At 67.5% G+C, this 56,093-nt stretch carries 51 protein-coding genes; 29 read left to right on the forward strand and 22 right to left on the reverse strand.

Features of this window, described 5'->3' with window-relative positions; genetic code table 11:
- Positions 1–157: 157 nt before the first annotated feature.
- The 7 genes from FZ029_RS28400 to ykgO all read right to left on the reverse strand — a co-directional run bounded on the left by FZ029_RS28400 (position 158) and on the right by ykgO (position 7,259).
- Positions 158–901 (reverse strand): DUF72 domain-containing protein, encoded by a 744-nt coding sequence (locus tag FZ029_RS28400; RefSeq protein WP_149273171.1) that lies wholly within the window; start codon positions 899–901, stop codon positions 158–160.
- Complete coding sequence (locus FZ029_RS28405; protein ID WP_149273091.1) at positions 901–1,878, reverse strand: cation diffusion facilitator family transporter; 978 nt, start codon at positions 1,876–1,878, stop codon at positions 901–903. Before FZ029_RS28405 ends, FZ029_RS28400 begins: the two co-directional genes overlap by 1 nt.
- A 93-nt stretch (positions 1,879–1,971) precedes the next feature.
- Entirely contained in the window at positions 1,972–2,679 is a 708-nt protein-coding gene (gene pcsA / locus FZ029_RS28410; RefSeq protein WP_149197616.1) for a phosphatidylcholine synthase, read from the reverse strand.
- A gap of 189 nt (positions 2,680–2,868) precedes the next feature.
- Positions 2,869–4,194, reverse strand: coding sequence for a glycolate oxidase subunit GlcF (gene glcF, locus FZ029_RS28415; protein ID WP_149273093.1), 1,326 nt, complete (start codon positions 4,192–4,194; stop codon positions 2,869–2,871).
- 17 nt (positions 4,195–4,211) lie between these two features.
- Positions 4,212–5,393, reverse strand: coding sequence for a glycolate oxidase subunit GlcE (gene glcE, locus FZ029_RS28420; RefSeq protein WP_149273095.1), 1,182 nt, complete (start codon positions 5,391–5,393; stop codon positions 4,212–4,214).
- A 16-nt stretch (positions 5,394–5,409) separates the two neighbouring features.
- Positions 5,410–6,897 (reverse strand): FAD-linked oxidase C-terminal domain-containing protein, encoded by a 1,488-nt coding sequence (locus FZ029_RS28425; RefSeq protein ID WP_149273097.1) that lies wholly within the window; start codon positions 6,895–6,897, stop codon positions 5,410–5,412.
- A 236-nt stretch (positions 6,898–7,133) separates the two neighbouring features.
- A complete protein-coding gene (ykgO, locus tag FZ029_RS28430; RefSeq protein WP_012973122.1) occupies positions 7,134–7,259 on the reverse strand; it encodes a type B 50S ribosomal protein L36 in 126 nt (41 codons plus the stop codon).
- 674 nt (positions 7,260–7,933) lie between these two features.
- Here ykgO and FZ029_RS28435 point away from each other — a divergent pair.
- The 8 genes from FZ029_RS28435 to tyrS all read left to right on the forward strand — a co-directional run bounded on the left by FZ029_RS28435 (position 7,934) and on the right by tyrS (position 15,532).
- Positions 7,934–8,902, forward strand: coding sequence for a tripartite tricarboxylate transporter substrate binding protein (locus FZ029_RS28435; RefSeq protein WP_149273099.1), 969 nt, complete (start codon positions 7,934–7,936; stop codon positions 8,900–8,902).
- Positions 8,903–9,156: 254 nt separating this feature from the next.
- Positions 9,157–9,873 carry a response regulator transcription factor gene (locus FZ029_RS28440; RefSeq protein WP_149273100.1) on the forward strand — a complete coding sequence of 239 codons (717 nt, stop codon included), beginning with the start codon at positions 9,157–9,159 and terminating at the stop codon, positions 9,871–9,873.
- Positions 9,870–11,309 (forward strand): ATP-binding protein, encoded by a 1,440-nt coding sequence (locus FZ029_RS28445; RefSeq protein ID WP_149273102.1) that lies wholly within the window; start codon positions 9,870–9,872, stop codon positions 11,307–11,309. The genes FZ029_RS28440 and FZ029_RS28445 overlap by 4 nt, the downstream gene beginning before the upstream one ends.
- Before the next feature lie 119 nt (positions 11,310–11,428).
- A complete protein-coding gene (locus FZ029_RS28450; RefSeq protein ID WP_149197623.1) occupies positions 11,429–11,647 on the forward strand; it encodes a hypothetical protein in 219 nt (72 codons plus the stop codon).
- Between the two features lie 43 nt (positions 11,648–11,690).
- Positions 11,691–12,251: a cytochrome b gene (locus FZ029_RS28455; protein ID WP_149273104.1), complete on the forward strand. Its 561-nt coding sequence runs from the start codon at positions 11,691–11,693 to the stop codon at positions 12,249–12,251.
- Positions 12,252–12,431: 180 nt separating this feature from the next.
- Positions 12,432–13,286, forward strand: coding sequence for a DNA repair protein RadC (radC, locus tag FZ029_RS28460; RefSeq protein ID WP_247892543.1), 855 nt, complete (start codon positions 12,432–12,434; stop codon positions 13,284–13,286).
- Between the two features lie 131 nt (positions 13,287–13,417).
- Positions 13,418–14,077 (forward strand): DUF882 domain-containing protein, encoded by a 660-nt coding sequence (locus FZ029_RS28465; RefSeq protein ID WP_149273108.1) that lies wholly within the window; start codon positions 13,418–13,420, stop codon positions 14,075–14,077.
- Positions 14,078–14,284: 207 nt separating this feature from the next.
- Positions 14,285–15,532 (forward strand): tyrosine--tRNA ligase, encoded by a 1,248-nt coding sequence (gene tyrS / locus FZ029_RS28470; RefSeq protein WP_149273110.1) that lies wholly within the window; start codon positions 14,285–14,287, stop codon positions 15,530–15,532.
- Positions 15,533–15,547: 15 nt separating this feature from the next.
- Here the strand turns inward: tyrS and FZ029_RS28475 are convergent, their stop codons facing one another.
- Both FZ029_RS28475 and FZ029_RS28480 read right to left on the reverse strand, forming a co-directional pair.
- Positions 15,548–16,498, reverse strand: a complete 951-nt coding sequence (locus FZ029_RS28475) for an MBL fold metallo-hydrolase (RefSeq protein WP_149273111.1) — start codon at positions 16,496–16,498, stop codon at positions 15,548–15,550.
- A gap of 333 nt (positions 16,499–16,831) precedes the next feature.
- Positions 16,832–17,107 (reverse strand): hypothetical protein, encoded by a 276-nt coding sequence (locus tag FZ029_RS28480; protein WP_149273113.1) that lies wholly within the window; start codon positions 17,105–17,107, stop codon positions 16,832–16,834.
- Positions 17,108–17,268: 161 nt separating this feature from the next.
- On the opposite strand from FZ029_RS28480, the gene FZ029_RS33235 reads away from it, so the two are divergent.
- The 7 genes from FZ029_RS33235 (at position 17,269) to FZ029_RS28510 (ending at position 27,823) form a co-directional block, all read left to right on the forward strand.
- Complete coding sequence (locus FZ029_RS33235; RefSeq protein ID WP_188052101.1) at positions 17,269–17,442, forward strand: hypothetical protein; 174 nt, start codon at positions 17,269–17,271, stop codon at positions 17,440–17,442.
- A gap of 151 nt (positions 17,443–17,593) precedes the next feature.
- Entirely contained in the window at positions 17,594–18,442 is an 849-nt protein-coding gene (locus tag FZ029_RS28485) for a glucose 1-dehydrogenase (RefSeq protein WP_149273115.1), read from the forward strand.
- A gap of 3 nt (positions 18,443–18,445) precedes the next feature.
- Positions 18,446–19,288 carry an aquaporin gene (locus FZ029_RS28490; protein ID WP_149273117.1) on the forward strand — a complete coding sequence of 281 codons (843 nt, stop codon included), beginning with the start codon at positions 18,446–18,448 and terminating at the stop codon, positions 19,286–19,288.
- Positions 19,278–20,840, forward strand: a complete 1,563-nt coding sequence (locus tag FZ029_RS28495; RefSeq protein ID WP_149273119.1) for a GMC family oxidoreductase — start codon at positions 19,278–19,280, stop codon at positions 20,838–20,840. Before FZ029_RS28490 ends, FZ029_RS28495 begins: the two co-directional genes overlap by 11 nt.
- Positions 20,837–23,044 (forward strand): FAD-dependent oxidoreductase, encoded by a 2,208-nt coding sequence (locus FZ029_RS33765; RefSeq protein ID WP_149273121.1) that lies wholly within the window; start codon positions 20,837–20,839, stop codon positions 23,042–23,044. Before FZ029_RS28495 ends, FZ029_RS33765 begins: the two co-directional genes overlap by 4 nt.
- A 14-nt stretch (positions 23,045–23,058) precedes the next feature.
- On the forward strand, positions 23,059–25,104 hold the full coding sequence (locus FZ029_RS28505) for an amylo-alpha-1,6-glucosidase (protein WP_149273123.1): 2,046 nt from the start codon (positions 23,059–23,061) through the stop codon (positions 25,102–25,104).
- Positions 25,105–25,123: 19 nt separating this feature from the next.
- Complete coding sequence (locus FZ029_RS28510; RefSeq protein WP_149273125.1) at positions 25,124–27,823, forward strand: glucosidase; 2,700 nt, start codon at positions 25,124–25,126, stop codon at positions 27,821–27,823.
- Positions 27,824–27,868: 45 nt separating this feature from the next.
- Here the strand turns inward: FZ029_RS28510 and FZ029_RS28515 are convergent, their stop codons facing one another.
- Positions 27,869–28,795, reverse strand: coding sequence for a LysR family transcriptional regulator (locus FZ029_RS28515; RefSeq protein ID WP_149273127.1), 927 nt, complete (start codon positions 28,793–28,795; stop codon positions 27,869–27,871).
- 245 nt (positions 28,796–29,040) lie between these two features.
- Between FZ029_RS28515 and FZ029_RS28520 the strand changes: the two genes are divergently transcribed.
- Genes FZ029_RS28520 through FZ029_RS28535 form a run of 4 tightly spaced genes read left to right on the forward strand, consistent with a single transcriptional unit; the run spans position 29,041 to position 31,520 of the window.
- On the forward strand, positions 29,041–29,358 hold the full coding sequence (locus FZ029_RS28520; RefSeq protein ID WP_211104247.1) for a DUF2282 domain-containing protein: 318 nt from the start codon (positions 29,041–29,043) through the stop codon (positions 29,356–29,358).
- A 37-nt stretch (positions 29,359–29,395) separates the two neighbouring features.
- The gene (locus FZ029_RS28525; RefSeq protein ID WP_149273128.1) at positions 29,396–30,271 is read left to right on the forward strand and encodes a DUF692 domain-containing protein; all 876 of its coding nucleotides are present in this window, start codon (positions 29,396–29,398) and stop codon (positions 30,269–30,271) included.
- Entirely contained in the window at positions 30,261–31,022 is a 762-nt protein-coding gene (locus FZ029_RS28530) for a DNA-binding domain-containing protein (RefSeq protein WP_149273130.1), read from the forward strand. The genes FZ029_RS28525 and FZ029_RS28530 overlap by 11 nt, the downstream gene beginning before the upstream one ends.
- Before the next feature lie 3 nt (positions 31,023–31,025).
- Complete coding sequence (locus FZ029_RS28535; RefSeq protein ID WP_247892545.1) at positions 31,026–31,520, forward strand: DoxX family protein; 495 nt, start codon at positions 31,026–31,028, stop codon at positions 31,518–31,520.
- Positions 31,521–31,600: 80 nt separating this feature from the next.
- On the opposite strand, the gene FZ029_RS28540 is transcribed toward FZ029_RS28535, so the two are convergent.
- The 3 genes from FZ029_RS28540 to FZ029_RS28550 all read right to left on the reverse strand — a co-directional run bounded on the left by FZ029_RS28540 (position 31,601) and on the right by FZ029_RS28550 (position 36,842).
- Positions 31,601–32,860: an outer membrane protein transport protein gene (locus FZ029_RS28540; protein WP_188052097.1), complete on the reverse strand. Its 1,260-nt coding sequence runs from the start codon at positions 32,858–32,860 to the stop codon at positions 31,601–31,603.
- A 131-nt stretch (positions 32,861–32,991) separates the two neighbouring features.
- Complete coding sequence (locus tag FZ029_RS28545; protein WP_149273133.1) at positions 32,992–33,852, reverse strand: 4Fe-4S dicluster domain-containing protein; 861 nt, start codon at positions 33,850–33,852, stop codon at positions 32,992–32,994.
- Between the two features lie 11 nt (positions 33,853–33,863).
- Positions 33,864–36,842: a molybdopterin-dependent oxidoreductase gene (locus FZ029_RS28550; protein ID WP_149273135.1), complete on the reverse strand. Its 2,979-nt coding sequence runs from the start codon at positions 36,840–36,842 to the stop codon at positions 33,864–33,866.
- 338 nt (positions 36,843–37,180) lie between these two features.
- On the opposite strand from FZ029_RS28550, the gene FZ029_RS28555 reads away from it, so the two are divergent.
- The 4 genes from FZ029_RS28555 to FZ029_RS28570 all read left to right on the forward strand — a co-directional run bounded on the left by FZ029_RS28555 (position 37,181) and on the right by FZ029_RS28570 (position 42,094).
- Positions 37,181–38,329, forward strand: coding sequence for a 2,4,5-trihydroxytoluene oxygenase (locus FZ029_RS28555; RefSeq protein ID WP_149273137.1), 1,149 nt, complete (start codon positions 37,181–37,183; stop codon positions 38,327–38,329).
- A 72-nt stretch (positions 38,330–38,401) separates the two neighbouring features.
- Complete coding sequence (locus tag FZ029_RS28560) at positions 38,402–39,358, forward strand: fumarylacetoacetate hydrolase family protein (RefSeq protein WP_149273139.1); 957 nt, start codon at positions 38,402–38,404, stop codon at positions 39,356–39,358.
- A complete protein-coding gene (locus tag FZ029_RS28565) occupies positions 39,358–41,298 on the forward strand; it encodes an acyl-CoA synthetase (protein ID WP_211104248.1) in 1,941 nt (646 codons plus the stop codon). Before FZ029_RS28560 ends, FZ029_RS28565 begins: the two co-directional genes overlap by 1 nt.
- Positions 41,299–41,437: 139 nt before the next feature.
- Positions 41,438–42,094: a TetR/AcrR family transcriptional regulator gene (locus tag FZ029_RS28570; RefSeq protein WP_149273143.1), complete on the forward strand. Its 657-nt coding sequence runs from the start codon at positions 41,438–41,440 to the stop codon at positions 42,092–42,094.
- A 51-nt stretch (positions 42,095–42,145) separates the two neighbouring features.
- Here the strand turns inward: FZ029_RS28570 and FZ029_RS28575 are convergent, their stop codons facing one another.
- The 5 genes from FZ029_RS28575 to FZ029_RS28595 form a co-directional block, all read right to left on the reverse strand.
- Positions 42,146–42,874 carry an MgtC/SapB family protein gene (locus tag FZ029_RS28575; protein ID WP_149273145.1) on the reverse strand — a complete coding sequence of 243 codons (729 nt, stop codon included), beginning with the start codon at positions 42,872–42,874 and terminating at the stop codon, positions 42,146–42,148.
- Positions 42,875–42,980: 106 nt separating this feature from the next.
- Positions 42,981–46,028: an efflux RND transporter permease subunit gene (locus tag FZ029_RS28580; protein WP_247892547.1), complete on the reverse strand. Its 3,048-nt coding sequence runs from the start codon at positions 46,026–46,028 to the stop codon at positions 42,981–42,983.
- A gap of 56 nt (positions 46,029–46,084) precedes the next feature.
- Positions 46,085–47,158, reverse strand: coding sequence for an efflux RND transporter periplasmic adaptor subunit (locus FZ029_RS28585; RefSeq protein WP_149273149.1), 1,074 nt, complete (start codon positions 47,156–47,158; stop codon positions 46,085–46,087).
- Between the two features lie 168 nt (positions 47,159–47,326).
- Positions 47,327–47,959 (reverse strand): TetR/AcrR family transcriptional regulator, encoded by a 633-nt coding sequence (locus FZ029_RS28590; protein WP_149273151.1) that lies wholly within the window; start codon positions 47,957–47,959, stop codon positions 47,327–47,329.
- Positions 47,960–47,976: 17 nt separating this feature from the next.
- Entirely contained in the window at positions 47,977–48,282 is a 306-nt protein-coding gene (locus tag FZ029_RS28595) for a hypothetical protein (protein ID WP_149273153.1), read from the reverse strand.
- Between the two features lie 385 nt (positions 48,283–48,667).
- Here FZ029_RS28595 and FZ029_RS28600 point away from each other — a divergent pair, with 385 nt between their 5' ends.
- The 5 genes from FZ029_RS28600 to FZ029_RS28620 are packed head-to-tail and all read left to right on the forward strand — an operon-like array spanning position 48,668 to position 52,877.
- Positions 48,668–49,285 carry a TetR/AcrR family transcriptional regulator gene (locus FZ029_RS28600; RefSeq protein ID WP_149273154.1) on the forward strand — a complete coding sequence of 206 codons (618 nt, stop codon included), beginning with the start codon at positions 48,668–48,670 and terminating at the stop codon, positions 49,283–49,285.
- Positions 49,282–49,950, forward strand: a complete 669-nt coding sequence (locus FZ029_RS28605) for a paraquat-inducible protein A (protein WP_149273156.1) — start codon at positions 49,282–49,284, stop codon at positions 49,948–49,950. The genes FZ029_RS28600 and FZ029_RS28605 overlap by 4 nt, the downstream gene beginning before the upstream one ends.
- Positions 49,947–50,576 carry a paraquat-inducible protein A gene (locus FZ029_RS28610; protein ID WP_149273158.1) on the forward strand — a complete coding sequence of 210 codons (630 nt, stop codon included), beginning with the start codon at positions 49,947–49,949 and terminating at the stop codon, positions 50,574–50,576. The genes FZ029_RS28605 and FZ029_RS28610 overlap by 4 nt, the downstream gene beginning before the upstream one ends.
- Positions 50,566–52,251 (forward strand): MlaD family protein, encoded by a 1,686-nt coding sequence (locus tag FZ029_RS28615; RefSeq protein ID WP_149273160.1) that lies wholly within the window; start codon positions 50,566–50,568, stop codon positions 52,249–52,251. Before FZ029_RS28610 ends, FZ029_RS28615 begins: the two co-directional genes overlap by 11 nt.
- Entirely contained in the window at positions 52,248–52,877 is a 630-nt protein-coding gene (locus FZ029_RS28620; RefSeq protein ID WP_149273161.1) for a PqiC family protein, read from the forward strand. Before FZ029_RS28615 ends, FZ029_RS28620 begins: the two co-directional genes overlap by 4 nt.
- Positions 52,878–53,067: 190 nt before the next feature.
- Here FZ029_RS28620 and FZ029_RS34010 read toward each other — a convergent pair whose 3' ends face one another.
- On the reverse strand, positions 53,068–53,199 hold the full coding sequence (locus FZ029_RS34010; RefSeq protein WP_282184187.1) for a hypothetical protein: 132 nt from the start codon (positions 53,197–53,199) through the stop codon (positions 53,068–53,070).
- 64 nt (positions 53,200–53,263) lie between these two features.
- Here FZ029_RS34010 and FZ029_RS28625 point away from each other — a divergent pair, with 64 nt between their 5' ends.
- A complete protein-coding gene (locus tag FZ029_RS28625; protein ID WP_149273163.1) occupies positions 53,264–53,692 on the forward strand; it encodes a hypothetical protein in 429 nt (142 codons plus the stop codon).
- Between the two features lie 61 nt (positions 53,693–53,753).
- Here the strand turns inward: FZ029_RS28625 and FZ029_RS28630 are convergent, their stop codons facing one another.
- The 3 genes from FZ029_RS28630 to FZ029_RS28640 form a co-directional block, all read right to left on the reverse strand.
- Positions 53,754–54,371, reverse strand: coding sequence for a TetR/AcrR family transcriptional regulator (locus tag FZ029_RS28630; RefSeq protein WP_149273165.1), 618 nt, complete (start codon positions 54,369–54,371; stop codon positions 53,754–53,756).
- 150 nt (positions 54,372–54,521) lie between these two features.
- Complete coding sequence (locus FZ029_RS28635; RefSeq protein WP_188052098.1) at positions 54,522–55,241, reverse strand: TetR/AcrR family transcriptional regulator; 720 nt, start codon at positions 55,239–55,241, stop codon at positions 54,522–54,524.
- A gap of 31 nt (positions 55,242–55,272) precedes the next feature.
- On the reverse strand, positions 55,273–55,938 hold the full coding sequence (locus tag FZ029_RS28640) for a TetR-like C-terminal domain-containing protein (protein ID WP_188052099.1): 666 nt from the start codon (positions 55,936–55,938) through the stop codon (positions 55,273–55,275).
- Positions 55,939–56,093 lie beyond the last annotated feature (155 nt).

Raw genomic sequence — 56,093 nt, forward strand, 5'->3', positions numbered from 1 at the left:
GGCACGGCAGACCTCAAAATCTATGTTTGGCGACTGCGATTTTGGGCCAAAACACTGGCTGTGTCTGCCGTGCAGCTCCAATCCATTCAAAAATCCCGGACAGCAGTGCGCGAAGGCGGGAATGACGGCCGATAAAAGTCCATAAACTCTTGGGAGCTCAGGGGGAGTGTGCCGCCAGCCGCGCCATCGTCGCCAGCGCGTCGTCGACGGCGTGGAAGTCGGCGGTGTTGTCGAAGACGCACCAGACCGGCCGCAGCGCCGCCTCCGCCGACAACCTCCCGGCCAGCGCGTCCAGCACCGCCGGTTCGTAGGCGGAGCGGTAGATCACCGGCGACCCGTGCAGCCGCCAATAGCGCAAGCCCTCCCAGCCGCCCGGCTCGCCGGCGCCCGCCACCGGGGCGGGATCGGCGGCGACGCGGGCGACCCGGTGGGCGACCAGCAAAGCTTCGGCCGCGTCGGTGAACCAGGAGGCGTGGCGCGGTTCGCACACCACGTCGCCGTCGAAGCGGGCGCGCAGCAACGCGAAGAAATCCTCCGCTATCCCACGGTCGAACCGCAGGCTGGGGGGCAGCTGCACCAGAAGCGGACCGAAACGGTCGCCCAGCATTCCCGCCTCCGCCAGGAAGCGGTCCAGCGCCGCCTCCGCGCCGACGAGACGGGCCTCGTGGCTGATCGCCTTGGGCAGCTTCACCGCGAAACGGAAGCCGAGCGGGGTGGAGGCCGCCCAGCGCGCCCAGGTCTCCGGCTTGTGCGGGCGGTAGAAGCTGCTGTTCACCTCCGTCATCGGCATGACGCGGGCGGTGCGTTCCAGATGTGTGCCCTCGACCGGGAATGCCGGGGCCGAGAGCTTGGGGATGCTCCAGCCGGCGGTGCCGATGCGGATCGGGTGCGCCGTCGCCATCACTCGGCGGGAAGCCCCTGCCCCCCCTGGACCACCGGGGCGGTTCCGTCACTCTCCTGACGGCCGCGGCGGGCGCGCAGCGACTCGGCCTCCACGAAGATGCGGCGGATGATCGGGTATTGCTTGCGGATGCGGCTTTCCAGGGTGCAGACGGCGTCCTCGACCTCGCGGGCGTTCAGGCTGTCCTGGAACTCCACCGACAGGTTCAGCAGCACGTCGTCCGGCCCCATATGCATGGTCAGCACGTCGAGCGGGCGCTTCACCCGCGCCTCCTCGCCGACGATGCGGCGGATGCCGTCGACGATGCGGCTGTCGGCCGACTCGCCGATCAGCAGCCCTTTCGACTCGTAGGCCAGCAGCGCGGCGACGATGGCCAGCACGACGCCGATGGCGATGGACGCATAGGCGTCGTAGATGGGATCGCCGGTCACTTCGCCCAGATACAGGCCGATGCCGGCAATCAACAGGCCGACCAGCGCCGCGGTGTCCTCCAGCAGCACGACGAAGACCGACGGGTTCTTCGACCGGTGGAGCGCCGACAGGATGCCGACGCCGTTCTGGGTGCGGCGGAATTCGCGCAGCGCGACGAACCAGGAAATGCCTTCGAACAGCACGGCGAAGCCCAGCACGGCGAAATTCACCCAGGGGCTTTCCACCGGCTCCGGGCTGGACAGGGCGTGCCAGCCGTCATAGACGGACAGGCCGGCGCCGATGCCGAACAGCAGCACGGCGACCACGAAGGACCAGAAATACACCTCGCGCCCATGGCCGAAGGGATGCTGCGGCGTCGGCGGACGGCGGGCGCGGCGGATGCCGTAGAGCAGCAGAAGCTGGTTGCCGCTGTCGACGGCGGAATGGATCGCCTCGCTGAACATGGCGGCGCTGCCGGTCATCGCGCTGGCGACGAACTTGGTCAGCGCGATCATCAGGTTGCCGCCGAGCGCTGCGAGCACGACCTTGGTGGAGCCTTCGGCCAAAACGGGAACCCTTCGCTGGATCGGATGCCGGACTGCGCAAGTGCAACGTCCGCCGGCCGTCCCGGTTCCCCCGCGACTCCCTTTAGGCCTTCGTCAGGGACCGCGCAGAGTCCGCCAGGCGCAGACCGCGGCGTAATAGACCGAGGTCGCCAGCCACAGGCCGAACAGCCAGCCCGGTCGCGCCGGCCATATCACCACCAGCGCGATGCAGCAGAGCAGCCAGACCGTGGTGACCGCGATGTTCAGCGGCATCAGCGCCTTGACGCGGAAGGGATGCAGGAACTTGACCGTGGTGAAGGTCAGCAGCCCCAGCACCACCACCACCGCCGCGTTGAACCAGGGGCTGAGGTCGAGCAGCCAGAAATAGAGCGCCACCACGTTCCAGATCGCCGGGAAGCCGACGAAATAATTGTCGCCGCTCTTCATCCCGACATTGGCGAAGCAATAGAGCGCGGTCAGCAGGATCCAGGCGGCCAGCGCGATGCTGATCAGCCCTTCCGGCAGCAGCCCGAAGCGGTGCATGAACACCGCCGGCACCACGACATAGGTCAGGTAGTCGATGACGAGGTCCAGCGCCGACCCGTCGATGCCCGGCAGCACCTGCTTGACCGAGACCCGGCGGGCCAGCGTGCCATCGACCCCATCGACGACCAGCGCGATGCCCAGCCACATCAGGCACAGCTTGGCGTCGCCCGCCGCTGCCGCCAGCAGACCGAGCAATCCCAGCACGGCGCCGCTGGCCGTGAAGATGTGAACGCCCCAGGCCGACAGGCGTTGGGTGATTCCGTAGGCGGCGCTCATCGGGACGTTTTCCGTGGGTGGCAAGGACAAGGTGATGACCTGAACGGGGCGGGGCTGGGAGGATGGGCGGAGAAGCGGGCGGATTTTCTGACACAGATGAACGCAGATAAACACAGAATTGTGGGGGTACGGAACCCCCCGGCACCGCCTACGCCACCGCCTCCCCTGCCTCGCCCCTTGCCCCGCCGGTCAGGCCGCCCGCGCCCCGCCCTGCCGGAAGGCGGCGCGGCCGGCCAGCGCGTCGGGCATCGGGCCGCCGGTCGCCCAGTCCAGCAATTCCACCGTATGGACCACCGGCAGGCCGGTGCCCGATGCGATCTGGGTGATGCAGCCGAGATTGCCGGCCGCCACCGCCTGGGCCTGCGTGCTTTCGATGGCGGCGATCTTGCGGTCGCGCAGCTCCCCCGCCAGTTCGGGCTGCAGCATGTTGTAGGTGCCGGCCGACCCGCAGCAGAGATGGGCGTCGGGAATCTCCTTCACCAGGAATCCGGCGGCGCGCAGCAGGGCCCGCGGCGGCTCCTTGATGCGCTGGCCGTGCTGCATCGAACAGGCGGAATGGTAGGCGACCGCCTGTCCCGTCTCCACCACCGGGCGCGCCAGCCCGATCTCGTCCATCAGTTCGGTGACATCCCGAGCCAGCGACGCCACCCGCGCCGCCTTGGCGGCATAGGCGGAGTCCTCGCGGAACATGTGGCCGTAGTCCTTGACGCTGGTGCCGCAGCCGGACGCGTTGATGACGATGGCATCGAGCCCTTCGCCGTCGATCTCCTTCGTCCAGGCGTCGATGGTTTTCTTCGCGGCGGCGTGGGCGAGGTCCTCCTTGCCCATGTGGTGCGTCAAGGCGCCGCAGCAGTCGGCGCCCTTGGACACCACCACCTCGACCCCGTGGCGGGTCAGCAGGCGGATGGTCGCCTCGTTGATCTGCGGCGCCAGCACCTGCTGGGCGCAGCCGATCAGCAGCGCCACGCGCTTCTTGCGCGGCCCTTCCGCCGGATGGACGCCCGGCCGGTCGCTGTAGCTCGGCGCCGGGACGCTGGCCGGGGTCAGCGACAGCATGGCGGACAGCCGTTTCGGCAGCATGACGCGGAACGGCCTGCCGAGCGAGGCGCCCAACAGGGCCATCCGGAAGAGCCGAGGATTCGGCAGCACCCGCGCCAGCAGGTCGCGCACCGCACGGTCGGCCGGCGGGCGGCTGTGCGTCGCCTCGATATGGGCGCGGGCGTGATCGACCAGATGCATGTAATGGACGCCCGACGGGCAGGTCGTCATGCAGGACAGGCAGGACAGGCAGCGGTCGATGTGCTTGACCGTGGTGTCGGGCGGCGGGCCGCCCTTCTCCAGCATGTCCTTGATCTGGTAAATGCGGCCGCGCGGGCTGTCCAGCTCGTCACCCAGGATGGTGTAGGTCGGACAGGTCGCCGTGCAGAAGCCGCAATGCACGCATTTGCGCAGGATCTGGTCCGATTCGCGGATCGCGGCATCGGCCAGCTGGGCCAGCGAGAAGTTCGTTTGCATCGAGATCGGTCTTCCCGTTACAGCCCCGCATACATGCGGCCGGGGTTGAGGATGCCCTTGGGGTCGAAGCTCTCCTTGACCCGGCGGCTGAGCGCCATCAGCGGGTCGGGCAAGGGCTGGAACACATCGGTTGCGGCGCGCACCGCCTCCGGCGCCCGCACCAGCGTGGCATGGCCGCCGGCGGAGAGAGCGGCGCGGATGGTTGCCGCCGAGTCGGGCGGTGCGGTCAGCCAGACCAGCCCGCCGCCCCAATCATAGAAGACCTCGACGTCGAGAGTCCGGCGGATGGTCTCGACGGTGGAGGGGCCGGTGGAGGGGGGAACGGAGAGTTTCCAGAGGTGGGTGTCGCCACCGGCGCCCTCCCCCAACCCCGCCCCATCCCTCACCTCGCGCCAAAGCGCCAGCGACTCGTCGCGGCCCAGCACGGCGTCGGCCCGCAACTCCTCGCGCAGCATGGTGACGCGCGCTGCGACCGACGGGCCGAAGCCCTCCAGACGCACCAGCGTCACCGCCCCGCCCGCTCCCGCCACGTCGGCCACCCCCGACCGCGCGGCGGTCCCCGCCGGCAGATGGGCGGCGCCCGACACCTCGTAGGGGCTGCGCAGCGCGCGGTCGAGCATTGCCACCGCCGCCGCGTCATCCAGCCCGAACAGCAGCAGAGTCGCGGTATCCTCCGGCGCCGGCAGAACCTTCACCGTGATCTCGGTCAGCGCGGTCAGCGTGCCGAAGGAGCCCGCCATCAGCTTCGGGACGTCATAGCCGGTGACGTTCTTCACCACCTTGCCGCCACCCTTGTAGGCCTCGGCCCGGCCACTGACCCCGGCGATGCCCAGCGTGTGGTCGCGGGCCGATCCGGCGGAGATGCGGCGAGGCCCGGCAAGCCCGCTGGCGACCAGCCCGCCCAAGGTTCCTCCTTCGGGAGGCTCGAAGGCCAGATGCTGCCCACGGTCGGCCAGCATGGCGCGGATCAGGTCCATCGGCGTGCCGGCCAGCGCGGTCAGCACCAGTTCCTCCGGCTCATAGGCGATGACGCCCGACAGGCCGGACAGGTCGAGCGCGTGGCCGGCCTGCACCGGGCGGCCCAGTCCGCGGCGGCTGCCGATGCCGAGGATCTCCAGCGGTTCGCCGGCCGACAGCGCCCAGCGCACCGCGTCGGTCACCTGCGCGGCGGTTTCCGGCTTCAAGGTGGTGATGGTCATGGCGAACAGCGGCCCCTCAGAAGCGCGGAATGTCGGGGAAGCGCAGCTCCCCCTGATGGACATGCAGCCGGCCAAGCTCGGCACAGCGGTGCAGCGTGGGGAAGACCTTGCCGGGGTTCAGCAGGCCGTCGGGGTCGAAGGCGCATTTCAGCCGCTGTTGCTGCTGCAGATCGGCCTCGTCGAACTGGTCGGTCATCAGGTCGCGCTTCTCGACGCCCACGCCATGCTCGCCGGTCAGCACGCCGCCGACCTCGACGCACAGGCGCAGGATGTCGTTGCCGAACTCCTCCGCCGCCTCCAACTCGCCCGGCTTGTTGGCATCGTAGAGGATCAGCGGGTGCAGGTTGCCGTCGCCGGCATGAAAGACGTTGGCGACGCGCAGGCCGCAGCGGTCCGACATCTCCTGCATCCGTTGCAGCACCAGCGGCAGCGCCTTGCGCGGGATGGTGCCGTCCATGCAGTAGTAATCGGGGCTGATCCGCCCCACCGCCGGGAAGGCCGCCTTGCGCCCGGCCCAGAAGGCCAGCCGCTCCTCCTCGCTCTTGGACACGCGGGCGTAGCAGGCGCCCTTGTCGCGGGCGATGGCCTCCACCCGGTCGATCAGGTGGTCGACCTCCGCCGCCGGGCCGTCCAGCTCGACGATCAGCAGCGCCTCGACATCCAGCGGATAGCCGGCATGGACGAAGGCCTCCGCCGCGTGGATGGCGGGGCGGTCCATCATCTCCATGCCGCCGGGGATGATGCCGGCGGCGATGATGGCGGCCACGCAGTCGCCGCCCTGCTCGCTGGTCGGGAAGCCCAGCAGAACCGCGCGGGCGGTCGCCGGCTTCTTCAGGATGCGCACCGTGACCTCGGTCACCACGCCCAGCAGCCCTTCCGACCCGGTGATGATTCCCATCAGGTCATAGCCGCCGGCGTCCAGATGCTTGCCGCCCAGCCGGATGATGGTGCCGTCGATCAGCACCATCTCCAGTCCCAGCACATTGTTGGTGGTCAGCCCGTATTTCAGGCAGTGAACGCCGCCGGAATTCTCGGCGATGTTGCCGCCGATGGTGCAGGCGATCTGGCTGGACGGATCGGGGGCATAATAGAAGCCCTCGTGCGCGACCGCGTTGGAGATGCCGAGATTGGTCACCCCCGGCTGCACGGTGACGCAGCGGTTGGCATAGTCGATGTCGAGGATGCGCTTGAACTTGCCCATCCCCAGCAGCACGCCGTCGGCCAGCGGCAGGGCGCCGCCGGACAGCGAGGTGCCGGCGCCGCGCGGCACCACCTTCACCCCCATCGCCTTGCAGGCCTTCAGGACCTGCGACACCTGCTCCACCGTGCTGGGCAGAACGGCGACCATCGGCAGCTGGCGAAAGGCGGTCAGGCCGTCGCATTCATAGGCGCGCAGTTCGTTCTCGTCGACGATCACGCCTTCGCCGGGAACGATGGCGCGCAGCGCCTCCACGATCTCCCGGCGGCGGGCGATGATCCCGCTGTCCGGCACCGGCATCTTCATGGCGGGCGGTCCTTATCCCGTTGCGGCGAACTCGTCCGCCACACGTACCATCCGCCGCGATCCTAATACAAGACGATGGCGTTCCCGATTCCGGAGGGCCCGATTCCGATGCCCCGATTCCGGAGGCCCAAAACGCAAGAGCCGCACCCGAAGGCGCGGCTCTTGCGTAAACACCCGATGACGGAGAGGCTGGGCGCGATGCCCGGCCTCGCAGTCGATCGACCCTTGCGGATCGATCAGCCCTGGCGGGCCTTGAAGCGGGGGTTCTGCTTGTTAATGACGTAGACGCGGCCCTTGCGGCGGATCACGCGGCAGGCCTTATGGCGCGTCTTCATCGACTTCAGGGAGTTGACGATTTTCATGATGCTGTTCCTGAACGCTCGGCGGCTCGATTGAAGGCGCGCACCATAGTGCGGTGCCCACCAACTGTCAACGCTCGGGAACGGCCCGAAATGCCGTCTCTTTCATCGGCCTGCCGCCGCCCATTCCGCCGCCGCCCGCCCATCCGTCGCGACAGCCGCGAGTACCGATGAATGCGCCGCACATCACAGGCCGATAAAGATTTCATCGCCCTCTCGAATAAAGGGAAAAACCCCGGCCGCAAGGCGCCAAAGCATATCGGGTGCCTGCAACTCTGCGTTAAGGGTCGTCGGCGGCTGGGCGGTGGAAGACGACTGTCCGCCGACGATTCTGGACTTCCCGTCGCCAGGATCGGCAAAGCAAAGTCTTCTGACTTGCGCGACATATCTACAGTACATATTTGGGCGATCCCGTCCCTGTCATCAATCATACCCGAACTTCTGCGGTGTATTGACGCGATGATGCGAAACCATATGCTTCAGCATTGAAGGATTGTTCTTGCTGAATTAGGAACAATCCCAGATATTCCGCGGCAGCCGGACGGTCGCCATGCGCGATTACAGCGAACCCGCCGGAATGGCTGCGGTTTTGTGCCGAATCGGCCCGGATGCCGCTCCTTGCCGCCCGGTAAGCCGCCTCCGGCCCGCCTGCGCAGCGCATCGTCGAAGGGGGGACCATGACGTTCTGGAAAGCTCTGACCCTGGCATCCGTGGCCGGCGCTCTGTTCCTGTCGGCGACGCATGCCCGGGCGGCCTATCCGGAGAGGCCGGTCACGATGATCGTCGCATTCGGCACGGGCGGCGGCACCGACCTGCTGGTCCGTGCGCTGGTGCCCTTTCTCGAACGGCATCTGGGCAACGGCGCCCGGATCGAGGTGGTGAACAAGCCCGGCGCCGGCGGCGAGATCGGTTTCGCCGCCATCGCCGACGCTGCTCCCGACGGCTACACCATCGGCGCCATCAACTCGCCCAACGTCAACGCCATCCCGATCGAACGCCAGGCCCGCTATTCGCTGGACCGGCTCGACCCGCTCTACAATCTGGTGGACGATCCCGGCGCCTTCGCCGTCCATCAGGACAGCCCGTTCCGCTCGCTGGCCGACGTCGCCGCCTTCGCCAGGCACAACCCCGACAGCGTGACGGTCGGCACCACCGGCATCGGGTCCGACGACCATCTCGCGATGCTGATGTTCCAGCGTCAGGCCGGCGTGACCTTCACCCATGTGCCCTTCCAGGGCTCCGCCGCCAACGAGGTGGCACTGGCCAACAAGAAGATCATGCTGAGCGCCGTGAATGTCGGCGAGGCGATGGAGTACAAGAAGAAGGACCGTATCCGCATCCTGGGCGTGATGACCGAGCGGCGGCAGGAGCAGGTGCCGGACATTCCCACCTTCGCGGAGCAGGGCTTCCCCACGCTGATGTCGTCGCTGCGCGGCATCGCCGCCCCGCGGGGCCTGCCGCCCGACGTGCGGGCAAAGCTGATCGATGCGCTGGCCGGCGCAGCCAAGGATCCGGACTTCCAGGCCAGAATGAAGGATCTGTATCAGCAGCTTCGCCTGCTGCCTCCCGACCAGTACGCCGCCGAACTGACCAGATCGACCAAGGCCCTGCGCGAACTGTGGGCCACCGCACCCTGGCTGAGGTGAGAGTTTATGAGCTTGTATCGAGTCCCGCTGACGTCTCTCGGCCGTCATTCCCGCGAAGGCGGAAATCCAGCCAATTCAGAATCTTAGGCACGGAGCCGCCTGGTTCCCCGCCTTCGCGGGGATGACGGCCGATAACAGCCTCGACTCGCAAAATCTGAACCCGCCCTGCCCCCATCCCGCCTCGCTTGCAGTCGCCGGGCAAAAGGCGGAGAGTCGCGGCCACCGCACCCCGCCCACGGCTCCGGAACCTCCCCTTGCGGCTGCTGCTGATCGAAGACAACCGCCGGCTGGCGTCCCTGACCGCCGAGGGGCTGCGCAAGGCCGGATTCGCCGTCGACCTCGTCCATAGCGCGGAGGATGCGTCGGCCGCCCTGGCGGTCGCCAGTTTCGACGCGGTCCTGCTCGACCTCGGCCTGCCCGATGCCGACGGGTTGACCCTGCTGTCGGCGCTGCGGGCGCGGGCCGACACCACCCCCGTGCTGATCCTGACCGCCCGCGATGGGGTGGACGACCGGGTCAGGGGCCTGAACCTGGGTGCCGACGACTATCTGCTGAAGCCCTTCGCGCTGGAGGAGCTGGTGGCCCGCATCCGCGCCCTGCTGCGCCGGCCGGGGGCGGCGCTGGGCATGGTGCTGCAGCAGGGCAATGTCGCCTTCGATTCGGCCGCCCGGCTGGCGACCGTCGCCGGCCGGCCGCTGGACCTCAGCCGGCGCGAGCTGGACGCGCTGGAGCTGCTGCTGCGCCGCGCCGGCCGGGTGGTGTCGAAGGCGGCGCTGGAAAACGGCCTCTACGGCTTCGGCGACGAGGTCGGGTCGAACGCGGTCGAGGTGCTGATCCACCGGCTGCGCAAGCGGCTGCAGGCCGCCGGTGCGACGGCCGGCGTCCAGACCCTGCGCGGCATCGGCTATATCCTGACCGATACCCCGGCGGAGGCCGATGGGCAGAACGGGGGCGGGGAGACCGGGAAATGAGCGGCGGCGCGAAGGCAGGCCGCCCGCCGTCCCTGCTGGCGGCCATTGCCCGCTGGCTGGTGCTGGTCACGCTGCTGGCTGTCGCCACCACGGCGCTGCTGCTCTATGTCGAATTCAAGGGCACCCACGACCGCATGCGCCAGCGGACCCTGTCCGGCGTCGCCCGCGTGATCGAGAAGGCGGTCCGCGGCCCCGACGACCAGAATAAGGATGGCCGGCTGAACACCGACCTGCCCGAGTCGGTCCGGGCGATGCTGCGGGTGAATGCCGCCTCCTTCGCCGTGGTCGACGGGGACGGCCGGCTGCTGCTCGGCTCCGACGGGGTGGACGGCCCGCTCGACCCCAACGCCACCGACCAGCCGCACAACGTCTTCCGCGTGCCGGCGCAGAATGGAGAACCGCCGCTCTACGGGCTCAGCCACCGCATCACCGTCGGCGGCCAGCCCTACTGGATCCAGGTGGCCTCCGGCGAGGAGGAACTGCACATCGAATGGCTGCTGGAGGAGTTCGTCGAGCATTTCGGCTGGATCTGGCTGCCCTTCGCCCTGGTGCTGATCCTGGTCAACCTCGTCATCATCCATCGCGGCCTGCGCCCCCTGCGCCGCGCCTCGGCCCGTGCCGCCGAGATTGGACCGGACAGCGTATCGGAACGACTGCCGGAACAGGACATGCCGCGCGAGGTCCTGCCGCTGGTCCGCGCCGTCAACCAGGCGCTGGACCGGCTGGAGGCCGGATACGAGGCGCAGCGCGGCTTCATCGCCGACGCCGCGCACGAGCTGCGCACGCCGCTGGCGGTGCTGGACGCCCATCTGGCGCTGATCAGCACACCCGGCGCCCCGATTCGCGAGGATGTCGCCGGCATGGCCCGGCTGGTGGACCAGCTGCTCGACCTGGCCCGGCTGGACGCCCTGCGCATCGCCCCCGACGAGACGGTCGATCTGGCCCGGCTGGCGGTGGAGGTCTCGGCCCACCTCGCCCCGCTGGCGCTCGGGCAGGGGCGCCTGATCGAGGTGGTCGGCGACGACCGGCCGCTGCCGGTGCGCGGCGCCCATGATCCGCTGTTCCGCGCCCTGCGCAATCTGGTGGAAAACGCCGTCTGCCACGCTCCCGCCGGCAGCACGGTCAGCGTGGAACTGGCGGTATCGGCCACGGGTGCGCCGGTGCTGCGGGTGATCGACCGCGGCCCCGGCATTCCGCCGGACATGCGCGCCCATGTTTTCGAACGCTTCTGGCAGGGCGGCCGCGACCGCGCCGAAGGCTCCAAAGGTGCCGGATTGGGCCTGTCAATCGTCGCCCGCACGATGGCGGCGCATGGCGGCAGCGTCTCGGTCGGGGACACCCCCGGCGGCGGAGCCAGCTTCACCCTGCACTTTCCGCCTATGCAGCGGCGAACCGACGCAGGACGCCCGATCCCCGCTGTCTCCGGCGCCCCGTAAGCCACATGTAAGCTTGGCAGGATAGACCGGTGGGGAATGTCCCTCCTCGGGCCGCGCCGGCGTGACCGGTGCCGGCACCCACCACTCTTGCCCCACCACTCTTGCCAGGATGACCGCCGATGCTGTCCGCCACGTCCTCCGCCTCCCTGCCGTCGATGCCGTCGCCGCTGCAGAGCCGCCCGGCGTCCATGCCGGCCCCCGCCGGGATCGACAGCGACGGCGACCGGGACAACGACACGACCGAGAGCGCCGCCGCCAAGGCTGCCGAGTCGCGTGGCTCCGCCCCCAGCCTGCCGGCCGACCCCAACCGTGGCCGCACCCTGAACATCACCGCTTGAACGGCGACGCGATCAACGCCGCCTTTCCACCGGAGTCCGTCCGATGCCCAACACCTACAGCGCAACCCAGAAAACCCTGCACTGGCTGATCGCCCTTCTGATCGTCGGCGTCTATCTGCTGACCTTCGGCGAGGATTTCTATGAACGCGGGCATCCGATGCGCGCCACCATCTGGTGGCTGCACATCTCCTTCGGCCTGTTGCTGCTGGGGCTGGTGCTGGCGCGGATCAGGCTGCGCTTCACCCGCGGCACGCCCGCTTTGCCGCCGGAGATGACGCCGGTCGAACGCGGCGCCTCCCAGGCCGTCCATCTCGGGCTGTATCTCCTGATGCTGGGCATCCCGCTGGTCGGGGTGGTGCTGACCTGGCTGCGCGGCGACACGCTGTCCTTCTTCGGCCTGTTCACCATCCCCTCCCCGGTCGAGGCCGACCGCACGCTCGGCCGCTCGGTGAAGGAGATCCACGAGCTTGGCGCCAACCTGATCCTGGCGCTCGCCGCTGTCCATGCGGCGGCGGCGTTGTGGCACCACTTCGTCCGCCGCGACGGCGTCCTGGCCCGCATGTTGCCCGGCCGGGGCAGCGAACAGCCGGGCCTTGCCGACTGAACCAGGGCCGACTGAGCCTGGGGCGCTCGACGGCTTTCTCCACCCGCGCGAGCGCGACCCCTGTGCGCTCGCGCGATCAGACGCTATAGTCGTCCCCATACATATGCATGGCGATGACCGATGGCAGGACGCAGGACGGCAGGACAAGCTTCGGGAGGACGCGGCCGGAGTAGCCGCGGAATGGCGGGCAGGGACGGCGGCGCGCAGATGGACGATGGCGGCCTGACCGCCGGCCTCCTGCCCCTCCCGGACCTGCTGTCGTCCCAGATCGATGCCGCCGCCGATACCGCCGGCTCCCTGCTCCCCGCTCCGGACGGCGGGACGGAGGACGGGGCGGAGGATGGCGACCCCCATTATCTCGACCACCGCAACCGCCTGCGCCGCCGCTTCCTCGACCGCGGCGCCGACGCGCTGGAGGATTACGAGCTGCTGGAGATGGTGCTGTTCGCCGCCAGTCCACGGCGCGACGTGAAGCCGCTGGCCAAGCTGCTGATCCAGACCTTCGGCGACCTGTGGGGGGTGGTCAACGCCCCGCCCGAACGGCTGCGCGGCCTGAAGGCGGAGGGCGTGTCGCTCGGCACCGACAACGCCGTCGCCACCGTGCGCATCGTCGGGGCGGCGGCCCTGCGCGCCCTGCAGCAGCGGGTGATCGACCGGCCGGTGCTCGCCTCCTGGCAGGCGCTGATCGACTATTGCGCCGCCGCCATGGCGCATGAACCGACGGAACAGTTCCGTTTGCTGTTCCTCGACCGCAAGAACAAGCTGATCGCCGACGAGGTGCAGCAGCGCGGCACCATCGACCACACCCCCGTCTACCCGCGCGAGGTGGTGAAGCGGGCGCTGGAGCTGTCGGCCGCCGCCGTGATCCTGGTCCACAACCACCCCTCCGGCGACCCCACCCCCAGCCGCGCCGATATCGAGATGACCAAGGAGATCGTCCGCGCCGGCAACGCCATCGGCCTCGTCGTCCACGACCATCTGGTGATCGGCAAGGGCGGTCGCCACACCAGCTTCAAGGCGCAACGCCTGCTGTGAAAGCCCGGCTCTCCCGCTTCCCCTTCTCCCGCTTCCCATGCAGCCGCGCCATGCGCCGCCACTTTGCATTTGCGAATCGGTCGCCATTTTGTTGACCTGACGGTGCCCCGCCGAAGGAATCGACCGACCGCATGTCCTCCTCGCCCCTCTCCCTGAAGCGCCGCAGCCTGTTGATCGGGTGCGGAGCGCTGGTTCTGATCTCCGACCGTGCGATGGCCGCCCCCGCCGCGCCGCGCCGTCTCAGCCTGAGGAACCAGAACACCGGCGAGACCTTCGACGGCCCCTATCGCGACGCCGACGGTCCGCTGCCGGACGCGATGGCCGACCTCGCCAAGTTCCTGCGCGACCACCGCGCCAACAAGGAAGGACCGGTCGACGTCGGGACGCTCGACTTCCTGGCCGACATCCTGGAGGCGGTGGGCCAGTCCAAGGCCACCGTTCTGTCCGCCTTCCGCACGCCGGAAACCAACGCGATGCTGGCCGCCCGCAGCCTGGGCGTGGCGGAGCACAGCCAGCATCTGCTGGGCCGCGCCCTGGACGTCACCCTGTCGTCGGGACTGCCCGACGCGCACCGCAGCGCGCTGGACCTCAAGCGCGGCGGCGTCGGCTGGTATCCGCGCTCGCATTTCCTGCACATCGACACCGGCCCGCTGCGCAGCTGGGAGATGTTCGGACAGAACCTGGACGGGCTGTTCGCCCCCGGCGCCCGCAGCACCCGCCTGCGCACCGTGTCCCAGCGCATGCAACTGCACCGCGCGCTCGCCCGCCGCCAGCTGCTGGGACGGAAGTGAGACTGGACCTTACCGGCATACCGGTGTAGGGAAAGCGCCATGACCGACCGCATCGCCCTCACCTCCCCGATGTATTATCCGCCGCTCACATAGCGCGGCGTCGATCGGTCATACCCGAAACCATGCCGTCGCAAGTCCGGCGGCCATGGTTCTCTCCCCATATAGAGACAGTCTCCGGACGGCCCGGCCAACCGTAGAGACGTCCTGATGCCGACCAACTCCAGTGCCGCCGACTTCCTGCGCATCCTGCGCGAGCGCGGTTTCCTCCACCAATGCAGCGACCCGGCCGATGACCTGTCGGGCCTTGCCGCCACGGCGCCGGACGGGGTGTTGACCGCCTATGTCGGCTTCGACGCCACGGCGGCCAGCCTGCATGTCGGGCACCTGCTGTCGATCATGGCGCTGCGCTGGCTTCAGCGCACCGGCAACCGCCCCATCGTCCTGATCGGCGGCGGCACCACCCGGATCGGCGATCCCAGCTTCCGCGACACCATGCGCCCCATGCTGGACGACGCGCAGATCGCCGCCAATGCCGCCGGCCTGCGCGGCGTCTTCGGCCAGTACCTGACTTTCGGGGACGGCGCCGCCGACGCCATCATGGTGGACAACGCCGACTGGCTGGACGGGCTGGATTACGTGCCGTTCCTGCGCGACGTCGGCCGCCATTTCACCATCAACCGCATGCTGAGCTTCGAGTCGGTGCGCCAGCGGATGGAGCGCGAACAGCCGCTGACCTTCCTGGAATTCAACTACATGATCCTCCAGGCCTATGATTTCCTGGAGCTGTCGCGCCGTCACGGCTGCCTGTTGCAGATGGGCGGATCGGACCAGTGGGGCAACATCGTCAACGGCATCGAGCTGGCCCGCCGGGTCGACCGGCGCGAGCTGTTCGGCCTGACCACGCCGCTGCTGACCACCGCGTCGGGCACCAAGATGGGCAAGACCGCCGGCGGTGCGGTGTGGTTGAACGCGGATGCGCTGCGCCCCTTCGATTTCTGGCAGTTCTGGCGCAACACCGAGGATGCCGATGTCGGCCGCTTCCTGCGCCTGTTCACAGAACTGCCGCTGGACGAGATCGCCCGGCTGGAGCGGCTGGAAGGCGCCGAGATCAACGAGGCGAAAATCATCCTGGCGACGGAGGCCACCCGCCTGTGCCATGAATCTCCGGAAGCCGAACGGGCGGCATCGGCCGCCGGCAGCCCCTTCGCCCCCGACGGCGACGGTCTGCCGGAGGTCACGCTGCGGCTTACAGAGGGGACCGGCGGCGTGCCGCTGGTCGATGCGCTGGTGGCAGCCGGCCTGTCGGCCTCCAAAGGGGCGGCGAGACGCCTGATCCGTGAAGGTGGCGCCCGCCTGGACGGCCAGCCGGTGACGGACGTGGCGGCGACGCTCACCGCACCGGCCACGCTGTCGGCCGGCCGCAAGCGCCATGTCCGCCTGATCGTTACCGCCTGATCGGGAGCGGTGGCGTCAGCCCTCCAGCTGGCGCCACATCTCCATGTCGCGCTCGGCGGTCCAGATGCGGGGATCGACGTGGCCGGTCGCCTCGTCATAGGCGCGGGTGACGTTGAACGGCATGCAATGGTCGAAGATCACCCAGTGGCCGAACTTCGGCTTCAGCGCGGCATAGGTGTCCTTGTAGATCGCCCGCAGGTCCTTCCCCGCCGCGACCCCCTGCTTGACCAGCTCGAACAATTCGCTGGTGAAGGCGCGGGTGCCGCGCAGCCCCTCCTGCACCTGCTCCGCCGTGGTCAGGGCGGCGCCGCGGCCGGGCACCAGCTTCTCCGGCTTCAGCGCGGCGATAGCGTCGAGCGTCGCCGGCCAGTTGGTGAAATAGGCGTCGCCGCAATAGGGGGTGGCGCCATATTCGACGAGGTCGCCGGAGAACAGGATTTTCTGCTGCGGCAGCCACACCACGGTGTCGCCCTTGCTGTGGCCACGGCCGAGTTGCAGCAACTGCACCTCCAGCGACCCCAGCCACATCGTCATGTGGCCGCGGAAGGTGATGGTCGGCCAAGTGAGGCCGGGGACCGATTCGACGGCGCGGAACAGGCGGGGGAAGCGGCCGATCTCGCTCGCCATGTCGGCCTCGCCGCGCTCGACGATCAGGTCGCGGGTGTCCTCGCTGGCGATGATCTGCTCCGGCGCGTAGCCCGACGCGCCCAGAACGCGCACCGCATGGTAATGCGACAGCACGACATGGCGGATCGGCTTGTCGGTGACCTCGCGGATGCGGCGGATGACGTCCTGCGCCATCACCGGCGTCGCCTGGGTGTCGATCACCATCACCGCATCGTCGCCGATGACGATGCCGGTGTTGGGATCGCCCTCCGCGGTGTAGGCGTAGGCGTTGTCCGACAGCTTGTCGAAGCTGACGGTCTTCTCGTCCAGGTCGGCGTGCGAAGCGAAGTTCTTGGACATCCGGTTTCTCCACAGGCGCGGCCGGCGCCCCCAACCCTCGAGGTGGCGCGGCCGTCATTGATCGGTTGGGCCAACCATATCGTTTCACTTGAAACCATGCAATGCGTTTGCGGCCGGACGTCGCGGTCGGGGAGGAAGGATTTCTGAACAGCAAAATGCCCGCGCTTCGGATGGAGGCGGGCTTTTCGCTGATTTGGTTGCGGGGGCGCGAAGCCACCGAGAATTGCGGCTGCCAGCCATCTCGGTCTGAAGCGACATCTCCTTGCTGAAAATGCCGAAAAGAGGCTCGCCAGGCGACGGGCAAGCCTCCCCGATCTTCGCACATGCCGATGATCAGTGCGGCGAGCGGCGTTGGTCCCTGATCCCTGAGGTCAACTGTATCTCCCAGGGCATGATCGACAGCCGCAGCCGGCTGCGCGCCACGTCAAGGAACTCCCTGGCATTCTTCCCCGAACGAAGGCCGTACAGCGAATCCGCCCGGGCGATGTACTTGGTCTCCGCAAGCTGCACCGGGACGCTCTTCGCAGAAGACGACAAAACAAATGTTTGCGCGAATATGACTGAACGATAGGCCCGGAAGAACGACGGAGTGAAATCGATTGATGCCATCGATACGATAGCCGCCGTGCCTGGACATCGCTGCCGCACCATAGCCACCCGGCATCGACGCGATGAATTCTTGCCATTTAACAAGACCGCCCGCCCAACTCTAGCATGAACGGCATCGGATCACCGGCAAACCAGGGGCCGGTCATTCAAAGGAGGATGCCATGAGCGATGCCGACGCACGCACCGAACCGTCCACCACGCATACCCTCGGCCTGCGACAGACCCTGCGCAGCTTCCTGCGCGACTGGTCACGCTGGTCCCCGGTCGAGCGGCGGGCCGCGACCCTCATCCTCGTCGTCGTGGCGGTGGCGCCCGTCGTCAACTTCCTGCCCTGAGCGCATGCCATAGCCGGCCGCTATGGAGACCAAAGGCACCGGGCATTTCACAACCGCATGCCGGGCCACTTAGGCTCCGAGATGCGAAAGACGGCGCGAACCGCCCCGTGACATCCGGGCCGCGCGCCACCGTTCATACAGGAGGTCAGTCATGGAAGGCGATTTCGGGCGGCCCGGGCACGGGCCGGCGAAAGGAGACGCGCGTCCACTGTACGGTCAGCGGGCCTTGGTGACCGGGGCCAGTTCGGGAATCGGACGCGCAATAGCACGTGCCCTGGCGGAGGCCGGCGCCGACGTCGCGCTCAACTATACCCGTGGGGAGGCCGCCGCCGAGGCCGCCGCGGCCGAATTCCGCGACCTCGGCGTGCGCGCCGTCACGGTGAGGGCCGATGTTTCGCGCGAGGACGAGGTCGAGGCGATGTTCGCCCACACCATCACCGCATTCGGCACGCTGGATATCCTGGTCAACAACGCCGGCCTGCAACAGGACGCGCCGGTCGAGGCGATGACGCTGGAGCAGTGGAACCGGGTGATCGGCGTGAACCTCACCGGCCAGTTTCTCTGCGCCCGCGCAGCCGTGCGCGAGTTCAAGCGGCGCGGGCCACGCCGGGAGGTCTCGCGCGCGCTCGGCAAGATCGTCTGCGTCAGCTCGGTGCACGAGGTCATCCCCTGGGCCGGGCACGTCAACTACGCGGCCTCGAAGGGCGGCGTCATGCTGATGATGAAGACCCTGGCACAGGAGTTGGCAGCCGACCGCATCCGCGTCGTCGGCATCGCTCCCGGCGCCATCCGCACGCCGATCAACCGCGAGGCCTGGGAGACGCCGGAAGCCTACGCGTCGCTCCTGAAGCTCATCCCCTACAAGCGCATCGGCGAGCCGGAGGACATCGCGGCGGCGGCGGCATGGCTGGCGTCGGACGCCGCCGACTACATCACCGGCACGACGCTGTTCGTGGACGGCGGCATGACGCTCTACCCCGGCTTCGAGTCCGGAGGCTGAGCGATGCCGGACACCCTTCGCGCGCACTGGCCGGAGTACCTCATGGAGGCGATCGGGCTCGGTCTCTTCATGCTGTCCGCCGGCCTCGTCGCCACGCTGCTGGAGCACCCCGCCTCGCCGGTCCGCCACGCGCTGCCGTCCGCCTTTGGCCGGCGTGCGCTGATGGGGGCCGCCATGGGCCTGACGGCGGTGGCGATCATTCACTCCCCCATGGGCCGGCGGTCGGGAGCGCACATCAATCCGGCCGTCACGCTGACCTTCCTGCGTCTGGGCAAGATCACGACGGTCGACGCTGCCTTCTACGTGGCCTTTCAGTGCCTGGGCGGCATCACCGGCGCGCTGCTGGTGGCGGGGTTGCTGGGCGAGCGGTTCACGCTGCCGCCACTCTCCGCCATCGCCACGGTGCCCGGCCCTGCCGGTCCGGCAGCGGCCTTCGCCGTTGAAGCAGCGATGGCTTTCGTGCTGATGCTGACGGTGCTGGTCACCTCCGGCAACGCCCGCTGGATGCGATTGACCGGGCTGTGCGCCGGGGCTTTGGTGGCGCTGTTCATCACCGCCGCGGCACCGTTGTCGGGCATGAGCATCAACCCGGCTCGCACGCTGGCCTCCGCGGTCGCCGGCGGCGTGTGGACGCAAGCCTGGATCTACGCCTTCGCACCACCCCTGGGGATGCTGCTGGCCGCCGAAACGCACCGGCGGACGGGGCGCCCTGCCGCCTGCGCCAAGCTCGACCACGACCCGCGGCAACCCTGCATCTTCTGCGGCCATCCTGGCCGCCATGTGGGCGGCCAGGATGGCCATGTGGACGCGCAGGCCCACTCCATGGAGGACATCCATGTCCACTGAACGCTACGACGTCATCATCGTCGGCACCGGAGCGGGCGGCGGCACGCTGGCCCACCATCTGGCGCCGACCGGCAAGCGCATCCTGCTGCTGGAACGCGGCGACTATCTGCCGCGTGAGCGCGACAACTGGGATTCCAAGGCCGTCATGGTGGACGGCAAGTACAAGGCGGACGAGACCTGGTTCGACAAGGACGGTCGCCCCTTCCATCCCGGCATCCACTACTGCGTCGGCGGCAACACCAAGTTTTACGGCGCCGTTCTGCTGCGCCTGCGCGAGCGGGATTTCGGCACGCTGCACCACAGGGGCGGCGTGTCGCCGCCCTGGCCGATCAGCTACGCCGACCTGGCGCCCTACTACCTCAGGGCCGAGCGGCTCTACAGCGTGCACGGCCAGCGCGGGAGCGACCCGACCGAGCCACCCTGCGCCGATCCATACCCCTACCCGCCGGTCAGCCACGAGCCCCGCATCCAGGAACTATCCGACGACCTGACGCGCGCCGGCCACCGGCCGTTCCCGCTGCCCGTCGGTATCCGCCTGGACGAGGCGCAGCCGCATCGCAGCGCGTGCGTGCGCTGTCCCACCTGCGACGGTTTCCCCTGTCTTGTGCAAGCCAAGGCGGACGCGCACGTCACCTGCGTCGCTCCGGCGGTCGAGCATCCCAACGTCACGCTGCTCACCGGCGCATACGCGGAACGGCTGGAGACCGGCCCCTCGGGCCGCGCCGTCACCGGCGTGGTGGTGCGGCGCAACGGCGTCGAGGAGACCTACCGCGGAGACCTCGTCGTCGTGTCGTGCGGCGCCATCAACTCGGCGGCCCTGCTGCTGCGCTCGGCCAGCGACCAGCATCCGGGCGGCCTCGCCAACGGCTCGGGCGTGGTCGGGCGGCATTACATGTGCCACCTGAACTCTGCCCTCGTCGCCGTGTCGCGCCGCCCCAATCCGACGCGCTTCCAGAAGACGCTCGGGATCAATGACTTCTACTTCGGCGCGGACGACTGGGACTATCCGCTGGGCCATATCCAAATGCTCGGCAAGACCGACGCCGCCATGTTCGCGGCCGAGAGCGGCGGACTGCTGCCGGGCTTCGCCGCCGACACGCTGGCGACCCGCGCGCTTGACTTCTGGCTGACATCGGAAGATCTGCCCGATCCCGACAACCGGGTGGAGGTCGGCCGTGACGGCCGCATCACCCTGCGCTACACGCCGAACAACGTCGAAGCGCACGAACGGCTGGTCGCCAAACTGAAGGGCCTCCTGGGCCGCATCGGCTGCGAGCGCACGCTGATCCCGCGCGAGGTCTATTTCGGCAAGCGCATCGCAATCGCCGGCACCGGCCACCAGAACGGCACCATCCGCTTCGGCCACGACCCGAAAAGCTCGGCGCTCGACGTGAACTGCAAGGCGCACGAGGTGGACAATCTGTACGTGGTGGACGCCAGCGTCTTCCCTTCCAGCGCGGCGGTGAACCCGACGCTGACCATCCTCGCCAACGCGCTCCGCGTCGGCGACCACCTGATCGAGCGCCTCGGGGCGACGGTGGGTGCGGCATGATTGACCGAACCCTGCATCGCGCCGAGCGCGCGCTCGACCTGCTGCGCCTCGCCCAGCGGGCGGCGTGGCCGGTGTTCGACCTGCTCATCCGCCTGTGGCTGGCCCAGACCTTCTGGGTATCGGGCGTCGTCAAGCTGCACGACTGGGAACAGGCGCTGTTCCTCGCCCGCACCGAATACCCGGTGTCCTGGCTCGACCCGGTGACCGCCGCCGTGCTCGGCGCGGCGGTCGAGCTGATCGGTCCGCCGCTGCTCGCGCTCGGCCTCGCCACCCGCGCCGCGGCGCTGCCGCTGCTGGCCCTGTCGCTGATCACGCAGTATGCCTATCTGGCGCTCGACCAGCACCTGTTCCAGGCCGTGCTGCTGGTCTGGTACGTCGTCCTGGGTGCCGGGCCGCTGTCGCTCGACCGGCGCCTGGCGCGCGGGCTGCCGGGCAGCGCCCTGCCCTTCGCGCAGAGCGGGGCGCGGTTGCTGGCAGGGTTGACGCGGTACGCCGGGCCATTGGCGCAGCTTCTCGTCCGGTACTGGATCGCCGGGGTGTTCTTTCGCTCCGGCCTGACGAAGATCACCGATTTCGAGACGACGGTCCTGCTGTTCCGATCCGAGTATTCGGTGCCGCTGCTGCCGCCGGAACTGGCCGCGGCCGCCTCCACCGCGTTCGAGCTGATATGCCCGGTGCTGCTGGTGATTGGGCTGGGGACACGCCTCGCCGCATTGCCGTTGATCGGCATGACGCTGGTCATCGACGCCACCTACCTGCACCACGTCGACCACCTCTACTGGCTGATGCTGCTGGGCCTCATCGTCGCCCGCGGCCCCGGCCCGCTGTCGCTGGACCGCGTCATCGCCGGGATCGTGCGCAGCCGTTTCCCGCGGCTGGCCGGCATGGCTCCCGCACTGCCGGAGGACGCGCCGCGCGTGGTCGTGGTCGGTGGCGGCTTCGGGGGGCTGGCGGCGGTGCGCGGACTGGCGCGGACGGCGTGCCGCGTCACGTTGATCGACCGGCGCAACCACCACCTGTTTCAGCCACTGCTTTATCAGGTGGCGACCGCCGGCCTGTCGCCGGCCGACATCGCCACTCCGATCCGCAGCCTGCTGCGCGACCAGCCCAACGCCCGCGTCCTGCTGGGCGACGTGTCCGGAGTGGACTCCTCGGAGCAGTCCGTCCTGCTGGAGGACGGTCGCCGCGTGCCCTACGATCAACTCGTGCTCGCGACAGGCGCCCGTCACGGCTATTTCGGCCGCGAGGAGTGGGAGCCTTTCGCTCCCGGCCTGAAGAAGGTCGAGGACGCCACCGAAATCCGTCGCCGCCTGCTGCTCGCCTTCGAGGAGGCGGAGAACGCCACTGATCCCGAGCTGCGCCGCGCCCACCTGACCTTCGTGATCGTCGGCGGCGGCCCGACCGGCGTCGAGTTGGCCGGCGCCATCGCCGAGTTGGCCCGCCACGGGCTGGCCGGCGAGTTCCGCGCCATCGATCCGGCCGAGGCGCAGATCCTGCTGGTTCAATCCGGCTCCCGCGTCCTGCCCACCTTCCCCGAACCGCTGTCGGCCAGCGCCGCAGCGTCCCTGGAATCGCTTGGGGTGCGCGTCATGACCGGCAGCCGCGTGGAGACGGTGGACGCTCAAGGCGTCACGGTGTCCGGCCGGCGCATCCCGGCGCGCACCGTGTTCTGGGCGGCCGGTGTCATGGCCTCACCGGCCGCACAATGGCTGGGCGCGCCCGCCGACAGCGCGGGCCGGGTCAAGGTCGGGCCGGACCTCTCGGTCACCGGTCTGCCGAACGTCTTCGCGATAGGCGACACCGCAGCGTCCGACGGCTGGGACGGTCAGCCGGTCCCCGGCCTCGCCCCGGCGGCCAAGCAGGGCGGCATCCACGTCGCCGCGGTGATCGCCGCGCGCATCGCCGGACGGACGGCCCCGGCCCCGTTCCGCTACCGCCACGCCGGCAGTCTGGCGACCATCGGGCGCAAAGCGGCGGTCGCCGACTTCGGCCGGCTGCGCCTGACGGGAGCGGCCGCCTGGTGGCTGTGGGGCGCGGTGCACGTGTTGTTCCTCTCGGGCATGCGCAACCGCATCGGCGTCGCGCTGGAATGGTTCTGGGCCTACCTGACGCTGCGCCAGGGCACCCGCCTGATCACCGGCCCGTCCACGCCCCCGAAAACGCCCGAGCCGGCGCGCCCCCGCGCTCTTGAAACCGCCTCCTGAAGGGAGACCATCCGATGACCATCGCGATCATCCGCGAAGAGGAGTCCGTTTCCGGCCTCGGGGACAATGACCCGATGCCCATCCGCTTCGGACGTGCCGTGTGCGGCGACCTCGCCCAGGCCGAGCGGCGGGAGTGGTGGCTCGCCAATGGACTGGGCGCCTACGCCGCCGGCACCCTCGCTTGCAGCCTGACCCGGCGCTATCACGGCCTGCTGGTGGCGCCGGTGGAGCCGCCGCTCGGCCGGCGGCTGGTGTTTGCCAAGGCCGACGCCACGCTGCTGGCCGACGGGCACGAGATCCCGCTGTTCACCAACCGCTGGAGCAGCGGCACCATCGCCCCGGCCGGCCACGCGAACCTGGAGAGCTTCGAGCTTGACGGCCGCGTCCCAGTGTGGACCTACGCCGTCGCCGGCCGCCGCATCGAGGCGCGCGTCTGGCTGGAGCAGGGCGCCAACACGGTCTACGCCGCGTGGCGCCTCGACCCGGACGGCGAGCCCTGGCGGCTGAGGGTGTCGCTGCTGGCAAACGGCCGCGACCACCACGGCACCGTCGACCGCAGCGGCTTCCGCCCGGTGGTGGAGGCGGTGGACAGGCATGGCCTGCGTGTCGTCGATCCCGCCTTCACCCTCCACCTCACCGCGGTCGGCGGGCGGATCGAGCCACGCCATGACTGGCACGCCGACTTCGCCCTGCCCATGGAGGCGGAACGCGGCCTACCGGCCGACGATCACCATCTCTGCGTCGGCGAGGCGTTGCTGGACCTGACGCCCGGCGCCTGGGTCGGCATCGTCGGCAGCCTTGAAGAGGATACGTCCACCGATCTGCCGGCAGCGCTGGCGCGCCGTCTGGGTGCGGAGGCGGCGGTGCTCGATTTGGCCTCCGCCACCGTGCCTGAGCTGGCCGACGCGCCGGATTGGGTGCACCGGCTGGTGCTGGCGGCCGACAGCTACCTGTTCGCCCGTCCGCTGCCCGGCGTGCCGGACGGGCAGTCGGTCATTGCCGGCTACCCGTGGTTCGGCGACTGGGGACGCGACACCATGATCGCCCTGCCTGGTCTGACGCTGGCGACCGGCCGCGCCGGCAGCGCCCGCCGCATCCTGGAGACCTTCGCCCGCTTCGTGGACCGGGGCATGCTGCCCAATGTCTTCCCCGGTGCCGGCGAACACGCCGACTACAACACCGTGGACGCCGCGCTCTGGTACGTCGAGGCGTGGCGCGCCTACGTGGATGCCACCGGCGACGACGCGGCGCTGGAGACCGCCCTGCCCGTCCTGGCGGAGATCATCGACTGGCATCGGCGCGGCACGCGCTACGGCATCGGCGAGGACCCGGCGGACGGCCTGCTGCGCGCCGGGGAACCGGGCCTTCAGCTCACCTGGATGGACGCCAAGATCGGCGACTGGGTGGTGACACCCCGCCACGGCAAACCGGTGGAGATCAACGCGCTGTGGTTCAACGCGCTCTCCGTCATGGCGGGGTTCGCGGAGCGCCTGGGCAAGCCCGCGGACGCTTATCGCGCCACCGCGGAGCGCGTGCGCAGGTCGTTCGAGCGCTTCCTGCGCCCCAGGGGAGGCCTGTTCGACGTGATCGACGGCCTAGCCGGTGATGACCCGACCATCCGCCCCAACCAGATCTTCGCCGTCAGCCTGCCGCACAGCCCGCTCGGCCGCGCGACACAGGCCCGCGTCGTCGATGAGTGCCGACGGGAACTGCTGACCAGCTATGGCCTGCGTTCGCTGTCGCCCGGTCATCCCGACTACCGCCCCGGCTATCGCGGCGGCGTCCTGGAGCGCGACGGCGGCTACCACCAGGGCCCGGTGTGGGGATGGCTGCTTGGCCCTTACGCGCTGGCCGCGTTCCGGGTGACCGGCGACGCCGCGGCGGCGCAACGCCTGCTGGCCCCCATCGCCGACCATTTGACCGACGCCGCGCTCGGCCAAGTCAGCGAGATCTTCGAAGGCGCCCCGCCACACGCCCCGCGCGGAGCCCCGGCACAAGCATGGTCGGTCGCCTGCGTGCTCGAAGCGTGGTGGCGGCTCGAACAAGCCAAACGAACCTGATCCAAGGAGGAACGATCCCATGACCACCAACACCCTGAACGCCGAACGCCGACGCCTGGAGGCCCAGCGGGCCGGCACCGAGGACTGGCGCCTCTGGGGCCCCTACCTGTCCGAGCGGGCCTGGGGCACGGTGCGCGAGGACTACAGCGCGCACGGCACGGCGTGGGAGGATTTCAGCCACGATCAGGCGCGCTCGCGCGCCTATCGCTGGAGCGAGGACGGCTTAGCCGGGATCTGCGACGCGGAGCAGCGTCTGTGCTTTGCGCTTGCGCTGTGGAACGGCCGGGACCCGATCCTCAAGGAGCGCGCCTTCGGCCTGACCGGCAACGAGGGCAATCGCGGCGAGGACGTGAAGGAATACTACTTCTACCTCGACGCCACGCCCAGCCACGCGCACCTGCGCGCGCTCTACAAATACCCGCAGGCGGCCTATCCCTACGAACGGCTGGTGGCGGAGAACCGCGCGCGCGGTCGCACCGACCCGCCGTTCGGTCTGGCTGATACCGGGGTGTTCGACGACAGCCGCATTTGGGACGTGGAGGTGACCTACGCCAAGGCCGGCCCGCGGGAGATCCACATCCACGTCACCGCATCCAACCGCGGCCCCGAGGCCGCGACCCTGCACCTGCTTCCCACCCTGTGGTTCCGCAACACCTGGGCGTGGGGCGACGGAACGCAGCGCCCGAGCCTCGCACGCGACATGGCACCGGAAGGGGCTGCCTGGGCGGTCCGCGCCACGCATCCCGGCTTGGGCGACTACCGCCTGTATGGCGCCCAAGCGGCCGAGCTGCTGTTCACCGAGAACGACAGCAACGCCGAACGCCTGTGGGGCGTGCCCAACCCCACGCCCTACGTCAAGGACGCCTTCCACCGCCGTGTGGTCGACGGCGACGAGGCGGCCGTCAACCCGGCCGGCGAGGGCACCAAGGCGGCGGCGTGGACCGTGCTGGAGGTGCCGGCCGGCGGCGCCGCCTCGGTGAACCTCGTGCTGTCCGGTGAGCCGCTCGCCCGGCCCTTCGCCAGCACGCGGCGCGTCCTCGACACGCGACTGGCCGAGGCCGACGCCTTCTACCGCGACTTGGCTCCCGACGCCGACGCGGAGGATGCGCGCATCCTGCGTCAGGCGCAGGCCGGCATGATCTGGTCGAAGCAGTTCTTCCACTACGACGTGGAGCGCTGGCTGGGCGGCGACCAGATTTCCCCGCCCGAGAGCCACAAGTCAGGGCGCAACCGCTCCTGGAAGCATCTGAAGTCCTCCGACGTCATCTCCATGCCCGACGCCTGGGAATACCCATGGTTCGCCGCCTGGGACCTCGCCTACCACTGCGCGGCGCTGGCGCTGACGGACGTAGATTTCGCCAAGGACCAGGTCGAGGTGCTGTTGAGCGAGCGCTTCCTGCACCCCAACGGCCAGATTCCCGCCTACGAGTGGGCGTTCGGCGACGTCAACCCGCCGGTGCATGCCATGGCGGCGCTGAAGGTCTTCCGGGCCGAGCGCGTGCAGCGCGGCGAGGGCGACACGCATTTCCTGCACCGCGTCTTCCATAAGCTGCTGCTGAACTATGCCTGGTGGATCAACCGCAAGGACACGGACGGCCACAACGTGTTCGAGGGCGGCTTCCTCGGCCTCGACAACATCTCGGTGTTCGACCGCTCACAGCCACTGCCGCCGGGCTACAGCCTGAAGCAGGCCGACGCCACCGGCTGGATGGCGATGTTCGCGCTCAACATGGTGGTGATGGCGCTGGAACTGGCGCGGGAGGACCACGACTACGAGGACATCGCGATCCAGATCTACAGCCAGTTCCTGTCGGTCGCCAACACCATCGGCGGCCATGTGCCGGGTGCGGTGTCGCTGTGGGACGACGAGGACGGCTTCTTCAAGGACCTGATCGTCTGCCCGGACGGCAAGGTCAGTCGCGTCAACGTCTACTCCATGGTCGGCCTGATCCCTCTTTTCGCCACCGAAGTGATCGACCGCCGCCTCCTGGAATGCGTGCCGCGCTTCCGCGCCCTGCTGACCCGGCACCGGGGCGGCAAGTTCCAGGACAGCACCGTCTGCGCCTGCCCGGACTGGGAGAACGCGCGGGGCGAGCATCTGCTGGCGTTGGTCGATCACACCATGCTGCCGCGCATCCTCCAGCGCCTGCTCGATCAGGGGCAGTTCCTGTCGGACTACGGAGTGCGCAGCGTCAGCCGCATCCACGCCGAGCACCGCCACCTGGGCGACCTGCCGGGCGTCGGGCAGGCGTTGATCGAGTACGTGCCGGGCGAGTCCACCTCGGGCCTGTTCGGCGGCAACTCCAACTGGCGCGGGCCGGTGTGGATGCCGGTGAACTACACGCTGATCCAGGGACTGGAGAAGTTCCACCGCTTCCTCGGCGATGATTTCACCGTGCCGGTGCCGTGCCTGGGCGGACGACGGCTGACGCTGAAGGAGATCGCCACGCTGGTGTCGGACCGGCTGGTGTCCATTTACCGCCCCGATGACGAGGGCCGGCGGCCGGTCTACCGTGCGCAACCGGTCTTCCACGACGACCCGCACTGGCGCGATCTGCTGCTGTTCTACGAATACTTCCACGCCGACACCGGCCAGGGCCTGGGGGCGGCACACCAGACCGGCTGGACCGGCCTGCTCGCCAATCTGGTGATGCGGCGATATCGGCGGGAGGTGCCCGAGTACTGGAAGGCGAAGAGCGTGGCGGAAGTCACGGTATAGGTCATTCAAGCCCTCCCCCGGTCCCGCTGGGGGAGGATTTTCTGTTCACTCCACCACGGCGACATCCTCCCATCTCATCGACGTGCGCGTCGGTTCGGCGGCATCCCAGTGGTAGGTCTGGGCCATGCGGATGGCGACCTGCTCCACCGGCGTGAAGCGGCGCCCGGCAACGGTGACCAAGTGGATGGTACGCGTCACTTCCGGCTCGATGATGGCGCGCGTCACCACGCCCGGCAGCGTCGCCATGTTCTCCGGCATCACCGCACAGCCCATGCCGGCGGCGATCATCGCCTGTACCCAGTCCTCCCGCTCGCTGTGATAGCGGATGTTCACGGCGTGCCGCTTCGGCACGTTCAACGCTTCGAAATGATAGCGGAATTCGCAGTGCACGCGCTGGAGGTAGTCCTCGCCGTCCAATTCAGGCAGAGGAATGGCGTTCATGCTCTCGAAGCGGTGACCGCGCGGGCAGGCGATCAGATACCGCTCGGTGAACAGGGGTCGCGCGGTGCAGCGCTCGGGAAACGACGGCAGCGCCACCAGCGCCACGTCCAGGTCGCCGCTCACCAGCGCCTCCACCAGCGGCTTGGCCGGCAGGTCCTGGATTTGCAGATCGAGCATGGGGATGCGGGCACGCAACTGCTCGAAGAAGCCGACGAGGCGGCCGGGGCTGATCGTGCACATGACACCGAGCTTGAGGGGTGCCCGCTCCATGCTGCGGTACTGCTTGGCCTCCGCCAGTACGGCCGAGTTGGTCGTGTAGATGGAATCCAGGTGCGGCAGCACCAGCCGGCCCAGCTCGGTCAGGTGGGTGTTGTGGTGCTCGCGGCTGAACAGCAGGCCGCCCATTTCCTCTTCCAGCTTCTGGATGGCGCGGGTCAGCGAGGGTTGGGTGACGTTGCACTGCTCCGCCGCGCGCGTGAAGTTCAGCGTTTCGGCGACGGCCAGGAAGTAACGGATCTGGTGCATCTCCATGATCGGACCCCCTTTCGTGACCGATCATACACTGTGACGCCATCGATGCCGGTGCTCAGTTGGGGGAGGCCGGTAAACAACCTTTCACATCATTGTGATAGGGCGCGGACGGAACGTGATCCGTCCATAGCCGGCGGCTATGCAACAAATACTCATCAGGCATTTCCGTCGAGGCTGCCCAACAAATACTTTGATCTTCACCGGACGCCTCCAACAACGGAAGGCCCCACATGAGGAGTGAAACCATGACCGCCAAGATGAACACGACGATGACCGTTGCCGCCGCGCTGGCCGGCGCCCTGTCGATGGCTGCGCTGATCCCCCTGCACAGCGCCGCCGCGGCCGAGGCCTCGGGGCTGGAGAAGTGCTACGGCGTCTCCAAGGCTGGGCAGAACAGCTGCGCCAACGCCGCCGGCACCCATTCCTGCGCCGGCCAGTCCAGCAAGGACTATGACGGCGGCGAGTGGCGCGCGGTCAAGGCCGGCGTCTGCAAGGAGATCGGCGGCAAGACCGAAGCGTTCAACGGCATCGGCACGCCCAAGGACATGACCAAGAAGGGCTGATCCCAACCCGTTCCGCCGGCCGCCGGAGACGTCTCCCATGTCCACCCCGATTCCCGCGATCCATGCCGCCAGCGTGTCCTTCCCCGTGCCCTCCCAGGCGGGAATCGGACTGCGGCACCGCCACGTCGCGGAGTTCCTCACCTCCCGCCCGCGCGTGGCGTGGATCGAGGTGCACAGCGAGACCTATCTGGCGGCCGGCGGTCCCCGGCTGCACGCCCTGGAGGCGATCCGCCGGGACTACCCGCTGAGCTGCCATGGGGTCGGCCTCTCCCTCGGTTCCGCCGAGGGGGTCGACTCCGAGCACCTTGGCCGGCTGGCCACCCTGTATGACCGCCTGGAGCCGGACCTCGTCTCCGACCATCTGGCCTGGAGCGTCACCGGCGGTACCTACCTCAACGACTTGCTGCCGCTGCCCTACACCGAAGAGGCGCTGGACCTCGTTCGCCGGAACGTCGAGCGCACGCAGGAGACGCTGGGCCGGCGGATCCTGGTGGAGAACCCCTCGCGCTACCTGGACTTCGAACAGTCCACCATCCCCGAATGGGAGTTCCTGGCCGAACTCGCCGCGCGCACCGGCTGCGGCCTGCTGCTGGACGTCAACAACGTGTATGTCAGCGCCGGCAACCTCGGCTTCGATGCGGCCGCATACCTGGCGCACGTCCCCGCCCAGGCGGTGGGAGAAATCCATGTCGCCGGCCACGCCGTGCACGAGACGGGAATCGGCACGCTGCTCATCGACGACCACGGCGACGTGGTGGCCGACGCCGTATGGGCGCTGCTGGCGTCCACCCTGGAGCGCATCGGCCCGCGCCCGGTGCTGGTGGAGTGGGACACGCGGGTGCCGGAGCTTGCCGTGCTGATGGCCGAAGCCGCGCGCGCCGACCACCTGCTGGAGATGCGCCATGCTGCGTGACCTGCAAGCGGCCATGCGCCGGCAGCTCCTGTCGGCCCACCCCGCTCCGCCACCCGGAATCCCGGGCGATGCCATCCCCGCCCCGGTGCGGTTCGCGGTCCATGCGAACAACGTCGTCGGCTCGCTGGTGGAGGCGCTGGAAGCGGCCTTCCCGGCAACGGCACGCCTGCTCGGCCGCGCGGTGTTCCGCCGCGCCGCGGCGGGTTACGTCCGCCGGCATCCGCCACACGTCCCGCAGCTCCTCGCCTTCGGCGACCGCTTCCCGGACCACTTGGACGAGATGCCGGAGGCGGCCGAATTGGCTCGTTTCGAATGGGCGTGGAACGCCGCCTTCTTTGCCGCCGACGCGCCGATGCTCGACCCGGCGGATCTCCGCGCCGTGCCCCAGCAACGCTACCCGGAGCTGCGCTTCACGCTGCACCCGTCGGCGCACCTGCTCACCGTGGCACACCCTGTCCTCGACCTGTGGAAGGCGTTGCGCCATGACGAGCCGCCGCCCGGCCCGTTGCCCATAGACCCGCCGCCGGGCGGCGAACAGGTGCTGATCGTCCGCCCCTTGGCCGAGGTGTACGCTGTGGCTATCGGCCGCGGCGAGTTCACTCTGCTGCTCGCCCTGTCGGCAGGCGCGGACCTTGGGCACGCCGCCACCGCGGCGGCCGGAACCGATCCCGGCCTCGATCTGCAGGCTGCCCTTCTAGCCCACCTGCAACTGGGAACATTCACCGCTTTTTACTTTCCTCTGGAGGAATGAGAAATGACCAATCTCGCCGCTACGACGCCCGTGCGTCCGCGTCACACTTCGCTCGCCCCCATCATTGACATGGTGGACGTCGTTACCAGCCGGCTGAACGCCTGGGGCGCACCGGTGCTGCAACTCGGCATGCGGCTGTGGATGGCCAAGGTGTTCTTCACCTCTGGCCTGACCAAGATTCAGGACTGGGACACCACTGTTCTACTATTCGCCGATGAGTACAAAGTGCCTCTGCTGCCGCCCGAGGTGGCGGCCACGCTCGGCACCATGTTCGAATTGGGCATGCCGGTGCTTCTGGTGATTGGGCTGTTCAGCCGACTGGCGGCGCTGCCGCTGCTCGGCATGGCGCTGGTGATCCAGTTTGTGCTGGGTGCCGCCAACCCAAGCTATGATTCCGTCGAGCATTTTTATTGGATGTTTCTGCTTCTGGCGATCGTGGTGCACGGACCGGGAAGTCTGTCGCTGGACGGGGTGCTGCGCCACCGGCTGCCGCGCTGAGCGGCGGCGTTTCATGCAGATGCAGCGGGTCCGCTACGCCTTGACCACGGGCACTTTAGAACTTGGCAGGATCATGTCCGTCAAAAATGCAGCACGAAACTTGCGCTGAGAATGTCGACGTGGCTCTTGTATGAGCCAGTCAGAGTGCCACTGGCGGATTCGACGCTGCCCACTTCGCGGATCGAAGAACCGCCGCTCGCGAAAAGATGGGCGTAGCCGATGTTGAGTTGATTTCCCTCGCCCATGTCGTAGCTATAGCCGCCGGTCAGCCAGACGCGCGCCTGATCCGGAAGGCGGGCATTGCGGTGGGCATTGTCGGTGGTGCTCATGTCATAGGCAATGCCACCCTGAAACCTGTTGCGTTCATCAAGCTTGTAGGTCGCCCCGAGCGCGAAGTACCAGCTGTCCTTCCAGTTTTCATCCACAACACTGTCTGGACGACCGTTGCCATAGCTCAAGCGCAGCTGACGAAAGGTCGACCAGTTGGTCCACTGGATGTCGCCCATCACAGCCCATTGCGGCGTCAGCTCGTGATAGACGCCGAAGGTCGCGTAATCGGGGGTGACCAGCTTTGCACTCAGACTGTCGTTGGCGAACATCGGGTTGGCCGCCAGGAAGGACGGAACATTCTCGAACGTCGCGTCGCCGTTCAGCTTGTGCTTGATCTTGGAGCGGTAATTCAGGCCGATGCGGGTGGTCGGCGAGAACTCGTACAGCAAGCCGATATCCCCGCCGAATCCGATGTTGTCGGCAGTCCCCTTGAAGTGGCCGTCGGTGGCGCCGGGAATGCCCATGCCCCCGAAATTGATGGCATTGCTCAGCTTGGCCTTGAAGTAGGAAATCTCCACGCCGCCGCCCACCGACAGGGCGTCGGTGACGCGGTAGCCGAATGACGGGGTGACGCTGATGTTGGTGACCCCCGTTTCCAGCGCATGGTAGCGCCCGATCCAGTTGTCGTCGTAGTTGGTGCGCAGGCCGAAGGGCACCGTCACGGCAACGCCGAACTTCAGGTCGCGGTCGTAATCCCACAACGCATAGGCCGCACCGAGAGCCGCCGGCTCGGCGACATTGCCGCCATCGCCGCCGCTGACCGTGCCCGAATAGCCGGCCCCGGTGTTCTGTCCGGAAAATTTGACCTTGGGCAGGACCCCGGTGATCGAGGTGCCGGTCTGGTTGCCGCTCAGCCGGGTCATGCCCGCTGGATTGTACCAAATGGTGCTGAGATTGTAGGCTTTCGCCGCGCTGCCCGCATGCGCGTTGCCGAGCCCTTCCGAGCTTTGTTCGCGCAGTTGGAAGCCGGCGGCGTGTGTGCGTCCCGCGGCAGTCACGACCACCGTCATCAAGGCGGCCGTGGCGGCTATCGGAATCCATCTCCTCATCATGTGCCCCTCCCGAATTTCAGCTTTGTTGACTTTGACGCCGGCGGATCGACAGGCGCGGAGCCCCGCCTCCGGCCGGCTGGACGGACGGCTCAGACGTCGACCAATTCCTTTTCCGCGGTCAGGATCATCTCGCCGAGATTGACGCTCTCTCCCAGGCGGCAGCTGCGCTCCGCCCGTCCGAAGCGGTGGCGGACGGCAACCCTGTACTCGCCGCTGCTGGGCATCAGCCGGTCGAACCGGAAATCGCCGAAGCCGTCGCTGAGCGTCGTCGCCAGCAGCCGGCCGTCCTGAAAGAGCGACACCTCGGCTTCGGCGATGCAGGTCATCAGTCCGTCGAGCCGTGCGCAGACGCTGCCGCCGATGAAACAGGTCTGCCAGCGCTCCAGCCCGCGGTACCAGACCCGCGGCCGCGTCCCCAATTGCGGCTTCAGGACCTGAAGCCCCTCGCGCTCCGCCCGTGCCGCCATCTCGCGGTCGTCGAGCTTCACCGCTTCGAAGACATCCGTCGGGCAGACCAGCTGGCAACGCGGCCGGTCCCACCCCTGGTCGATCAGATGGGCGTCGAAGATCCAGGTCTGCGGCAGCTGCCGCTCCTCGTTCCAGACGATGGCCTTGTACGGGCAGGACGCGACGATGTCCCGGCGTCCGCGGGCCTTTTCCGGATCGATGATGACGATGCCGTCCGGGCGCTTGCGGACGGCGCCGCCGCCGGCCCTGACGCAGGGCGCGTCGTCGCAATGGTTGCACATCACCGGCAGATAGGTGACGTCCACCATGGGGGCGCTGCCCTGGACCCGGCGCAGGATGCGGATCGTGCCGTCGGCTGCCGCATCCGCGGGAGCCGCATATCCGGGAAAGTCGTTGCCCTCATGTTCGTCGCGCTCAGCAAGAACGCAGTTGTTGCAGTTCTCGCAGCGCCCGACGCTTACGATCAGGTTCCACTTGCTCATCACGGGTTTCCTCACGCGGCACGGGCAGGTTCGAACGCGGCGACGCCCTGCCACTTCTCCACCTGGACGAGGCAGGAGTTGGGGCTCATGGCGCTCGTCCCCCGGCTCTGCGGCCGGTCGGGAGTGAGCATGTTCATGCAGCCGCCGATCTCGACCTGCTCGCCATTCACCTCGACCAGTTGGAACTCCGCGCTGGACTCGTAGGACTTGACCACCCCGGGGACCACGAGGGGCGAGACGTCCGCCGCACAGATGACCGCACCGCGGTCGTTGAAGACCTTGACCAGATCGTGGTGGGCGATGCCGCGGGCCGCGGCGTCCTGCCGGCTGAGCCGCAGCAGCCAGAAATCATGTCCCGCCACCCGGACCCGATGGTCGGGGATCCGGTTCGTCGTGCTGTTCTTGCCGTCGCTGCCGGTGTGGAAGCTGTAGCGGCTGTGGGTGGCGATCATCTGCAGCGGATACCGCTCGAACAGCTCGCCACTGCGCGGCCCTTCCCACGAGGGGATGTAACGGTTCAGGGGAGGACGTTCGGGATTGTCCGCGTTGTGCCGCTTCAAAAGCTCCGGCACGAATTCGATCTTGCCGCTCGGCGTCTGCACGCCCATGCCGAAGCTCTCGGCGAACTGGGACGGCAGCGGGTGGGGTTCCGGCACGTCCTTGCGGCGCCCTTCCGCGAACCAGCGCATGTCCACGGGCTGGCGCAGTTCCGGTTTCTCGGCGGGCACGACGTAATAGCCCTTGCGGCAGAACTCGCGCCAGGAGATGCGGCCGGGCAGGTCCGAGGAGTCGAAGACGCGCTTGACCCAGTCCAGTTCACCGCAGCCTTCGGTGAACACCGCCCCCAGTCCAAGCCGGCTGAGGATGCCCGTGAAGATGTCGTAGTCCGACCGCGACTCGCCGAGCGGCTCGATGCATTTGTGCTGCAGGGTGATGACGCGGTGATTGACGCAGCCGACGCCATGGTGGGCATAGCCGCCGGAATTGGACCATTCTCCGATGTCCCAGCGTTCCAGCGAGGTGCAGGCCGGCAGGATGATGTCGGCGAACTGGGCCTCGCCCTCCATCCAGATCGACTGGTTCACCACGAACTCGATGCTGTCGTGGCGGTAGGCGTCCATCCAGCGGCCGGACTTCGCGACCGTGCTGAAGGCCGACCCGCCATAGCGGTAGAGCATGTGGATGCACGAATAGCCCGGCATCGGGTAGGTGAAGGGCGTGAACTGCGCCTCCTGCGACATGCCATCCCAAATGTAGCCGGTGGCATGGCCATCAACGATCGCATCCGGCAGCTGCTGCTTGGGAACCAGCTGCTTGACCGGGTTCAGGGTCAGGATGTGCGGCATGCGCTGGTAGTTGCTGACCGCGTTGCCGGTCCACATCAGATCGCCGGAGATGCCGCCGTCGGCATAGCCGGGGAAATAGAAGTGGAGATCGACCGGCGAGCCGATCTGCGCACAGCCGAAATTGACGCCCGGCTTTCCCCACCCCTGCATGGCCATCATCATGACCATGCAGCGCGCCCACTGGATCCCGGCGGCACCGCGGCAGGCGCCGCCGAACCCGACGCCGATGGCGCCGACCGACAGATAGACCTTCTTGTTGCCCCACATGCGGGCGAGCGCCCGGACGTCCTTCGCCGGAACCCCGGTTTCCGCCTCCTGCCATTCCGGCGTCTTGGGCACGCCGTCCGTCTCGCCCAGCAGATAGGCCTTCCATTCCTCGAAACCGGTGGTCCGGGTCGCGACGTATTCCTGGTCGTACAGCCCCTCGGTCACCCAGACATGCATGATCGCCTGGGCCAGCGCCGGATCGGTCTGCGGGCGGATCGGAATCCAGCGGCCGCCGAGCAGCTGTGCCGTGGGGTTCAGATGGGGGTCGATGTGCACGAATCGCACGCCCAATTCCTTCGCCCACAGCCGACGCTGCGTGCCCTCGAATCCGGAATAGACGCCGGTGGTGCTTTCGGGATCGCTCGACCAGAAGACGATCATCTCGGCTTCCTTGAGACAGTCCTCCACGCCGCCATAGCCGGCCGGAATGCCGATCCGCATGGAATTGCCGAAATGGTGCATGGCGCCCCAGTACCAGCCTTCCCAGCTGTCGGGATTGGCGGCGACGCGGGTGAAGCCGATCAGGTTGGCGAAGCGCGTCAGCGAGCTGAGGTAATAGCCGATGTTGCCCCACTGGTGATGGGACGACATCGGGAAGGCGATCGATCCCGGCCCATGCACGCGCTTCTGCCGGTTGATCTCCTTGGCGACGATATCCAGGGCTTCGTCCCAGCCGATGCGCACATAGCCGGACTTTCCACGGGTCTGCGGATTGCGCTCGCCGTCCGGATCGAAATCGACGCGCTTCATCGGATACAGGATGCGCTTGTCCGAATAGACCAGCGACTTCAGGGAAAGCGCGTGCGGAGCGACCAGGGCGCGGCGCGGCGGACTGAAGCGCCGTCCGCGGGCCTCGACCTCCCAGGTGGGCGGGTCGTTGCGGTCCATCTCCAGCGGCGTCACGCGCAGGATCCGGCCGTCCTTGACATGGACGAAGACCGGGCCGCCGTTGGTGCAGCTGGTGTAGCGCCGGCTGCCGTCGGGCATGGGGGTTCCCATCGTCAGGCCGGCGGTCGCCATCATGTTCATGGTCTGGGCGAACCAGACCACGAGGTCGTCGCGCCCCTCGGTCACGACCTTGAATGTCTTGGCGGCATGGATGATCTCGCCCTGGTCGGGATTGGGCGACAGGAACTTCAACGCCGTCTCGACATCCTTGAACAGCATGCGAATGTCGGGCCGCGTCCCGGCCGCCGGGCGCAGGACCCGTCCGTCGCGGAACTCGATCGACCGCCTGAGGCTGCCGTCCTGCAGGCCGATCAGCACGACCAGGTTGCGTTGCCTCAGCCGGGCGCGAAAAGCGGGAGTCCGCTTGGCCGTGAGGGTGAGCACCGTCGGGAGGGCGAACAGGATGGTCTTAAGAAACTGTCTTTTCATGCGCGATCCTGATCGGGGTGTTGAACGCACCGGAGGGTCGGGTGCTCGGGAATGGCATCGCTCAGGCGGTGAGCGATGCCCGGCCATGGCACGGCCGCTCGGACGATTCCGGCCTCCGGCGACCGGCTGCCGCGACGCCCCCGGCACCATCGCCGATCCCGTTTTCTGATACTGTTCTCAGAACTGATTGTTTTGTCAACTACCTCGTTGGCCGGTCGTCTGGAAGCTTCGCCCCATCCCCTGCCCGGGCCGCTCCACGTCAAACTTCCCTCTTATTGACAATATCATCAGTTTTGATGATTATATCAACAAACATGTGAAGCGGAGGAGATGCACCCATGGCAGAACACGAACTTGCCTTCAGGTCCGCGGCGGCAGACCCCAGGGCTGACGGCCGATCGGGCAGCGCGGGAAAGCCGCCCGTCCTGACCACCCCGCAGCCGGCGCGCCACCCGTCACCGACCACGAAGGCCAGGACGCTCGCCTATGTGATGTTCGAGCGTCCGGACCTCGATCTGGCGGAACGGTTCCTGACCGACTTCGGCTTGCGGGTCGTCATCCGCGATGCCGACCGCCTGTTCCTGCGTGGCACCGGCAAGGCTCCCTATTGCTATGTCGTCACGCGCGCGGACCGGCCCCGATTCGTCGGGCTGGGCTTCACCGTCGCGTCTCCCGACGATCTGCGGAAACTCGCCCGGCTTCCCGGCGCTTCCCAGATCGAGACGGTCGACTGGCCGGGCGGCGGCCAGCGCGTCCGTCTGACCGACCCGTCGGGCTTCCGGGTCGACGCCGTCTGCGGCCAAGCCGCTGCCGAGCCGCTGGAGCACCGTGCGCCGCTGGCCTTCAACACGCCCGACCACACTCCGCGAGTCGACGACACCCAGCGCCCGCCGCTCGCTCCGCCGGAGGTGGTGAAGCTGGGACACACCCTGCTGGAGGTGGTCGATTACCAGGCGACGAGCGCCTGGTACACGCAGCATCTCGGGCTGATCCCCAGCGACATCTTCGTCTTCCCGGACGGCTCTCCGGCCGCGAACTTCTTCCGCCTCGATCTCGGCGACAGGCCGGCCGATCACCACACCATCGCCATGGTGCAGCACGTCACCACGCAGCACGGGCACAGCGCCTTCGAAGTGGTCGATCTGGACGCGGTCGGCATGGGGCAGCGGGTGCTCGCCAATGCCGGCTGGACCCATGCGTGGGGCATCGGCCGCCATCTTCTCGGCAGCCAGGTCTTCGACTATTGGCGGGATCCGTGGGGAGCCCATCACGAGCATTATTGCGACGGCGACATGTTCACCAGCGAGAAGCCGGCCGGCATTCTGCCGATCGACCGCAAGGCCATGGCCCAATGGGGCGCCGACATGCCGAAGAGCTTCACCAAGCCGGACCTCGGCCCGAAGGCGCTGGCGCAGGTCCTGCATAACCTGCGGCACAGCCCGGATCTCACCTTCAGGAAGCTCATCCAGCTTCTGAAGCTGACCTGACGATCACCGTAACGACGGACAGGGGCCGGCGCTCCGTCCAGTATTTCCGACCTCAGGCATCAGAGGCATTCCATGGCCGTCAACGCCATACGCTACGAGTACCGGGGCTGCATCGGATGGGGCGTGCTCCGCGATCGGCAGATCACCCCGATCCCCGGCGACTTCCCGACGACGAACGCCTTCGTCACCGGCAACCCCGTCGCCACCCTGGCCCAGCTGCGGGGCGGCGAGATCGGCGTCACCGACGTGACGATCCTGTCGCCGGTGACCCGGAACCAGCAGTTCCTGTGCCAGGGTGCGAATTACCGCCAGCACATGATCGAGTCGGGGATGGATCCCGACGCGAAGACCTTCAACATGTTCTTCACCAAGGCGCCGAGCTGCATCGTGCCGGCGGACTCGCCCGTGGTCATGCCGCGCCATGTGCGTTTCCTCGATTACGAAATCGAACTCGGCATCGTCCTCAAGCGCGACGTCACGGCGGCCGTCACGGTCACCGACGCCAATCTCGGCGATTATGTCGCCGGGCTGGTCATCGTGAACGACTACTCGGCCCGCGACATCCAGATCCCGCAGATGCAGTTCTACAAGGGCAAGAGCTACCGGACCTTCGGCCCGGTCGGACCGGTCCTCTGCCTGCTGGAGCCGGGCGACATCGCGAAGATCAAGAATCTCCGGCTCACCCTGACCGTGAACGGCCAGGTGCGCCAGAGCGACACGACGGCCAACCTCGTCTTCGGGCCGGCCGAGACGCTGACCGAATTCGCCGGTCTGCAGGATCTGTCCGCGGGCGACCTGATCGCCACCGGCACGCCGGCCGGCTGCGCCCTCAGCGTCCCCTCGCCGGCGCGTGTGCGGCTCGTCTCCCTGCTGCCGGAGGCCGTCAAATGGAAGCTGTTCCTCAAGATTCAGGCCAAGCGCAGCCAGTATCTGAAGGTGGGCGACGTGGTTGAGGCACGCATCGCCAGCCCCTCCGGCGACATCGACCTCGGCGTTCAGCGCAACGTCATCGTGAAGGACACACCCTGATGCCGGTCGCGACGCAAGACGACATTCTCAGGATCGAAGCCGAAGGCTGGCCCGACGACCTTCCGGAAAGCACCTACGACCTCATCCGGCAGGGGGCGGCGATCGATCCCGACGCCCCGGCGCTGACCTTCTTCCTCCGCGCCGACGCCCTGCAGGAGGCGGAGGTGCTGAGCCACCGCGACCTGCTGCGCCGCATCACCCAGACGGCGAATGCCTTCCACACGCTGGGGGTCGGAAAGGACGACGTGGTGTCCTACATCCTGCCCAACCTGCCGGAAACCCATTTCACCCTGTGGGGCGCCCAGGCGGCGGGCATCGCGGCCGCCTTCAACCCGCTGCTGGAGCCGTCCGCCCTGGCGGCCCTGCTGGTGGCGGTCCGGACAAAGGTCCTGGTGACGCTGGCCCCCTTTCCGGGAACCGACCTGTGGAGCCGTCTCCACCCCGTGCTGGACGGGGTGGAAAGCCTGGAACATGTGGTGCTGGTCGATCTTGCCGATCATCTGCCGGGAACGGCCGGGCGCCGCCCCAAAGCGTCGGCGGTCGAGGCGCAAGAAGGATCGGACGGCCTGCACGGCAAGCTCCCGCCCCGCATCGCCATCCATGACTTCCGCGAACTGGTCGACCGGCAGCGGGACGATGTGCTGGTCAACGGCCGTGTGATCGGGCGCAACGACTGTTCCTCCTTCTTCTGCACCGGCGGAACCACGGGGCTGCCGAAGATCGCTATGCGCCGGCACGGCAACGAGGTCGCGAACGCCTACGCCGTCGGGCGCTTTCTCGGCGACGCCGTCGGGCCGGGCAAGACCCTGTTCTGCGGACTGCCGCTGTTCCATGTGAATGGCGTGTTCGTGACCGGCCTGCTGACCTTCGGACGGGGTGCCCATGTCGTCCTGGGAACTCCCCAGGGCTACCGCGGCGATGGGGTGGTGGCTCGTTTCTGGGAGATCGTGGAGCATTTCCGCATCAACCTCTTCAGCGCCGTGCCGACCCTCTATGCCGCGCTGATGCGGGTGCCGGTCGAGGGGCGCGACATCGGATCGCTGGAATACGGCATCTGCGGAGCGGCCCCCATGCCGGTGGACCTGTTCCGCACCTTCCAGGATCGCACCGGCCTGAAGATCCTGGAAGGCTACGGGCTGACCGAAGCGGTTTGCGTCAGCACCCTCAATCCCATCGGCGGAGACAGCCGCATCGGCTCCATCGGGTTGCGCCTGCCGGGTCAGCTGATGAAGGCCGCCGTGCTTGACGACAATGGTGTCTATCAACGCGATTGCCTGGACGACGAAGTCGGCGCGCTTCTGCTGTGCGGGCCCAATGTCTTCGCTGGCTACCGGCATATGGTGCACAATGAGGGGCTGTGGGTTGATTGCGGTGACGGCCGGCGCTGGATGAACACCGGGGATCTCGGACGCCGGGATCCGGAGGGCTATTTCTGGCTGGTCGGCCGGAAGAAGGAACTGATCATCCGCGGCGGCCACAACCTGGATCCCGCGACCATCGAGGAGGTCCTGTATCGGCACCCCGACGTGCAGCTCGCCGCCGCAGTCGGCCGGCCCGACGCCTATGCCGGGGAATTGCCCGTCGCTTATGTCCAGTTGAAGCCGGGCGGCAACACCACGGCGGACGAGCTGATGGCCTTCGCCAAGGAGAGGATCGGGGAGCGGGCCGCCATCCCGAAGCTCATCCGCATCATCGACGAAATCCCGGTGACCTCCGTCGGCAAGATCTTCAAGGTTCCACTGAAACGACTGGAGACGGAAAGCGCGATCGCCGACGCGCTGCTGGAGGCCGGTATCCCCAACGCCGAAGTCCGGGTGACGGAAACCGCCGAGCGCGGCCAGTCCATTCTGGTCGGGCTGGCCGATATGGCGCAGGAGGAGCGGGCGAAGGCCGTCATGGGCCGTTTCCCCTTCCCTTACCGCCTCCAGCCATCGGCCTGACGGCGCACCCACAGCCAGGACGAACGGGTGGCCGGCGGCGTCCGCCGCCGATTGCCCGTTTGAAATCGGCTGTGGATTGGGGCAACTTCCCTGCGCAAATTTCCCTGCGCCCTGCCCCGGTGTGAACGGAGAAGTACGAATGGTGGCGTCTGCCGAAAAGGACCGCCCGAACCGCATGAGCCGGAAGCGGGAAAGGACGCGCGGACGGCTGGTCGACGCGGCCCTTGCGGTCATCGCCGAAAAGGGGGCGGACGCGGCCACCATCAACGACATCACCGAAACGGCCGATGTCGGCTTCGGCTCCTTCTACAACCACTTCTCCTCGAAGGAGGAAATCCTCGCCGCCGCCATCGACGAGATGCTGGAACGCATCGGATCGCAGATCGACGGCACGGTGGCGCAATTTCCGGATCCGCGCGAAGCACTGGCCGCCGCCCTGCGGCTGTTCATCAGCCTCCTGATCGCCAAGCCGCAATGGGCGAAGTTCCTTCTGCGGATCAGCTCGATCCCCGGCTTCAACAAGGCCGGCCTGTTCCCCCGGCTGTTCCGGGACATCCGCAAGGCGGAAGAGACAGGGCGGCTCCGCATCGCCGATTCCGGCACGGTCCCCTATGCGGTGGGCGGCGCCATGCTGTTCCTGGTCATCGCATTGCAGGACGGCGACCTGCCGGCCGCCGGGGCACCGGAACGGATCACCGCAACCGCCCTGCGCATGCTCGGCCTGACGGAAGAGGAGATCGCTTCCCTGGTCAGCCGCCGCCTGCCAGCGATCACCCTCGACTCCTCCGACGACTGAACCGGTTCAGGCTTGGCGGCCCCGGCGGAGGCCGGCCCCAGCGGACGCCGGTCATATCCGCGACGGCGTCATGTGGAGCTCCATCACGCCGTCGGTCGCGGACAGCTCCGTGACCATCCGCGAGGTGTCCGGCGTCCCGCTGGTCTTCAGCGCCAGCTTGTACTCGATCTGGCCGGCGCCGTTCATGAGGTGGTATCCCCAGTCCACGACCTCGAAGCCGCGCTCCCGCGCCAGAACCTGGATACTCTCGGCCGGCGGCGCCTTGTCGCGCGTGAAGACCACGGTCAGGTGCGTCACAGTCCGGTGCGGCAGGATCGGCTCCAGCCGCCGCAGGCCGACCATCGCCAGTATGGTCAGGGCGGTGGCGGCAAGCGCGGCCACGTAGAAGCCGACACCGATCGTGATGCCGATGGCAGCGGTCGTCCAGATGGAGGAGGCGGTGGACAATCCCCTGATGGAATGGCTTTCCCGCATGATGACTCCCGCTCCGAGGAAGCCGAGGCCGGTGACGATCCCCTGAATAACGCGGGTCGGGTCCGCCGCACCGTTCCAGCCCACCGCGGCGCCGCCATACCACAGGTGCGGGTAGGCGACGATCACGGTCAGAGCCGTCGAGCCCATGCAGACCAGACCGTAGGTCCGCATGCCGGCCGCCCGTCCCTGATAGGATCGTTCATAGCCCAGCAGCGCGCCCGTCAGAAGGGAGCCGAGCAGGTGCAGCAGGATGATGCCGTTGGCCACCAATTGCCCGTGGGACCAGTAAGCCGGAAAAATGTCCATGACCGTTGCCTGACGTTGAAGATGGACCGGCACGGGATGGTATCAGTGCCGCATTCGGATGCGGTGCCGGCCCGCGCCGGTGTTTCAAAAGGGGGCCTGCCTGGGTTCACCCTTCGAGCAGAGCGGATTCTTCCCGATGCGGCTCTTGGTTGCCGGCCTGTGGAGGGAACGCGTCCGGCCTCGGCCGTTCGATCCGGAACCAGGCGACGTACAGCGCCGGCAGGAACACCAGGGTCAGCAGCGTCGCGACCGCCAGCCCGCCGATGATCGCGTAGGCCATCGGCCCCCAGAAGACCGTCGGCGCGATCGGGATCATGCCGAGGATCGCAGCCGCAGCAGTGAGCAGGATCGGGCGGAAGCGGTGTGTGGCCGCGATGACCACCGCATTCCAGGGATGATGCCCGTGCGCCTTTTCGACCTCGATCTGGTCGATCAGGATGACCGAGTTGCGCGCGATCATGCCGACCAGCGCCAGCACGCCGAGGATCGCGACGAAGCCGAGCGGCTTGCCCGAGGCGAGCAACGCCGCGACCACGCCGATCACCCCCAGCGGCGCGACGCTGAGCACCAGGAACAGCCGGTTGAAGCTCTGGAGCTGGATCATCAGGATCGTCAGCATCAGAAGCAGCATCACCGGCACCACGGCGATCACCGACGCCTGCGACTTGGCGCTCTCCTCCACGGTCCCGCCGACATCCACATGGTAGCCGTCCAGCAGGGAGGCGTTCAGCTCGGCGAACTTCGGCGCCAGCGTACTCACCACCGTGGCAGGCTGGGTGCCTGCCGCGACATCGGCCTGGACCGTCAGCGTCGGCTTACGGTCACGGCGCCAGATGAACGGCAGTTCCTGCCCATACTCGATGGAGGCGAGCTGGCTCAGCGGCACGGTCTTGCCGCTGGGCAGCGGGACGGGAAGCGTCCGGATCGTCGCCAGCGACACGCGCTGTTCGGCAGAAGCCCGCGTCAGCACATCGACGAGATAGATGTCGTCGCGCATCTGCGTGACGGTCACGCCGGTGACCACGGCATTCAGCGTCTGGGCGAGTTCCTGTGAGCTAAGCCCCAGCAGCCGGGCCTGATCCTGGTCGACGCGGATCTGGATGGTGCGGGCCGGTTCGAACCAGTTGTAGTTCACCTTCTGGACGGCGCCGTCGGAGGCCATGATCCCGGCGACCTGCAACGCGATCCCGCGCACCTTCTCTGGATCGGGACCGCTCACCCGATACTGCAGCGGCCAGCCCACGGGCGGTCCCAGCTCCAGTGGATAGACGCGCCCGACGACGTTCGGGAACTGCGCTTCCAGCGCCTGCTCCAGCCGCGCCTTCACGTGATCGCGCACGGCCGCGCCCTTGGTGACGACCACCGCCTGGGAGAAGAAATCGTTGGGAAGCTGGACGTCGAGCGGCAGGTAGAAGCGGACGGCGCCACGGCCGACATAGGTGCTCCAACGCTCCACATCGGGGTCCTTGGACAGGATGCCGTCCAGCCGGGCCGACACATCCCGTGTCGCTTCGATCGAGGCGTTCTGCGGCAGCTTCAGGTCCACCAGCAGCTCGGGCCGGTCGGAGGACGGAAAGAACTGTTGCGGAACGAAGCGCTCGCCGTACATGCCCAGCGCGAAGATCGCCAGCGTCAGCGCAATCGTCACCCAGCGTGCCCGCATCGCCAGTTCCAGCAGGCGCCGGAAGGCGCGCATGAGCGGACCGCCCTCCTCGTCATGGTGCTTCTTCGGCTTCTTCAGGATCCAGACGCCCAGCAGCGGCGAGAAGAGGACGGCGACGAACCAGGAGGCGATCAGGGCGATGGCGACGACGGCGAAGATCGAGAAGGTATATTCACCCGCCGCACTGCGGGCGAAGCCGATGGGCACGAATCCGGCCACGGTGACCAGCGTGCCGGTCAGCATCGGAAAGGCCGTCGAGGTGTAGGCGAAGGTGGCGGCCTTCTCCTTGCTGTCACCCCGTTCCAGCCGGGTGACCATGGTCTCCACCGTGATCATCGCGTCGTCGACCAGCAGGCCGAGGGCGATGATGAGGGCGCCCAGCGACACGCGCTGAAGATCGATCCCGAGAATTTCCATCGCCACGAAGACGATGGCCAGCACCAGCGGGATGGAGCATGCCACCACCGTGCCCGCCCGCGTGCCGAGGCTGATGAAACTGACCGCCAGGACGATGGCGATGGCCTCCCACAACGCCTCCATGAACTCGTCGACCGCATGCTCGACGGTGGCGGGCTGTTCGGCCACCAGCGTCGCCTCGATGCCGACCGGCAGATCCTTCACGATCTCGGCCATCGCATGTTCGATGTTGTGCCCCAGTGCCAGGACATCGCCACCGTCACGCATGGCGATGGCAAGGCCGATGGCCTCCTGGCCGTTGACGCGGAAGACCGGCTGCGGAGGATCGGCCGGGCCGCGGGTCACATGCGCGATGTCGCCGAGCCGGATGATCCGGTTGTTGGCGACGAAGTTGACGGCAAGAACATCCTGTTCGGACCGGAAGGCGCCGCTGACGCGGAGCATGATCTTCTCGTCGCCGGTCTGTATCACGCCGGCGGGCGTGACGGCGTTCTGCGCCTGGAGGGCACTGATGAGCGCCGAGCGGTCGATGCCCATCCCGGCGAGCTGTTCGGTCGAGAACTCCACATAGATGCGTTCGTCCTGGGCGCCGAGCACGTCGATCTTGGAAACATCCGGGACCTGGAGCAGCCGCGACCGCACATCGTCGACATAGTCCTTCAGCTCGCGATGCGAAAATCCGTTGGCGGTGAAGCCGTAGACGATGCCGTAGGTGTCGCCGAACTCGTCGTTGAAGCCCGGTCCGACGATGCCCTGGGGCAAGGTGCCGCGGATGTCGCCGATCTTCTTGCGCACCTGATACCAGATGTCGGGCACCTTGGCGGCGGGGGTCGAGCCCTTCAGGTTGACGAAGATCGTCGACTGCCCGGCGGTCGTGTAGCTGCGCAGATAATCGAGGCCGGGCGTTTCCTGCAGCTTGCGCTCCAGCCGCTCGGTGACCTGCTTCAGCGTGTCGTTGATGGTCGCCCCCGGCCATTGCGCCTGGACGACCATCGTCTTGATGGTGAAGGTCGGGTCTTCGTTGCGGCCGAGCCGGGTGTAGGCGCCGATGCCGGCGACGGCGAGCACCAGCATGAAGAAGGCGATGAGGGAACGATGCCCGATCGCCCATTCCGACAGATTGAGGTTTTTCACGGCTCACCCCCCAGCAGATGGACCTTCTGCCCCGGACGCAACACCTGGGCACCGGCAGTGACGACCACCTCGCCGGCCGCCAGCCCCTGCGAGATCACCACGCTGGTCGGCTCGTGTTGCGAGATTTCGACGCTGCGCAGGGAAACGGTCTGGCTCTTCCGGTCGAAGATCCAGACGGCCGGGCGGCCGTTCAATTCGGTGAGCGCGCTGGCCGGAACGTCGACACCCTCCGGCGGACTCAGCTGGATACGGCCGGCCACGGTGGCACCCAGCCGCATGGCGTCCGGCGGATCGATCAGGCCGACCTTGACCTGGAAGGTCCGGGTGGTGGGATCGGCCTGCGGCGCGACTTCGCGGACGCGGCCCGTCGCGGTCGCCGACGGATCGTCGGCCAGCGACACCGCGACGACCGGGTCGCGCGGCGCGGTGCGAATGAGCTGGGACGGCACGTCGAACACCGCATCGCGGCCGCCCTGGCGGGCGACCTGAACCACCATCTGCCCCGCCCGCAGGACTTCACCGGGTTCGGCACCGGTCGCGGTGACGGTCCCGGCGGTGTCGGCCTGCAGGTCGGTGTAGCTCAGCATCTCCTCGGCATTGCGCAGCTGGGCCCGGGACGAGCTGACCTGCGCCTCGGCGGAATCGAGTGCCTGTTGCGCCTGATCGAAATTGGCGCTGGTCGTCCAGCCGTTCTTCAGCAGCTCCTGCTGGCGCCGGAAAGCGTTGCGTGCCTGGGTCAGCTGCGCCTGGGCCGCCGACAGACCGGCCTGCGCCTGACGCAGGGAGTTCTGTTGAATCTGCGGATCGAGCTTGCCGACGACCTGCCCCGGTTGGACGTGATCGCCGACATTGACGCGCCGCTCCAGCAGCCGTCCATCCAGGCGGAAGGACAGGTTGGCCTGATCCTGCGCCCGCACCTGCCCGGTCAGCGTGACCGGGGCGCCCTGCACATTGCGTTCGACAGTGATCGCGCGGACGGGCCGAATGGCGGGTTCGGGCGGCGCCTGTTCCTGACATCCCGCGAGGGTGGCGGCTATGACGCTGACCGCTGCGATTCTGGATATATGCATCGTCTTTGCTTCCTGACTTGGAAAATGTCGCAGTCCGCTCGCAATGCGGTCAGCAAGCACCGCAGTGGGGAGACGAAGTGGGGAGCGCATGTCCGATCGGGATATCGGGTTCGGAGGAGATTTCGCGGTCACCGGATCGCAAGCGGCGTCGGCCCGGTGGTCGCAGGTTCAGGTCGTGCGTTTGCGGAGCCCCTGAATGAACAGGGTCACCGCCTTGCGTGTGAAATCATCGCGCTGCTCTCCGGACGGGGAAGCCGCCATGTCCAATTCCAGGACGGAATGGAAGCCGCCTGAAAGCGCTGCCAGGAACTGTCTGGCGATGAAGTCCGGATCGGCGATGCCGATGCCACCCCGATGGGCGATTGCCGTGAACAGAGCGGTCAGGGCGGAAACCATCCGTTGCGGTCCGGCCTGGAAATACAGATGCCCCGCCGGCGGTATGCGCGACGCCTCGCTCAGCGCCGACCGGCGGATCATAATGGTCTCCGGCGACCACATCAGGTCGACGAGACGCCGGCCGACCCGGTAAAGCGCCTCTTCCAGGGGCAGGTCGGCCATGTCGTCCGTTATGAAATCTGCTCCATACCTTTCGCAGGCAGCCTGGATCGTCGCCACGAACAGCTCCTCCTTCGAGGAAAACCGGGTATAGAGCGTCGTCTTCGATAGGCCCGCGCGCTGCGCCACCAGGCTCATGGAGGTCGCCGCAAAGCCAAGCTCCAGGAACAGCTGCCCGGACGCGGCCAGAATGCGGGCAATCCTGCGGTCGGGCTTCGTCGGAAGCGGAGTGGTTTCGGTGCTCATCCCGACCCCTCCCGCCTTCAGGCCGCCTTGGCGGGGCCGTTGCGTTGGCCGCTGAACAGCGCCTCAAGCCGGGCAAGACGGTGACGCCTCTCCGCGCTGTCGCATTCGTCGGCGTCGACAACCTGCCTCACAGCCTCGAACGCTTCGCTCCGAGCGACGGGATCGGAGCACGCATAGTCGACGGCATCCTGCAGCGGGCGCAGGGCCTGCTGCCAAAGCGATTGCACTGGATCGGCGGCGAGTGTTTGGGGCTGCGTAGGATGTTCCCGCATGATCGTCTCCAATTCCATGACCGCGTGCGGAGGCGCTTGGATGTCCGGCACATGCGGACTCCGGGCGCATCCTGTTCCAGCTTGGTTTGACGAAGGAAATGCCGCTCCGGCGGCGTCGCAGCAGGTGCTGTCCGGCGCCGGGCTCATCATTTACCGTACCGTACGGTATGATTTTGCGAGGCGGGCGTCAAATGAAATCGTACCGAACGGTCCATTAAAGATCGCCCAGCCCTAACCGACAGCCGGCAGGCCGTCAGCCCGATCACTGTGCACGACGCGATGATCCGCAAAGGGCGACGGCACGACGCCCTTCGGCTTGGCCGGGCGGCGGGTCGAAAACTTTTGTCAAACCGTACGGTACGGTCTAACATTGGCCGCAATCATGGTCGAGGCCGGGCGACGCGCCTGACCGGACAGTTCAGGAACAGGGAACCCTATGCGCAGGAAGACCGAAGCCAAGCGCGACGCCATTCTCGACGCCGCCATGCTGGAATTCACCGAACGCGGATATGAGGGCGCCTCGATCTCGGCCATCGTTGGACGACTGGGCGCATCCAAACAGACGCTCTACCGGTATTTTCCGTCCAAGGACGAGCTGTTCGTCGAGGTGATGGCCCGCATCATCGACCGGCATGTGGCCACTCCGCCGGAGAATTTCGCGGACACGGCGGACATCCGCGGATCGCTGCGGCGGCATGGGGAGCATTACCTGAAGGTCCGGCTCTCGCCGGACATGGTGAGCCTGACACGCATGGTATTCGCCGAGGCCGGCCGTTCCGAAGTCAGCCGGTTGCTTCATCCCCGCGCGAAGATGAGGGTGGCGGATGACATCGGTCGCTTCCTGACGGCGGTCATGGAGATGGGACGCCTGCGTGTCGCCGATCCCGCCGTCGCGGCGCTGCATTTTCTGGCTCTGCTCGACGCCGAGCTGTTCGAACCGGTGGTATTGCGCGTCCGCGAGCCGGCGGCGGAAGACGAAATCGTCGCGGCCGTCGGACGGGCCGTCGGCGCCTTCCTGGCCGGCTACGGCCGCGACGGAAAGCATCCGTCATGAGCGCGGGCCCCGAAGGACGGCCGCCGGTTGACGCGGGAGTTGCCGCGGGGATTGACGAGGACCGGCTGGTCGCCTGTCCGGAATGCGACCGCCTGCACGTCCTCCTGCCGCTGCGGGCTGGGGAAAAGGCGCGGTGCGTCCGCTGCGGCACCATCCTGGAAAGCGCGCCATACTGGCGGCCGGACCAGATGCTGGCGCTGGTGATGGCGGCGCTGATCGCCTTCCTGCTGGCCAATGCCTATCCCATCCTGGAACTGCGCGTGCAGGGCAGCGTCAGCAGGGCCACCCTGCTGGATGCCGTCCTCGCCCTCTGGAGGGAAGATCGCCAGCTGGTGGCGGCGCTGGTGTTCGCCACCGGACTGCTCGCCCCCCTGGCCGATCTGCTGGCCATGACGGCCCTGCTTGCGGCGGTGCTGGCCGGTCGGCGACCGGCCTATTTCGCGCCGCTGCTGCGGCTGATCCAGCAGGTCCGTCCCTGGGGCATGATCGAGGTGCTGATGCTGGGGGTGCTCGTTTCCCTCATCAAGCTGTCGCATCTGGCCCAAGTGGTGCCTGGGGTGGCTCTGTGGGCCTTCATCGCGCTAACGGTGCTGCTGGCGGCCGTGCTGTCCTATGATCCACGCTGGCTGTGGCAGCTGCCCGCCGGACGGAAGGGTGCGGCATGACCATCGCACTGTCCCGTGGCCTGTGGGCCTGCCCATGCTGCCGGCGGCTTTGCCGGCCAAGCGTTGGGAATGGCGGCGCCGAGCGCTGCCCGCGCTGCGGAGCCACCGTCCGTCCGCGCAAGCCCGACAGCCTGTCCCGCACCTGGGCCCTCCTGATCGCCGCCGCGATCCTCTATGTCCCCGCCAACCTGCTGCCGGTGATGCAGACCTCCAGCATGCTGGGGTCATCGCGCGACACGATCATCAGCGGCGTGGTCTATTTCTGGACGTCCGGATCGCCGGGGCTCGCCCTGCTGATCTTCAGCGTCAGCATCCTCGTGCCGCTGATCAAGCTCGGGGCACTGGCCTATCTGGCCTTCAGCGTCCGCCGACCCGGCGCCACCGGCCCGCATGGTCTGGGACGGCTGTACCGGGTGGTGGAATTGGCCGGACGCTGGTCGATGCTGGACATCTTCGTGATCGCCCTGATGGTCGGCATGGTGCGCTTCCACACCCTCGCCACCATCGAAGCCGGCCCCGGCGCCGCAGCCTTCGGCGCCGTGGTCGTCCTCAGCATGCTGGCTGCCGCCAGCTTCGATCCCCGTCTCCTGTGGGATGCAAGCGGACCATCGAGTCATGAACACTGATACGCAAACGGCTGTGGCCGATCCCTCCATCGCGCAACCGGAGATCGCCCGGACGCCGGTGCGGGACCGTCGCCACGGCAGGGTTTCCCTGGTCTGGATCATTCCGATCGCCGCGGCGCTGATCGGACTGTCGCTGGTGGCGCAGGCCATGTGGCAACGCGGTCCGACCATCACCGTAACCTTCGCCTCGGCCGAGGGCATCGAGCCCGGCAAGACGAAGGTGAAATACAAGAACGTCGACATCGGCGACGTGACGGGACTGACGCTCAGCGCCGACCGGACGCGCGTGGTGGCGACCATCGACCTCGCCAAGGACGCCGCCCCGTTCGCGGTCGCCGGCAGCCGCTTCTGGGTGGTGCGCCCGCGCTTGGCCGGATCGGGCATCTCCGGCCTGGGAACCCTGCTGTCGGGCGCCTACATCGGCGTCGATGCCGGCCAGGGCCATGAAGCCCGCAACGCCTTCGTCGGCGAGGAGGAGCCCCCCGTGGTGCCGTCCGACGTGCCGGGCCGCCGCTTCGTTCTGCATGCCGACGATGTCGGTTCGCTCGACATCGGGTCGCCGGTGTTCTTCCGGCGGGTCCAGGTCGGCCATGTGGAGAGCTTCGCCCTCGATCCGGACGGCCGCCGCACCACGATGGGCATCTTCGTCAAGGCACCCTACGAGCGCTTCGTCACCACCAACAGCCGCTTCTGGCATGCCAGCGGCGTCGATCTGCGGATGGATGCGTCGGGACTGAAGCTGGAAACCCAGTCCCTTGCCACCATCCTGCTGGGCGGAATCGCCTTCGAAAGTCCAGACGCCGGCGGCCCGGCCCAGTCGGCTGCATCCCAGTCGGCTGCGGCCCAGACCGCCGAAGAGGGAGCGCAGTTCAATCTGGCCGCCGACAGGGTCGAGGCCCTGAAACCGCCCGATGGCGCACCCGAATCCCTTGTCCTGCATTTCCAGCAGAGCATCCGTGGTTTGACCGCCGGCGCACCCGTCGACTTCCGCGGCGTGGAGATCGGACAAGTGCGATCGGTCAGCGTCGAATATGACCCCGCCGGCACCGACTTCGTCTCCTCGGTGCGGATCGACGTCTATCCCCAGCGGCTGGGACGGGTCCGCGACGCGTTTCCCGAGAACATGCCGCAGGATCGTCGCCGCGCCCTGCTGGCCGATCTCGTGCAGCGCGGGATGCGGGCTCAGCTGAGGTCGGGCAACCTACTGACCGGACAGCTGTACGTCGCCGTCGATTTCTTTCCCCAAGCGTCCCCGGCACAGTTCGATCCGCGCCGCAATCCGATGGAGCTGCCGACCGTTCCGGGCGACCTGCAGGAAATGCAGCAGCAGGTGCAGAACATCCTGCGCAAGCTCGACACGCTTCCCCTCGACACGCTCGGCCAGGACGCCCATCGCCTGATGGTGGCAACCGAAACCACCGTGACTCAACTCGGCGGCCTTGCCCGGCGTGCCGACCGCGACACCATGCCGGAGGTCCGTCTGGCAATCCGCGACCTGCGGCAGACGCTGGCGACCATCCAGGGAAGCATCGCCGGCGATTCGCCACTGCTGCAGGAAATCCGCCAAGCATTGCGCGGTGTGGCTGATGCGACCCGCTCCGTCAAGGCACTGACCGATGGTCTCGACCGCAGCCCGGAAGCCCTGCTGCGGGGCAAGAAGGAAACCACCCGATGACACGCACCTGCGCCCGCCGCCTTCTCCTGGCCCTTTGCCTCGCCCTGCCGGCCGGCTGCGGCACGTCGCCACCGACCCATTATCACGCCCTGTCCCGCCCGGACGATGCCCTTCCCGCCTCGGGACAGGCGCGGATGCTGGTGGAGATCCTGCCCGTCGCCGTTCCGGAGGCCCTGACGCGAAACAATCTGGTGCTCACCGACGAGGCGGGACGGGTGACGGTGATGGAATCCGAACGCTGGCTGTCCTCCATCGGCGACGAGTTGCGGCAAATCCTGTCCGACGGCCTGTGGAAGACCGCAAGGGCGGCGGATACCTATCAGGCGCCGGTGTCCGGTTCGGCGGTCACACTGCCGCTCTTCCGGCTGGCCGTCCGGCTCGACCGTTTCGAAGCGGTGCCGGGCCGGGCCGCGATGATCGACGCTTCCTGGACCCTGCGTCGCCTGCCCGACGGCGCGGTACAAGGCTGCAGGTGGGCCGGCCGGCAGCCGGTGGATGGCCGTGATGCCGCCGCCGCGGCCGCGGCGCTGTCCGTCGCCAGCCTCCGTCTGGCCGACCGGATCGGCGACAGCCTGCGCCATGTCACGGCGGGGCAAGGGCTGCCCTGTCCGGACGAGAGCCGGTGACGGGCAGACGTCCGGCGGCAGGAGACCGGGCTTCGCCATTCCTTCGTTGACAGCACGCGGCGGCAGGCCTAGCTTGTTTTAAGAACGCGTTTATCGAACGCGTTCTCAGAGAGCCGGAGCGACAATGCCGGACCGGATCCGTCCTGCATGATAGGCCGGACCTCGCCACTGCCCATTGCGCCCCGGTTCCTCATGCGAGCGTCCTCGCCATCTGCCCGGTGACCGACTGCCGCTCGCCTTCCCCTGCCATCAGGTGAATGCCATGACGTCCCTTCGTCTTCTTGCCGAATTCGTGGCCTCTTTCCTCATCATTGCCGTCCATCTCGCGCTGCTTTTCGCGATGTGACCCGCCCATCCCATTCTGAAGATCTGACCGGAGCAGCCTGATGAAACATGCCCTTTTCATCGCGTTCGGAGCGTTCGCCATGACCGCCCCTGCCGCAATCGCGCAGGTTCTGCCACTGCCGCCCCTCACCTTCCCCACGAACGGGGTGCCACCGTCCTTGGAACAGCAGTTACAGGCGTTGCAGCAACAGCGTCCGGCACAGACACGCCCACCGGACCAGCAGCGCCCGTCGGAAAGCCAGCCGCAAGAGCAGCGCACCCTGTCGGACATCGTTGCGAAAAAGGTCGCGGAGCGCATCCAATCTCTGTCGTGCGATCAATTGGCAGCGATGAAATCGGAACCGAAGCCGGAAATGACACAGGAACTTGCAAAAATGCTGCGCAGCGACCCGCAGGTTCGCGCCGAGTTCATCGGCAAAGTGGCGACACCGGTGGCGACCAAGCTGTTCGAATGCGGAATGATCCCGTGATCACGCTGCAAACGGATGGGGACAGTGGCTTTGCCGGCATCGTCCCCATCCGCAACCCGGATCAGGGCCGGCCGCTTCCCGGCGGCCCATAGGCGGCCATGAAAACACTCATCGCCCGGTCGACCGCCGCCGCAATCTCCTCGTCGGTGGCCGGTTCCCGAACCCTCAGGACAATGGGTTCGAACAGTTCCGCATCGAGCAGCGCCATGTAATGCAGCGCCGCGACGTCCGGATCAGCGGTGTGCAGCCGCCCGTCCTTCATGGCGGTCGCCAGAAACTGCCCGACGTCGTTCGTCACCTTCATCTTGCCGCGCAGATGGAGCATCCGGCTGACGTCCGACCGGCCGGATTCCCCGAACACCAGCCGCGCCAGACTGACCATTTCCGGTGAGAGGCGAACCTTCAGGTAGCGCTCTCCATACCGCCGCAGCGACAATGCGACATTGGCGATGTCCATCATGTCAGCCTGCAAAGAAGCCGCATGCTGGGTAATGGTCCGCACCATCACCTCGACGAACAGGTCGTCCTTCGATGGAAAATAGCTGTAGAGCGTCTGCTTCGATCCGCCGAGGCGAGCCACGATGGCGGACATCGACGCGCCCTCATAGCCGCGTTCGGTGAATTCCAGCGTCGCGGCATCAAGGATGGCCTCACGCTTGGCTTCCGTCTTCTTACGCACTGAAAAAGTTACCCCTTTTCCCTGGGCAATCCTCCCAAGGCCAATGCCGTCACAGATTTAACTGTACGGTACAGTATTATAAAAAGTCAAATTTCCCGATCCGGTCCGAATCCATCCGGGTGTGCCCTCCGGACGGTTCACCAAGCCTCTTCACTCTTCCGCCGATGTCCCGGCACGCTGCGAATGGCCGTCGGGAGTCGGGCCGTGAACTTTTCGGACGACCGCCTTCACCCGAACTGCTTTCCCCCCTGCCCGTTCGTCGGTCGAGGCTGCATTCAGGCCGGCCAGGATCGCGTCCATCACGCTGTCGATCAGCAGCGTGGACGGCAGAAATGGAAAGCTGGCCGAAGAGTTGGTGAGGGTCAGCACGCCATGGATGCCTGCCCACAGCGTCTGTGCGGCCAGATCGGGATCGCCGGGACGTAGCCGCCTACGCTCGATCGCCTCGGCGACACGCTGGCGGAAAAGCTCATAAGCGGCTGCGCGGACCCCCGAGCTCTTCAGTTCTTCCGCCAACTCCCCTCGGTCGACGATGAACAGCACATTGAAGCGTACCGGATTTTCCGCCGCGAACTCCGCATAGGCACGCCCGATGGCCCGGATTGCCGCGACGGGATCGGATTCGCTGTCCGAGATGTTCTGCATGCGGAGATGCAGTTCGCTGACCGCATCCCACCACAAGGCGCGCAGCAGATCGCGCTTGGTCGGGAAATAGGCGTACAACGCCGAAGCCGACAGCCCCACCCGTGCACCGAGCGCACGCATCGAGACGGCTTCAATCCCGGCAGCGTCGAACAGATCCTGGGCGGCACTCAGGATGCGGCGCTGGACACTGTCGCGCTGTTCCTCGCTCTGGGGCTGTCTGGGCATGATGATAATTCCAAACTTGCTTTGACGTACGCTATGCTCGGGTGCCCAGTTGACGCAGTCCCCGCCCACCGCTGCCCTGATAAACGAACCCGGAGCGGCCAGCAAGCATCGTGGAACCGTGAGGCGGCTCCTTAATGGCGTAGGCATTATTGGCTTGGCTGCTCCATCCACCCTCATGTGCATTGACGAATACCGCCAGCAATGCTCTCCCTGCGATTTCCCCCCACAGCGTCTGGGCGGCCAGGTCCAAGTCACCGGACCCCAACTGCTCGTGGTCGAACACCTCGGCTACACGCTCCCGGAAGATCTCGTAGGCGGCTGCGCTTAGGTTCAAGCACGCCGCATCCCCTTGACCTGTAACGAACAGCATTTTGAAACGGGCAGGCTTCTCTGCGGCGAATTCGACATAGGCGTGCGCAAGCGACCGGACAGCCACGACGGGATCGGGTTCTCTGTCCGAGATCCCCTGCATGCGGTGAAGCAGTTCGCTGACCGCAGCCCGCCGCAAGGCGCGCAGCTGATCGCGCGTCGTCGAGAAACAGGTCGACCGCGGCGAACCGGACCCCAGCACCCGTGCCTCGGGCGTACACATTGACACCGCTTCGATCCCTGCACTGTCGAACAGCTCACTGGCGGTGCTCAGGATGCTGTTGCGAATGCGGTCGTGCTGATCCTCACATCGGAACCGGTTGGGCATTATGATGGCTCCCTTTCTATGAACGCGTTTACTGAACGCGTTTAGTTGAAAGCATAGTCGGAAGCTCATGTCCCGTCAATGGATCGGGATGGCCGGTGGCGTCGGCTTGACGTTGACTGAGCTGATCCCCATTCCCGGACAGTCGAATAAGCTTG

Source organism: Azospirillum sp. Sh1 (assembly GCF_008365135.1).
Classification (GTDB): domain Bacteria; phylum Pseudomonadota; class Alphaproteobacteria; order Azospirillales; family Azospirillaceae; genus Azospirillum; species Azospirillum oryzae.

What these genes read in the sequence shown, in the direction of transcription:
- FZ029_RS28400 (WP_149273171.1), bottom strand. Translation starts at nt 901, where the DNA reads ATGGCGACGGCGCACCCGATCCGCATCGGCACCGCCGGCTGGAGCATC.
- pcsA (WP_149197616.1), bottom strand. Translation starts at nt 2,679, where the DNA reads ATGAGCGCCGCCTACGGAATCACCCAACGCCTGTCGGCCTGGGGCGTT.
- glcF (WP_149273093.1), bottom strand. Translation starts at nt 4,194, where the DNA reads ATGCAAACGAACTTCTCGCTGGCCCAGCTGGCCGATGCCGCGATCCGC.
- glcE (WP_149273095.1), bottom strand. Translation starts at nt 5,393, where the DNA reads ATGACCATCACCACCTTGAAGCCGGAAACCGCCGCGCAGGTGACCGAC.
- FZ029_RS28425 (WP_149273097.1), bottom strand. Translation starts at nt 6,897, where the DNA reads ATGAAGATGCCGGTGCCGGACAGCGGGATCATCGCCCGCCGCCGGGAG.
- ykgO (WP_012973122.1), bottom strand. Translation starts at nt 7,259, where the DNA reads ATGAAAATCGTCAACTCCCTGAAGTCGATGAAGACGCGCCATAAGGCC.
- FZ029_RS28435 (WP_149273099.1), top strand. Translation starts at nt 7,934, where the DNA reads ATGACGTTCTGGAAAGCTCTGACCCTGGCATCCGTGGCCGGCGCTCTG.
- FZ029_RS28445 (WP_149273102.1), top strand. Translation starts at nt 9,870, where the DNA reads ATGAGCGGCGGCGCGAAGGCAGGCCGCCCGCCGTCCCTGCTGGCGGCC.
- FZ029_RS28450 (WP_149197623.1), top strand. Translation starts at nt 11,429, where the DNA reads ATGCTGTCCGCCACGTCCTCCGCCTCCCTGCCGTCGATGCCGTCGCCG.
- FZ029_RS28455 (WP_149273104.1), top strand. Translation starts at nt 11,691, where the DNA reads ATGCCCAACACCTACAGCGCAACCCAGAAAACCCTGCACTGGCTGATC.
- radC (WP_247892543.1), top strand. Translation starts at nt 12,432, where the DNA reads ATGGCGGGCAGGGACGGCGGCGCGCAGATGGACGATGGCGGCCTGACC.
- FZ029_RS28465 (WP_149273108.1), top strand. Translation starts at nt 13,418, where the DNA reads ATGTCCTCCTCGCCCCTCTCCCTGAAGCGCCGCAGCCTGTTGATCGGG.
- tyrS (WP_149273110.1), top strand. Translation starts at nt 14,285, where the DNA reads ATGCCGACCAACTCCAGTGCCGCCGACTTCCTGCGCATCCTGCGCGAG.
- FZ029_RS28475 (WP_149273111.1), bottom strand. Translation starts at nt 16,498, where the DNA reads ATGTCCAAGAACTTCGCTTCGCACGCCGACCTGGACGAGAAGACCGTC.
- FZ029_RS28480 (WP_149273113.1), bottom strand. Translation starts at nt 17,107, where the DNA reads ATGGCATCAATCGATTTCACTCCGTCGTTCTTCCGGGCCTATCGTTCA.
- FZ029_RS33235 (WP_188052101.1), top strand. Translation starts at nt 17,269, where the DNA reads ATGAGCGATGCCGACGCACGCACCGAACCGTCCACCACGCATACCCTC.
- FZ029_RS28485 (WP_149273115.1), top strand. Translation starts at nt 17,594, where the DNA reads ATGGAAGGCGATTTCGGGCGGCCCGGGCACGGGCCGGCGAAAGGAGAC.
- FZ029_RS28490 (WP_149273117.1), top strand. Translation starts at nt 18,446, where the DNA reads ATGCCGGACACCCTTCGCGCGCACTGGCCGGAGTACCTCATGGAGGCG.
- FZ029_RS28495 (WP_149273119.1), top strand. Translation starts at nt 19,278, where the DNA reads ATGTCCACTGAACGCTACGACGTCATCATCGTCGGCACCGGAGCGGGC.
- FZ029_RS33765 (WP_149273121.1), top strand. Translation starts at nt 20,837, where the DNA reads ATGATTGACCGAACCCTGCATCGCGCCGAGCGCGCGCTCGACCTGCTG.
- FZ029_RS28505 (WP_149273123.1), top strand. Translation starts at nt 23,059, where the DNA reads ATGACCATCGCGATCATCCGCGAAGAGGAGTCCGTTTCCGGCCTCGGG.
- FZ029_RS28510 (WP_149273125.1), top strand. Translation starts at nt 25,124, where the DNA reads ATGACCACCAACACCCTGAACGCCGAACGCCGACGCCTGGAGGCCCAG.
- FZ029_RS28515 (WP_149273127.1), bottom strand. Translation starts at nt 28,795, where the DNA reads ATGGAGATGCACCAGATCCGTTACTTCCTGGCCGTCGCCGAAACGCTG.
- FZ029_RS28520 (WP_211104247.1), top strand. Translation starts at nt 29,041, where the DNA reads ATGACCGCCAAGATGAACACGACGATGACCGTTGCCGCCGCGCTGGCC.
- FZ029_RS28525 (WP_149273128.1), top strand. Translation starts at nt 29,396, where the DNA reads ATGTCCACCCCGATTCCCGCGATCCATGCCGCCAGCGTGTCCTTCCCC.
- FZ029_RS28530 (WP_149273130.1), top strand. Translation starts at nt 30,261, where the DNA reads ATGCTGCGTGACCTGCAAGCGGCCATGCGCCGGCAGCTCCTGTCGGCC.
- FZ029_RS28535 (WP_247892545.1), top strand. Translation starts at nt 31,026, where the DNA reads ATGACCAATCTCGCCGCTACGACGCCCGTGCGTCCGCGTCACACTTCG.
- FZ029_RS28540 (WP_188052097.1), bottom strand. Translation starts at nt 32,860, where the DNA reads ATGACGGTGGTCGTGACTGCCGCGGGACGCACACACGCCGCCGGCTTC.
- FZ029_RS28545 (WP_149273133.1), bottom strand. Translation starts at nt 33,852, where the DNA reads ATGAGCAAGTGGAACCTGATCGTAAGCGTCGGGCGCTGCGAGAACTGC.
- FZ029_RS28550 (WP_149273135.1), bottom strand. Translation starts at nt 36,842, where the DNA reads ATGAAAAGACAGTTTCTTAAGACCATCCTGTTCGCCCTCCCGACGGTG.
- FZ029_RS28555 (WP_149273137.1), top strand. Translation starts at nt 37,181, where the DNA reads ATGGCAGAACACGAACTTGCCTTCAGGTCCGCGGCGGCAGACCCCAGG.
- FZ029_RS28560 (WP_149273139.1), top strand. Translation starts at nt 38,402, where the DNA reads ATGGCCGTCAACGCCATACGCTACGAGTACCGGGGCTGCATCGGATGG.
- FZ029_RS28565 (WP_211104248.1), top strand. Translation starts at nt 39,358, where the DNA reads ATGCCGGTCGCGACGCAAGACGACATTCTCAGGATCGAAGCCGAAGGC.
- FZ029_RS28570 (WP_149273143.1), top strand. Translation starts at nt 41,438, where the DNA reads ATGGTGGCGTCTGCCGAAAAGGACCGCCCGAACCGCATGAGCCGGAAG.
- FZ029_RS28575 (WP_149273145.1), bottom strand. Translation starts at nt 42,874, where the DNA reads ATGGACATTTTTCCGGCTTACTGGTCCCACGGGCAATTGGTGGCCAAC.
- FZ029_RS28580 (WP_247892547.1), bottom strand. Translation starts at nt 46,028, where the DNA reads ATGCTGGTGCTCGCCGTCGCCGGCATCGGCGCCTACACCCGGCTCGGC.
- FZ029_RS28585 (WP_149273149.1), bottom strand. Translation starts at nt 47,158, where the DNA reads ATGCATATATCCAGAATCGCAGCGGTCAGCGTCATAGCCGCCACCCTC.
- FZ029_RS28590 (WP_149273151.1), bottom strand. Translation starts at nt 47,959, where the DNA reads ATGAGCACCGAAACCACTCCGCTTCCGACGAAGCCCGACCGCAGGATT.
- FZ029_RS28600 (WP_149273154.1), top strand. Translation starts at nt 48,668, where the DNA reads ATGCGCAGGAAGACCGAAGCCAAGCGCGACGCCATTCTCGACGCCGCC.
- FZ029_RS28605 (WP_149273156.1), top strand. Translation starts at nt 49,282, where the DNA reads ATGAGCGCGGGCCCCGAAGGACGGCCGCCGGTTGACGCGGGAGTTGCC.
- FZ029_RS28610 (WP_149273158.1), top strand. Translation starts at nt 49,947, where the DNA reads ATGACCATCGCACTGTCCCGTGGCCTGTGGGCCTGCCCATGCTGCCGG.
- FZ029_RS28615 (WP_149273160.1), top strand. Translation starts at nt 50,566, where the DNA reads ATGAACACTGATACGCAAACGGCTGTGGCCGATCCCTCCATCGCGCAA.
- FZ029_RS28620 (WP_149273161.1), top strand. Translation starts at nt 52,248, where the DNA reads ATGACACGCACCTGCGCCCGCCGCCTTCTCCTGGCCCTTTGCCTCGCC.
- FZ029_RS34010 (WP_282184187.1), bottom strand. Translation starts at nt 53,199, where the DNA reads ATGGACGGCAATGATGAGGAAAGAGGCCACGAATTCGGCAAGAAGACG.
- FZ029_RS28625 (WP_149273163.1), top strand. Translation starts at nt 53,264, where the DNA reads ATGAAACATGCCCTTTTCATCGCGTTCGGAGCGTTCGCCATGACCGCC.
- FZ029_RS28635 (WP_188052098.1), bottom strand. Translation starts at nt 55,241, where the DNA reads ATGCCCAGACAGCCCCAGAGCGAGGAACAGCGCGACAGTGTCCAGCGC.
- FZ029_RS28640 (WP_188052099.1), bottom strand. Translation starts at nt 55,938, where the DNA reads ATGCCCAACCGGTTCCGATGTGAGGATCAGCACGACCGCATTCGCAAC.